Below are 52405 nucleotides of genomic sequence, written 5' to 3' on the forward strand. Positions count from 1 at the left end.
TGCGCTGATTCACGCTCCCTTCGACAACAAGGTGATCGGTGGGATCGTCTCGAAGGTGGGCTATCCTACGCTAATTATTTCGCACCTTTCGACGACCAAATTGGCGGTTAACACTTTTCTGGACATGATGACCGCTGCCGCTTTGGCGGTGGCAGGGTTCGGTGTGTTGGGTTTCGTCGCCCTAAAGGCCCTGCGCCTGCCGGTCAGGGCGTTTCTGACGCCGTTGATGCACGGAAATGTTGGCAACATAGGACTGCCAATCACCCTGCTGGCACTGGGTGATGCAGGCATGGCCTATACGATGGCGTTTGTCGTGGTTGTGTTGATCAGCATCTTTACTGTCGGGATGTGGATTCCAGCCGGAGAATTCTCGCCTCGGAAACTGGCTTCTTCACCGATTATCTATGCCGTAGCGCTTTCACTGATCCTGATGGCGACAGGAACCAGCCTGCCGCAGCCGATTGCAAAATCTTTTGATATTCTGGGAGGACTGTCGATTCCGCTGATGTTGCTGACATTGGGTCATACCTTGGCGACATTGCAGGTCAAAAGCCTGGGACGGGCGATCATATTAACGCTGATGCACCTAGTGATGGCCGTTGTCATCGCCAGCGCCTTGATCTGGCTGTTCGGGTTTACGGGACCGGAACGGGGCGCTTTGATTCTGTGCTGCCTGATGCCGTCGTCTGTGGCGACCTACCTCTTCATCGATCAGCATGTACCGGAATACGGGCCAGATGTGGCAGGCTTCATTCTGGTCTCGACATTGGCGACAATACTGGTGCTTCCGGTGGCGCTGTCCTACTGGATTTGACTTCAAACCGATGCCGGTTTCGTGACTTGTAACGCCTTAGCGACTGACCGACTATGCCCGGGAAATCATGCCGTCTTCAAAGGGGTTCCGTATATGATCGGATATGTAACCATTGGTGTTTCCAACTTGGACGCCGCAAAATCATTCTATACCTCATTATTCGAGGACAAAGGTGCCAAAGTTCTGGTCGATGCGGGCCGTATCGTATTTATCGGAAATGACCCGACGGCACCGATGCTGGCCGTATGCGAACCATATGATGGCAATGACTGCGCGTCCGGAAATGGCAATATGATATCTTTTCCTGCCGACACCAAAGAGTCCGTTTCCGCAATGTATGACAAAGCGATCAGCCTTGGCGCGACAGACGAAGGCGAGCCCGGGCAACGCGTGCCGGACCGGTTTTATGGTGCATATGTGCGGGACCCTGACGGCAACAAGCTTTGTTTTTATGTCTTCGGTTGAAGCCGGATTAAGCCCAGGCAAGAAAAAAGGCCGCCCGATGGGGCGGCCTTTCGCATTTCATTTCGGTCAAGCTTAGAAGCCCAGACCTTCGTATTTCTTCTTGAACTTCGACACGCGGCCGCCGGCGTCCATCAGGCGCGACGAGCCACCGGTCCATGCCGGGTGCGAAGAGGGGTCGATTTCCAGAGCCAGCTGGTCGCCTTCTGCGCCCCAGGTGGATTTCATCTGAACCACGGTGCCATCGGTCATTTTGACGTTGATGACGTGATAATCGGGATGGATGTCTTTTTTCATCTTTCCGCTCCTTACGCCTCGGCGCCAGCCTTGGGCTTGTAGTTGGTGACTTCTGCGATACGTGCGGATTTACCGCGACGGGTGCGCAGATAGTACAGTTTGGCGCGACGGACGCGGCCACGGCGGACAACGGTGATGCTGTCAATGTTGGTCGAATACAGCGGGAACACACGTTCCACGCCTTCGCCAAACGAAATTTTGCGAACGGTGAACGAACCGGCAATGCCATTGCCGTTGTTGCGCGCGATGCAGACGCCTTCATAGTTCTGCACACGGGTGCGCGACCCTTCGGTCACCTTATAGCCGACACGGATGGTGTCACCGGCTTTGAAGTCGGGGATGTCTTTCCCCAGGGCGGCAATCTGTTCCGCCTCAAGCTGTGCGATCAGGTCCATCGCAGGTACTCCTATCTGCTCGTGGTTGGTCCACGAAGTTTGGGCACGGCCTGAGAGCTCTTGGTCTTCATCGGGTCCTGCACGCAGCCCGCCAGAGGTCAGATCGACTGTTCCTTAAGTCCGGTTCCATCTGACACATCCCTGCCGAAGAAAGCTGGGCGTTACGCCATGATGCAAACCAAAACACCGGAGTCGCAGATTGCGGCACCGGATTGCGGTCGTTTAAGGGGATTGTACGCAGGGATCAAGAGCAAATCGCATCGAATTGCCGGGCAATACTGGTGGGATTCCGCCAGTCGCAAACTGCAGCGTTGCCTTGCCACTCAGATCAGGCATTCTGAGGCAAATTGAAAGAGCAGAATTTAAGACAGGACTTCAAGGATGCGAATTGCATTTGTTCTGGCAGTTTCGGCTGCTTTGCTTGTGTCATGCGGGCGCGGTGGCCCGAAGCCTCAGGCGGTCGAGCCTGTGCCGGGCGTGGACCGGACAGCACCGTCGGTGATTTACCCCGATTTTGGTGACGCTGATCCGCATGATTGGGAGGGCCGCCATCCGGGCCTGTATCCTATTCACGGGCTGGATGTTTCGCGATGGCAGGGGGCAATAGACTGGCGCAGGGCCAAAGCTTCGGGTGTGAGCTTTGTGTTCATGAAAGCAACCGAAGGTGGAGATGTGGCCGATCCGATGTTCGATGACCATCGACGCGGCGCACAGGCCGCCGGTGTGCCTTGGGGGGCTTACCACTACTACTATTTCTGTCGTTCGGCCCGTGAACAGGCCCGTTGGTTCATCCGCAACGTTCCCAAAGGCGCGGACTTACCGCATGTGCTGGACATGGAATGGACGCCGCATTCGAAGACCTGCACCTTGCGGCCCGACGGCAAAACCGTTCGCGCCGAGGCACAACGGTTCCTGGATATTTTGGAACGGCACTATGGTCGTCGTCCCATTGTCTATACGACTGTGGATTTCTTTGAAGATACCGACATCGCTCGCCTGCCAAAGACCGAGTTCTGGTTGCGTTCGGTTGCCGGCCACCCGCGTGAGGTTTACCCGCGCACTGTTTGGCGTTTCTGGCAGTACACTGGCACCGGGTTGGTGCCAGGTGTTCAGGGCAGGGTGGACATCAACGCCTTTAACGGCACGCCGGAAAACTGGGCCAGATGGAAGGCCAAGCCTTAGACCTTCGGCGTTCCGTAGGTTTCAATCGTACCGCCGCTGACCAGATGATCCAGGCGTCGCTCGCGTTCTTCGCCATAGGCGTTGCGCAGCCAAAAGGACTCACCCGCGCTAAGCTCGCGGCGTTCAAAACCACGTTCGCGCAGGCAGCGGTCCACCTGATCGATCTCACCCTGTACGCGCAGTCCGTCTTGAATCGGGGCGGTTACGGCTGGTCCGATAATGATTCCCCAAAGGAGAATGTTAGTCGCATACCCCCCGATGACTGCGGCGTTCCCACCCTCATCTGCTTCTTGTGAGCAGGAATCGACCGCAACCCGCGCTGAGTGCAGATTGTGGCCAGCTTGTGTGGGAACAGACATTCCGAGTGGCTTTGTGGTGCAGGCCGAAGCGGCCAACAACGCGCCAAGCAATAGCTTTTTCATAATATGGTCAGTCTCACTTCAATCTTTATCGCCCACGAATCCTATGGGTCCAGAAATTGAATAGATTGAGGCGTTCTCAACTTCAAATGGCAAACGGACAAAGAAATTTTTTGCGGCATCCCCGCCACATCCCTGTCCTTTAGTCCTGTTTTCCGGGCTTGGGTTTTGCATACTCTGCCCAGATGTCGGGACGTCGATCGCGGGTGATGTCTTCCGCCATTTTGTGACGCCATTCCGCAATGCGACCATGGTGACCTGACATCAATACCTCAGGGATTGGGCGCCCTTTCCAGTCTGCGGGGCGTGTGTATTGCGGGTGTTCCAGCAGGCCCGAGGAAAAGCTTTCTTCCTCGGTAGAAGCCTGATTGCCCAGAACGCCGGGGATCAGACGAACGGTCGCGTCGATCAGAGCTTGCGCCGCGATTTCCCCGCCGGTCATTACAAAGTCACCCAACGATACTTCCTGTACCCCGTAGTGCTCCAAAACACGCTCGTCCACACCTTCGAACCGGCCGCACAACAAGGTCATGCCGTCGCATCGCGCGAGGTTCTGCATCATGCGCTGGTCCATCCGTCGCCCGCGCGGGCTAAGGTAGATCAGCGGCCAATTTCCGTGCACACTTGCCATCGTATGTTCAATTGCTTCACCAAGAACATCTGCGCGCAGCACCATGCCAGCACCGCCACCGGCTGGGGTGTCATCGACGTTGCGGTGCTTGCCAACGCCGAACTGCCGCAGGTCTACAGTCTCGAGCTGCCACAAGCCTTCCTGCAAAGCCTTGCCAGTCAGGCTTTCGCCCAGCACTCCGGGAAAGGCTGTTGGAAACAGCGTGATGATCTTTGCTTTCCAGACCCCGTGCAAATCCGGCGTCGGAGTCATCAGTTCATGCGGTTTCAAAGTCGGCCGGATCGCTTTTCGGCCGTGGGATTTGCTGGGTTTGTCTGTCATGTCTGGCGGGCCAGTTCGGTCTGGGCAGTTTGAATCAAAGCCTTCTTCTGGGTGATCAAAGCGGCTTCGTCCAGTGATGAACGGTTCAAAGACAGCATTTCCTGCAACACCTCGTCAGAAAAGCTGGGGCTTACGCGTGCAGGACCTCGAAGCAGCGCAGCTTTCTCGGGCGGCAGATCCAGGAAATTGGCAAACGGCGCACCTGCTCCGAGGGGATGGTTCTGCACCTGTTCCAAAAACGCAGTCTCGACGGTGATGGTCGGTAGACGATCCCTGATCGTGTCTGCAGTTTCTTGCAACGTGGGCAGATGCGCCAAATCAGAGCAGAAACCGTCCAGATCCTGCACGATCCGAGTTTGGTGCAGATCATGAGCCCACAGCCTGCGCAGCCACGCCTCGCGCTGGCGCAGAGACAGGTAGACAGTGATATCGACCTCGTCGCCCAGAAGTCGTCGGCGCAGCACACTGACCAGCGTCTCGGCCAGTTCGGGTGCGGCCCCATAACCTTCCTCGCGGTTTCTGCTGGGGCGCAGGCCCAGAAAGTTCTCTTCGCTCAGGATCAGGCCCCGGCGTTCGCCAAAATCCAGGCCGTCCAAAAAGGTTTGAATTTGTCCACCAAACCCGGCCAGCGTCGCGTCCAGCCGATAGATTGAATGGCGAGTAGCGGCCTCGCTCAGCCCGGACTTGCGGGTTTTGTAGGGTAGAACCAATGCAAAGCGGGGCCAGATCAATTCACGGTTTTCATGCAGAAACGACTGTGCTGCGGTCATGCCTGTCTTGTGCAGGCCCAGATGCAGCAATATGCGCCGCATCAGATCAGACCTTCAGGCGGGTCAGCCACGATGCGGCCTTGCTCAAGATCCACCGTTGGCACCACTTGCAGCGTAAAAGGCAGCAGAACGGTGGATTTCAGACCCGGCCCATGCAATTCCAGCAAGTCCGCAGCGCCATGGTTCTGTACGGATTTGACTTTACCCAGCAGCGTGCCACCGGTATCATAGACATCCAATCCGATCAGGTCGGTGTGATAAAACTCATCATCGGGAAGCGAAGGCAACTGATCGCGCCGCGCAAACAGGCGCAGACCGTTCAGCGCATCGGCTTCTTCCTTGGTTTCGACCCCGCCCAGACGTGCCGCAAACCCATTTTTGATGGTGCGCGTCAAAACAACCGGAAAGCGCTGTTCGCCGGTCTCATCTGTCAGTGGAGAGTAGTGTTCAATATCTTCGGGCACGGCGCAAAAGCTTTTCAGGCGCACTTCGCCGCGTACGCCGTAAGACCCCGCAACGCTGCCGACGCAGATCAGATCACTCATTGGACGCGCCTGTTGTCAAACAAATCCCGTTTCTCCATTCGCCAAGGCCTTCGCAGGCTTCGCGTTGATTGTTGCGTTCGAAGAACACGCCGACAATAAAGGCGATCAGCAGCAAAATGGGAAGTCGAATCAATCCGAACATGGGACCTTACCGTGTTTCGATCGCCAGGGATTGGGCGCGGTTTTCCCAGCCTACCTGTTCCAGTTCCGGTGTGTCTGATACCTGTTCAGGCCATCCAACGCAGAAGTATCCGATCAGTCGCCAGTCTTCCGGCACGCTCAGATCGCGTATCATTTGGTCGGGATCCAGGATCGACACCCAACCCAGTCCCAACCCTTCGGCCCGCAAGGCCAGCCAGAACAGGGTGATTGCCGAAACAACAGAGTAACGCCGCATCTCGGGCATTGTGCCCGCACCCAGCCCCAAACCTTTGTCGGTGCTGTCGTCGCAGAAAACGGCCAGTTGCACGGGGGCCTCTTGCATCCCGGACAGTTTCAGGCGGCTGTAAAGCTGCGCCTTGTCACCGGAATACCCCGCCAGCGCATCATCGTTGGCAGTTTGGAAATTCTTCAGCGCGGCAGCGCGGGCTGCTTCGCTTTCGACGCGGATCACGCGCCAAGGTTCGCTGAGCCCCACCGAAGGGGCCAGTTGAAATGCGTCGAGGCAGCGCGCCAGCACTGCCTCGTCCACGGTGTCGGTGCGGAACCGGCGCACATCACGCCGGAGCCGCAACAACAGGTCAAACTGCGTGCGAAAATCGTCGGTGAAAGTCTGATCCCGCACGCGCTTGCCTGCTTATTCTTCTGCAGCCGCTTCTTCAGCCGGTGCAGCCGCCGCTTCGGCAGCTTCAGCAGCCTTTGCAGCCTTCTCTTCCGCGCGTTCCTGAGCTTTCTTGCCCGGGGTGCCCTTGTTGGGGTTGTTGCGCTCGGCTTTTTCACGGGTGCCCGCAGCTTCCAGCATACGCGCGATACGGTCGGTGGGCTGAGCGCCCTGATCCAGCCAGTACTGGATGCGCTCCATGTTCATTTTCACGCGCTCTTCGCTGTCTTTCGGCAGCAGCGGGTTGTAGGTGCCCAGTTTCTCGATGAAACGGCCGTCACGGGGCATGCGGCTGTCAGCAGCCACGATGCGATAGAAGGGACGCTTTTTCGAGCCGCCGCGGGCGAGACGAATTTTCATTGCCATGGTGGTATCTCCTTTGAATGGCATCACGCCGGAGGCGTGTCTTTTGTTGAGCCGGCGTAGGTGCCGGTTAGTTCTGGTGTTTCTTATGGTGTCGGATGACTTCCTGAATGATGAAATTCAGGAAAGCCTTGGCGAAATCGGGGTCCAGATCGGCTTCTTTCGCCAGGTCTTCTAGCCGTGCGATCTGCGCTGCTTCGCGCGAAGGATCGGACGGGGGAAGGTCGTGTTCGGCCTTGAGCTTGCCAACGGCCTGCGTGTGTTTGAACCGCTCGCCCAGCGTATAGACAAGGATCGCATCTAGCCGATCGATGCTTTCGCGATGCTCTTTCAACAGCGTGGCAGCCTGTGTCACGGGGTTGGTCATTGGCCGGTCCTTTCGGTGGTCAAAGCGGTGTCGGAAATGTCGAGAACTGGGTGTCGCCAGACTTGGCAGCGTTTGCCCACGACTTCGCCCTCACGCTCGTATGTTGCGCCAAGGCGTTCCATCAAGGCGCGCGAACGGTGGTTGGCATGAGCTAGGTAGGACATCACCCCGTTCAAGCCGAAATGCCTTGCCGCATAATCACGCGCGGCGGTCGCGGCCTCATATGCAATGCCCTGGCCTTCGAACTCTTCCATCAGGGCCCAGCCCAGCTCCGGTTCATCCCAACCAGGGGCATCAATGATGCCAACCCATCCAGCGAATTTTTCACTGGCTCTGTCAGTGATGTTCCAGCACCCGTAACCACGCAAAGCCCAATGCCCGATGAATCCAAGCAAAGACTTCCAGCTTTCGAATTCATCCTTAGGTCCGCCGACCATATGGCTGCGCTCAGTCGCGAAGAACGCTGTCATCGCAGGTAGATCGTCCAGATGTGGCGCGCGCAAGATCAGACGCTCGGTCTCGATGGTGGGGATAGTGAACGAGGTCATGCGTATGCCTCCATTCCGCCCTGAAACTCATCGGGGTGTGGGTGGCGATAAACGACATCCTCGGGAGACGGGCGCGCTGCGTTTTGATCCTCAATTGCGCCGAGCCTCTGCGCCAAGGCGATTGAACGCGCGTTGGGCGCATCAATATAGCTGACCAGTGTTGTCAAACCGGCGTTTTGAAAAGCCCAGTCGCGCGCGGCGCAGGCCGCTTCGAACGCAAAACCCTTGCCCTCGTAGTCGGGGAAGATGCACCAGCCGATTTCGGCCTCGGGGAATTTCGGGGGTTTGTTGATCCCGACCTGGCCAATGAACTCACCGGTTTCCGTCAAGTCGACGGCCCATGCACCAAATCCGAGAAACTGCCAACTGGCTACGTCCGAGCCCAGCATTGACCACAGGTCCTGCGCCGAGTACGGCCCATCCATAAATTTCGCCCACTCCGTCGCAAACAGCGCAGCCATCGGCTCGAAGTCTTCGAGCCGGTGATGGCGCAGCGTCAGGCGCGCGGTGGTTATAGTGGGCGCGGTGCTCACTTACTTCTTCTTCCCGAACCCGCTGAGGCCTTGAGGCAGACCCATGCCGCCGCCCAGTCCGGGCAGGCCGCCGGGCATCTTGCCGCCCATCGCCTTAGCCGCTTGTTCCAGCGCCTTGGGGTCCATGCCTGCGGCCATCTCCTCGGGCGAGGGGCCGCCTTTGCCGAACATGCCTTTCATGGCCTGTTTCAGCATCTTACCTTTGCCCATCTTGCCCATCTTTTTCATCATGTCCGACATCTGCCGGTGCATCTTGAGCAGTTTGTTGAGGTCGCTGACTTCCATTCCCGAGCCTGCCGCGATGCGTTTCTTGCGGCTCGCCTGCAATAGCTGAGGGTTGGCGCGTTCGCGTTTGGTCATGGATTGGATCATGGCGATCTGCTGGCGCAGGATCTTGTCGTCCAGACCGGCCTGATCCATCTGCTTGGCCATCTTGCCCATGCCCGGCATCATCCCCATCATGCCCTGCATGCCGCCCATTTGGATCATCTGCTCCAGCTGCATTTTCAGGTCGTTCATGTTGAACTGACCTTTGACCATGCGCTTCATCATGCGCTCGGTCTGTTCCATCTCCATCGTTTCCTGGGCCTTTTCGACCAGGGCAACGATGTCGCCCATGCCCAGAATACGACCGGCGATCCGGTCGGGCTCGAAGGTTTCGAGCGCATCCATCTTTTCGCCCAGACCAACAAAGCGGATGGGTTTGCCGGTGACGGCACGCATCGATAGCGCCGCACCGCCACGGCCGTCACCGTCCATACGGGTCAGGACCACGCCCGAGATGCCAACCTTGGCGTCGAACTCTTCGGCGACTTCGACGGCGACCTGACCGGTCAGGCCGTCAACTACCAGCAGCGTCTCGCGCGGGTCCACCACGTTGCGGACCTGCTCGACCTCGTCCATCAGGACTTCGTCGATATGCAGACGACCCGCGGTGTCGAGCATGTAGACGTCATAGCCGCCCAGTGTCGCCTGCTGCTTGGCGCGCTTGGCAATATCGACGGGTTTCTGGCCGGGAACGATCGGCAGGGTATCGACGCCCACCTGCGTGCCCAGAACCGCCAACTGATCCATCGCCGCCGGGCGATAGACGTCGAGCGAGGCCATCAGGACCTTCTTGCCCTCTTTCTCTTTCAGGCGTTTCGCCAGCTTACCGGTGGTGGTCGTCTTACCCGAGCCCTGCAGACCGACCATCAGGATCGGGGCAGGCGGGTTGTCGATCTTCAGCTTGCCGGGGTCTTCCTCGCCGCGCAGGGTATCGACCAGCGCGTCATGCACGATCTTGACGACCTGCTGGCCGGGGGTAATCGACTTAGTAACAGCCTGACCTGTCGCCTGTTCCTGAACCTTTTTGACGAAAGCGCGGGCTACTGGCAGCGAGACGTCGGCCTCAAGCAGCGCAACCCGGACCTCGCGCAGGGCGGTCTTGACGTCTTCTTCGGACAGAGCGCCCTGTTTGGTCAGCCGGTCAAAGACGCCAGAGAGGCGTTCGGATAGATTTTCAAACATGCCTTCGGCCTCCTTAGCCGGTTATCTGATGGCGTGCCCTACATAGGATGCGCCGGTTAAATGCACAAACGCCCCCACGGGCGAAACTCGCTGGTGGGGGGCGATCCCTGAACGACTCAAGGGACCGGAAGATCGAAAGGCTTCCGGATGTTTGGCGGTCACTTACGCCTTGGAGGAGGGTGAGTCAAGACAAGCTGTGTCAAGGTGGCTGGTGTAGGGTACTCTGATCAAAACAAGCTCGGGGAGGGGGCGATGAAGGACGATCTTCCGCAAAAGACAACGGATTATGTTGGCGAGGTGACCAACACCGATATCTGGTCTGGTTTCGAGATACGGCCGGACGATATCTTTGTGTGCACGCCGCCTAAATGCGGCACGACGTGGACGCAGACCTTGGTGCGAATGTTGATCACGCAAACCGCTGATCCCGGCGTATACGACAACAAGATTTCACCATGGCTGGATTGCGGCTTTCGCGACAGGGAGGAGCAGGCAAAAACGCTGAACGCGCAAAGCCATCGGCGCTGCATAAAGACACATACGCCGCTGGATGGAGTTACCTTTTCGCCTGATGCGCAGTATCTTGTTGTGCACCGCCATCCCGTCGATGTGCATTTCTCAATGCGCAGTCATGTCGAGAATATGAAGGCCGATTGGTTGGATTACCTCTTTCCCGATGATCTTTCAGAAGCCTTTTCCATGTTTCTGGATCGACCGGCTTCATCAAAAGGCACCGACGATCTGACACTTGGATCATTTATCCATCACTTCCGATCCTTTTGGACCTTCCGTGAATTGCCCAATATTCATTTCCTGCACTACGCAGAGCTTAGCCGCGATCTACGCGGACAAGTCTCGCGCCTGGCCGACATCATGGACACCGAGATCAGCCCGCAGCTGGTCAATGACATCGCCGAGGCGGGCAGTTTCGGGTCGATGAAGAACAATGCGCAGCGTCTGGAGCAAACGCCCGGGTTCACCAGTGGGTTTCACGACTTTGCACAGTTCTTTTCTTCGGGCACCAGCAACAAGTGGGAAGGCAAATTGACGCCTGAAGATATGACCAGGTACGACGACCGAATGTCCGAGCTGGTTTCACCTGAAGAACGTCTGTGGTTGGAACGCGGCTTAGCCTCTAGCCCACGCTGACGTCTTGGTCGCCTCGATTGGACGCGGGCAACCAGCCATTCACAGCTTCAGCCAGCCGATGTGAGCCTGACCCGCTGACATATGCCTCGACAATGGGATGGCGGCCAGCGCTCATTCCCTCGTCCAGGATCAGCACTGGGCGATACATCGTCGACGTGCGCTTGCCGTTTCTGGACTTTGTGCTTTCGACCTCGGCATGAGACAGGCTGGACAGCTTATGTTCGACGGCCTCATAGCCAAATACGGATTGGCGGCGGATCAGGATGCTGTTGTCAGGACGATCCAACACGACCTGAACGCGTCGAACAAACGCGCAGAAAGCACCCAGGCCCATTCCGCCCCCAAAAACAGCGAAGAAGAGGCCAAACCAGATGTCCTCGCCACCTTCACTGGCCATGAACAGGCCAGCACCTACAAAGGCGAGTATGAAGAGGGCCAGTGTGATGCCGATGAACCATGGCGTGTTCGACAGGATCAGTTGGTCAGGGGTGTTGCGCGTGACTTTCATGGCGGAACGCTACAGCACTTTCCGGCGTTGTTGAAGCAAGGTGCAGCGCTTGCGCCTTTGGTAAAAGTGCGTGCACTCGACAAACAGTACCTGCAGCAATGGATGTATGTGGTCTTCCCTATCGTTGATTGCAGGCAGCGGCATTCTGTGGCACAGCGCGGAAAATTCAGTGCAAGGAGACCGGGATGGACGCCTCATCTGTTTTTCAGGACACGCTGCCTTTGACCTCTGATTCGTTGCTGGCGCAGCTGGATGATTGGGGTTTGGCCTATCGTCTGCATACGCATGTGCCGCTGCGCACGGTTGAGGATTCGAAAGCAGTCGAAGATCAGTTCATGGTTCCCGGCGAAAATGCGTTACGGGTGAAGAACCTGTATTTGCGCGACAAGAAAAAGCGCAACTATTTGGTGACGCTCGAGCAGAACCGCGAAATCGATCTCAAGGCGCTGGGTGCGGAGTTGGGTGTCGGAAACCTGTCTTTCGGGTCGGCAGACCGCCTGCTGCAGAATCTCGGCATTCGGCCTGGGGCGGTTAGTCCGCTGGCGATGATCAACGGGGTTCAAAACAATGTACGGTTCTTTATGGACGCGGCCGCCAAACAAGCCGAAGTGATCTACATGCACCCGCTGGTCAATGACCGCACGGTGGCCCTCAAGCAAGCTGACGTGATGGCCTTCTTTGATCACATCGGATGCGAGGTGACCTGGCTGTCCTGATCACCCGAGCGCCTCTTTCAGCGCGGCAGAGACATGTGCGGCTGATGGGTTGACGAACACGTGCCCTTCCGCCTCGAAAACCGGATCATCAAGGTGAGCCGGAAACGCCAATGGCAGCTCGGTACAGGCCAACAGAATTGCCGTTCCTTTGGCTGCGTGTTTGTTGCAAAAGGCAAGCAATCTCGTACGCGCTGTATCGGATGCGCCGCCATAAAAGTCGCTGTCAATCATGGCCTGCATCTCGGCTATTTCAGGCTCGGGCAGGCGATCATTTGCAGTGATACCCTCGGCAGCCAACCGATCTGCATAGTTCGTGGCCTGCATCGTCACAGAAGTTCCCAAGACCAGAGCCTTGGATGCGCCGGTGCTTGCCGTGGCGTCGGCGGTTGCGTCAAATATACTGAGAATAGGCATGGAAACGCCTTGCCGGATTGCGTGCAGCCGGGCGTGCGGCGTATTTGAGGCGATGATTCCGAAGTCGCAGCCCGCGCGTTCCAAAGTCAGCAGAGCATCGCGGAACACGTTGTCAAATTCCGCCCAGCTTGCTTCATCCCCGGCGACACCGCGCAAAGCGCGTGTCTTGGCCTGAGTGACGGATTCAATGGTTATCGGCGGGACTGGTAAAGGAGAGCCGTGACCCAGTTGCGCGAAGTGGCGCCCTGCGCCTTCTGCAATGGCCCGGTAATAATCAACGGTCGAAGCCCAGCCCACACCGCCCAGAATGCCGATTTTCTTCATAAGTAACGCCCAGCCTGCTCATTTGCACGAACGGCAGACTGGACGTTTCTATTCTTTTTGACCAGAGCCAATCAGGCTGCGAGTTCGGCCACGGCCTTCCGGGCGCTTTCCAATGCAGCTTCGGGGTTTACCGCCATCTGATCCGCAGCGATGACCTCTACGTCATGAATGCCGATAAAGCCCAGTACGTGGCGGGCATAGTTGGTGGCAAAATCCGCCTCGGACCCGACGGGGACACCACCCGAGGCAATCGCCAGAATGGCGCGTTTGCCTTCCAGCAAACCCTTGGGGCCGTTTTCAGTATAGGCAAAGGTCAAGCCTGCGCGGGCAACCAAGTCTACCCAGGCTTTGAATGCGGCAGGAACCGAAAAGTTGTAGATCGGAAGCCCAATGACGATGGTGTCAGCGTCTTGCAGTTCGGACACCAATTCGTCGGACAGGGCCAGTCGGTCACGCTGTACATCGTCGCGCTGATCGACCGGGGTGAAGTTAGCGGCGATCCAGTCCTCGGTCAAAAGCGGTAGGGGTGTGGCCAGGTCGCGGCGGATGATGCGCTCTGCACCCAGCTGCTGGACCACACGGCTGGACAGATCGCGGGTCGTCGAGTCTACACGGCGGGCGGATGAGTCGATGTGAAGGATAGTTTTGGGCATTGTTCAGGTCCTTTGGGTCAGGGAAATCTTGTCCTGCTCCCAATATGATTATTGCGTTTGTGAACAAAACTCGGATACATCAACAGTTATTGTTGGAAATTGCACAGTGACGTTATTGCCATGGACAATTGGGACGAAGTGAGAACCGCATATCAGGTGGCGCGTATGGGAACGGTCAGCGGCGCGGCCGAGGTTCTTGGTGTTCACCACGCCACCGTGATCCGCCATATTGATGCGATCGAGGCCCGGCTGGGTGTAAAATTGTTCCAGCGGCACGCGCGCGGATACACACCGACCGAGGCGGGCGATGATCTGTTGCGCGTCGCACAGGCCACCGAAGATCAGTTCAACCAGCTTGTCGGTCGGATGAAGGGCCGGGGCGATGACGTTTCAGGCGAATTGGTGGTGACGTCGCTTGGATCACTTGCGCCGTTGGTTGTGCCCACACTCACAGCGTTTCAAAAGATGCACCCGGATCTAATCGTGCGCTACCTGACCGGCGACCGGCTTTTTCGTCTTGAATACGGCGAGGCGCATGTGGCGATCCGCGCGGGATCAGCCCCGGATCAGCCGGACAACGTTGTACAACCATTTCGACAAGAAGAAGTGGGCCTTTACGCCAGCACCGCATATGTCGAACGCTTTGGTAAACCGTCAGGAATTGAGGATTTCGGCAACCATCACTTCGTCAGTTCTGACGACGAAAGCAGCCGCGCGCCGTTCACCCGTTGGCTGCGTGCGACTGTTCCCGCGGGTCGCATAACCTTCCGCTGTACAAACAACTTCTGTATGCGCGAGGCTGTCCTGGCCGGGGCGGGTATAGGTTTCATGGCCCGCTGGGAAGCGGCCCGCCACGACAATCTGGTCGAGGTGATGGACCCGCTTCCTGAGTGGTTCGGGAACCTGTGGCTCGTGACCCACGTGGATTTACACCGCACTACCAAGGTGCAGGCGTTCCTCAGTTATCTCAAAGAAGAAGCCAAAGGTTGGCAGCCATGAGCCCTCAAGCCCGTGGTCATCTGGCCATGCTGACCTTTTCAGCCCTTGTTGCAGGCAGCTTTTCGCTGGGATCCATGATCGCGAACGAGATTGCGCCTGCTGCGCTGAATGCAGTCCGATTTGCGATTGCCGCTGTGGTGATCGGCGTGGCGGCTTTGGCCACAACTGGTTTGCCGCGCAGCGCTGCGCAAGCCCCGTGGCGTTACCTGGTGTTAGGTGGGTTATTTGCCACCTATTTCGTCCTGATGTTCTACGGATTGCAAACTGCCCCACCGGTCAGCGCTGCTGCGGTGTTCACCCTTACACCGGTTGTTTCAGCGGTCGCGGGATGGGTTTTGTTACGACAGATCACCACGCCGCGTATGGCGCTGGCATTAACCATTGGGGCCGTAGGGGCACTTTGGGTGATCTTTCGGGCCGATTGGCAGATGTTCCGTGCCTTTGAGATAGGGGGTGGTGAGATCATCTATTTCTGGGGATGTGTCGCCCACGCAATCTATACGCCGATGGTTCGCAAACTGAATCGTGGCGAGCCCGCTGTGGTGTTCACCTTTGGCACTTTGGTCGCCGGATGCCTGCTTCTGACCGTGTTTGGTTGGTCTGATCTGAGGGCAACCGACTGGAGTGCGCTGCCGGTCATCGTTTGGATCGGCTTGTTTTACATTTCTTTCTTTGCAACGGCTGCCAGCTTTGTGTTGGTGCAGTTCTCGTCTTTGAGGCTGCCGTCAGCGAAGGTCATGGCTTATACCTACTTGGTACCAAGTTGGGTTATTCTTTGGGAAATCGCTTTGGGCAAAGCTGTACCCACAGGCTTGATATTGGGCGGTGTTGCGCTGACAGTCATCGCTCTGCTGATGCTGTTGAAAGAGGAAGCGCCGCTTGCAATGCCGGTGCGAAGGACCGCAGAATAGCGCTGCACTTTCGCTAGAAGGTGCTTCCAAGCTCAAATGCATTCCAAATGTAGAATTTGTTGAGCCAGATCAAGGTTCGGGGCAGGTCCCTCCAATACACTAAGATTTAGGTGAGAGGAGGAGATTATGTTTAAGCATATCATGCTGCCGATAGACCGGCACCTGCCGCCCGAAGTCCGTAAAGCTGCTGATATCGCGGCGCAAGTTGCGAAATGGCAAGGTGCTAAAATCACTCTGGTCAGCGTCACCGGCGCCCATTTGGGTGAATCCACAACAACCGAAGCCGAGATCGACAAGGATCTTGCGAAGTTTACTGAAACGCTCGCCGCCGAAAGCGGTGCTAAGGTTGCCACTCGCAAAATCCATTCAGTCGACGTCGCCGCCGAAGTGGACAGCGACCTGACCCGGGCCGCAGAAGAGCTGGGCGCTGATCTGATCATCGTGGGAACCCACGCTCCGCGGATCACCGACTATATCTTTTCAAGTCACGCGGGTTATCTGGCCAAACATGCCAGCATGTCGGTTTTTGTGGTGCGTTAAGCGTCGTCCGACGTCGGAAGCTCAACTTCCAGAAACCGTTCGAACGCGTCCAGATTGACGGGTTCGAATTGTCCGAACCCCTGCATCCAAACCGAGGCGGCGCGCAGGGCGTCGGGCTCCAGCTTGCACCATTTCACCCGTCCGCGTTTTTCCTGAGAAATCAACCCGGCCTTGGTGAGGATGACCAGATGTTTGGAAATCGCGGCCAATGACATCTCAAAAGGTTCGGCGACATCTGTCACGGCCATGTCGTCCTCTAGCAGCATTGCCAGAATGGCACGGCGCGTGGGGTCGGCCAGGGCAGCAAACACAGTGTCGAGCGGATCAGTCATTGCCCTGTCATAACCGCTTGGGGCAAGGGCGGAAAGGGCGTTACAGCATCGGATGGCGATAGTCGTCGGTGGGGAACCGCAGGTTTAACTGCTCTGTCGCGCTTGCGGTCAGGCCGATGTCGCGGGCCATACGCGCGTTTGGGGGCAAAGGTGTCGCATTTTTTTGAGAGTGCGAAGCTGGGCGACATTTCTGCAGTATACGTTTAATAAACTGATGCGAAACTACGGAGAAACTTCTTTGAGTCTTTTCCATGTTTGCTCCTTTGTCACTGTATTTACGAAAAAATGCGTGAATTCGAGCAGCCAATCAAAATCAATTACTTGACTTATTATGTGCCAAAAAAGCACATATTTGGGATGGCCCGTGTATTACCTCCACTGAACGCACTGAAAGCATTTGAAGCGGCCGGACGGCACGAAAGCTTCAGCCGTGCAGCCGACGAGTTGAACGTCAGCCATTCGGCCATCAGTCGCCATGTGCGCGGGTTAGAGGACCGGCTCGGCGTCTCGTTGTTTCGGGATTTGCCCCGTGGGGTCGAGCTGACCTTGGAAGGGCGTGGCTTGCTGTTGCGGGTGATGAGTGCGCTTGATGAAATCGCCGAGGCCACTGAGATCGTTCGTCAAAGGCCCGAAGGCACACTCACCATCAGTTGTGAGCCGCTGTTCGCCATGAAATACCTTATCCCCCGGCTGCCGGGTTTCTATTCAGCCTTCCCAGGGGTCGAGCTAAGGCTGGAGGCCTCACGGGCGCTGGCGGATGTCGAACGACATGATGCGGATCTGGCGATCAGGTTTGCGCATCGCGGTGTGCTGGATATTCCGTCCGACCTGATCAGTGATGAACCACTTTTTACCTATGCCACGCCGGATCTGAGGCCCGAGGGGTGGGACAGCCCCGAACAGGTGCTGAACTATCGTTTGTATCGCGATCGGATCGGAGAAGTCTGGCCGCGCTGGGCAGAAGTGGCCGGGTTTGAAATGCCACAGTCCCGCATGAACGGTTGGCGGATGGAAACGGATCTGTCTCTGACGGCAGCCGTTAGCGGGCTGGGCGTTTTTCTGGGATCAGAGGACTGCGTTCTGAGTGATCTGCAAGCTGGTCGCTTGATCCGGTGTTTCCCAATTGGGTTCCGCGAGGGCAGTTTCCGGCTGGTTCTGGGCGCTGGTGCGGTGCGCCGCAGATCGGTACAGGCGTTCCGAACGTGGTTGCTGGATGAAAGTGCAAACCTGCGCGGCCAACCCATCCTGCGGGAATAATCAACTCTTTGGTTGAATATGCAGATTCAATGCATTTTGAGGCTTCGGAAGGTTTCCGCGACTCTCAGGCATCATGCCGGTGTCGATAAAGTGAATTAAAAACAATATCTTAACCTGCGTCAATCGGGGCGTTCAAGAGCGTTGACTCTGCGCCCGTCGCGCCTTAGCACCATGCCCAAGACTGTACGAGGGAAACGCCCGTGACCGATGACGACCAAAAGCAGCGTATGGCGCAGCTGGAGGCCAAGATCGAAGCGGCGAAAAAGGCCAAAGCGCCCAAGCCTCGTGCAGATGCTGACGTGTCCGGGGGCGAGCTTGCCTGGAGGATGGTCATCGAAATGGTATCCGGTCTGGGGATCGGATTTGGCATCGGATACGGGCTGGACAGCCTGCTCGGGACGATCCCGATCTTTCTGGTGCTGTTCACATTGCTGGGCCTTGTCGCGGGCGTGAAGGTTATGCTCCGCAGCGCGAAGGAGGTTCAAGAGAAACAAACGGCGGCAACGGCTGCCGAGAAGGACGAGAGGGACTGAACGTGGCAACTGAGACCACCGCAGCAGAAGGCAGCAGCCTGGTTTTCCACCCGATGGATCAGTTCATCGTGAAACCGTTGTTCGGCGACGGTGCGGTCGGCATGTTCACTGTGACCAACGTGACCCTGTGGCTGTTCTTCGCGATCCTGGCGGTAATCGCCCTGCTGGTGCTGCCAACGTCCAAACGCGCGATTGTCCCCACGCGGATGCAGTCTGTTGCAGAGCTTACTTATGGCTTCATCTACAAGATGCTGGAAGACATCTGCGGCAAGGAAGGCGTTAAGTTCTTCCCTTATGTCATGACCCTGTTCATGTTCATCGTCTGCGCGAACTTCCTGGGCCTGATCCCGACATCGTTCACCACCACATCGCATTTCGCCGTGACCATCCCGCTGGCGTTGGCCGTGTTCCTGACCGTGACGGTTCTGGGCTTCGTCAAAAACGGTACGGCGTTCCTGGGTCTGTTCTGGGTGTCCAGCGCACCGATGGCACTGCGCCCGATCCTGGCGATCATCGAGCTGATCTCGTACTTCGTACGTCCTGTCAGCCACTCTATTCGTCTTGCCGGTAACGTCATGGCAGGCCACGCGGTTATCAAGGTTTTCGCAGGCTTTGCTGCGATTGCCGTGATCTCGCCCGTGTCCGTTCTGGCGATTACTGCAATGTATGGTCTTGAGGTCCTCGTGTCCTTCATTCAGGCCTACGTATTCACCATTCTGACCTGTGTTTACCTGAAAGATGCGCTGCATCCTTCGCACTAAGGTCCGATACCCAAACATCGAAACTTCCAATTCGTAAGGAGATACATCATGGAAGGCGATCTCGCACACATCGGCGCAGGCCTGGCAGCAATCGGTTCCGGCGCAGCCGCAATCGGGGTGGGCAACGTTGCAGGCAACTTCCTGGCCGGCGCCCTGCGCAACCCTTCGGCGGCTGCTTCGCAGACCGCAACCCTGTTCATCGGTATCGCATTCGCAGAAGCCCTGGGGATCTTCGCATTCCTGGTCTCGCTGCTGCTGATGTTCGCCGTCTAATCTGCGGAACCTGATCCTTACGCGCAGGTGGGCCCAAGCCATAGCGGCCCACCTGTTGTAAAGACAACGTTCCGACGGAGGACATCATGGCGACTGAACCCATTACGAAAGAAGTAGCTGGCTCGTGCGTTGACTCCTATGGCTCTGCCATCGGTATGCCGCAGCTCTGCTTCGATTGGTTCCCCAACCAGATTTTCTGGCTGGTCATTACGCTGGTCGTCATCTTTCTGGTCCTGTCCCGCGTGGCTCTGCCTCGCATCGCGGCAATCCTGGCTGAACGTCAGGGGACCATTACCAACGACCTGGCTGCGGCCGAAGATCTGAAGGCCAAGGCGGTCGAGGCTGAAGAAGCCTACAACAAAGCGCTGGCCGATGCCCGTTCTGAGGCACAGCGTATCGCAGCGGAAGCCCGCGCCGAAATTCAGGCTGGTCTGGATGACGCGATAGCAAAAGCGGATGCGGAAATCGCTGCAAAAGCGGCTGAATCGGAAAAGGCAATTGCCGAAATCCGAGCCGGTGCGCTGGAAAGCATTCAAGTGGTTGCCAAGGACACGGCTGCCGAACTGGTTACAGCACTTGGCGGCGAAGCGGATGCGGATGCCATTGCCGGTGCCGTAGATGCGCAGACGAAAGGATAAGTGACATGCGGAACACTCTTGCTCTTATCCTGACATTTGGTGCGGCCAGCCCGGCCTTTGCGGCCAAAGGCCCGTTCTTTTCGCTTGGCAATACGGACTTTGTCGTCCTTCTGGGCTTTATCGTCTTCATTGCGGTTCTGTTCTACTTCAAGGTCCCCGGCATGATCGGTGGGGCGCTGGACAACCGTGCCGAAGGCATCAAGTCCGAGCTGGACGAAGCGCGCGCCCTGCATGAAGAAGCACGTAGCTTGCTGGCTTCTTACGAGCGCAAGCAGCGTGAAGTTCAGGGACAGGCTGATGCAATCGTTGCAGCGGCCAAGGAAGACGCGGCTCTGGCAGCGGAACAGGCGAAGGTTGACCTTGAAAAGTCAATTGAACGCCGTCTGGCTGCAGCTCAGGACCAGATTGCTTCGGCCGAAGCGTCTGCTGTGAAAGAAGTGCGTGATCAGGCCGTTTCGGTCGCAGTTGCTGCGGCGGGTTCGGTTCTGGCCAAGCAAATGACTGCAGCACAAGCCAACAAACTGATCGACGCGTCGATTGCAGATGTAGGCACCAAGCTGCACTGACGGTTGACCCGCCAGACAAATGATACAGTTGACCCGGGGGCGTTTCGCTTTCGGGTCTTTTGTTTTGTGGCGAGTTCTGCTTGATTTGAAGCACACTCCGAATCCTGCCAACCGTTGGGGAACTGGTCGACAGGGAAGCTTTGCAGCTAGCGTGATAACACAGGGAAAGACTGAACGTGTCGGGCGACGCAGTTTCGATGAATATTGTAGGCGTGGTCAGAAATGGTGGCGCGGCGCTGATCGACACGATCAACAGGATTCAAAACCTGTCCGCTCAGTTGCACCGGTATTCGGTCATCATTGCGACCAACGACAATTCGGACGATACGAACCGTGTGTTGAACGACTACGCCGAACGAAACCGGCATGTCGACATCATTCAGCTGGACGGGCTTGTTTCTAGATTTCCTGACCGGATTGAGCGCATCACTGCGGCCAGAAATGCCATACTCAACAGGCTGGAAGCAAAAGACGATGACAACGAGCTGACCCTGGTGCTGGATCTGAATGGTCCGAATACGTGCCTGGACGTTCAAGCGGTTCTGACCGCCGCGAAAAGGGTCACTCCTTTGTGGGAAGGCGTCTTTGCCAATTCCAAACCTGCATATTACGACATTTATGCTCTGCGCTGCCCCGGCTGGTGTGATGAAGACGTCTGGCAGCGCATTCAGAGCACGCGCAGGCCTTTGTTCGGGCGCCGGAAATGGCGCCGGGCGTTGTTGAAGTCAGCGGTTTTTGATCGGCAATTCCATATTCCCACCGAAACCCCGCTTATCGCGGTCGACAGCGCGTTCGGAGGTGCCGGGTTGTACAAAACTCGTGCGCTCCGGGGCTTGCGCTATTCGTGCCGCGACGAAAAGGGGCAGCGGGTGTGCGAACATGTGATGCTTCACAAACGGCTTCGGGACCGTGGCGCAAGGCTGTTCATTGACCCGGCCCTGACAACAGTGGCCCTTGATCGTCATTTGGGAGAAGGCAGTGGAAAACCCTTTCCGCGCCACCTGCTCCCCGCTGCAACAGGGGCCGCTTAGTCGCGGCGTTTTCCACATTCGACCGGCAAATAATGGTGGCGCTTAGGCCCGCCCGGTTTCATGTTGCAAACGTTGTTGCGCAATAGATTCGTTTCGATCCGTCTTCCTTTGATCGGCCATGCAACGTTCGACAAAATCAAGGTGCTGTTCAATTGCGGTGCGCGCGGCTAAAGGACTGCGCGCCTGTAACGCGTCATTGATGGCCCGATGCTGGTCTAAAATCGCTTCGCGTGTGGCGCGCTGTTGGAACATCGTCTGACGGTTGTAGAACACGCCCTGCACCAACAAATCATACATCGAGCGCATCATATGCAACATGATGACATTATGGCTGGCCTCGATGATGGCCATATGGAATTCAGCATCCAGTTGCGCCTCGTCATCCGCTGCATTCCGGTCGTGGGCCGCTTGCATCTTGTCAAAGATCGCCTGAACCACTTTCAGGTCGCTCTCGGATCCTTGGCGCGCAGCCCTTTCCGCTGCCAACCCTTCCATGTCGCGGCGAAAAGACAGGTAATCAAACACCGCTTCGTCATGACTGCCAAACAAACGGATCAGCGCAGGGGAAAAGGCCGATCCCAGAACCTCGGCCACGTAGATCCCAGATCCAGCCTTGGCGGTCAGCAATCCTTGCGCCTGAAGCTCAGATATTGCGTCGCGTAGGGACGGGCGGGACACACCCATCCGCTCGGCCAATTCACGTTCCGAGGGGAGACGTTCGCCAGGGCGCAGGATGCCGCGCAGGATCAGAAGCTCGATCTGGCGAACGACAGCAAGCGAGAGTTTTTCGGTTTCAACTTTGTGAAAGGGCATGTTGTTTCCGCAATTGGTCAAGTCATTTGACCACGGACATGGGGCACGTTCAAGAACACCTGTTCACATCGGCTGAAATAATAGGTCAGCATTATTGACTTTAAATCATCTGGCAATAGGCTGCCCGAAACTGAGATCGGAGGAGCCTCATGTCCCAACATCCCTTGTTTGCCACCCGGGCTTCCCGGATGAAGGCATCAGAAATCCGAGAGCTGCTGAAACTGCTCGACCAACCAGGGATCATTTCCTTTGCAGGCGGCATTCCGGATCCAGCGTTGTTTCCCGCTGATGCGTTTGCACAGGCGTTTCAAGCAGCGCTGGGGCCAGAGACACAAGCGCAGGCACTGCAATATTCGGTCAGCGAAGGTTATGTCCCGCTGCGCAAATGGCTGGCGCAGCACATGCGTGAAATCGGAGTGGCGTGTGACATCGACAACATTCTGATCACGTCGGGATCGCAGCAGGCGCTGGATTATCTTGGCAAGCTGTTTTTGTCGCCCGGCGACACCGCCCTGGTTGGCTGGCCCACCTATCTGGGCGCGCTTGCAGCGTTCAACGCGTATGAACCCCGGTTTGATCGGGTGAACAGCAACAGCGGGGCCGAAGAATACAAGGCAGCAGCCGGGGACGGGGCGGTGAAATTCGCTTACCTGTCGGCGGATTTTGCCAACCCAACCGGCGAAACTCTGGATCTGCAAGGCAGGGAAGCTTTGTTGGATTTGGCAGAAGAGTTGGATTGCGCCATAATCGAAGACGGGGCCTATCAGGCGTTGCGCTATGACGGGGATCCGATCCCACCAATCCTGTCTTTGGAGCTGGCCCGCAAAGGATCAATTGAAGACTGTCGGACGATCTATTGCGGTAGCTTTTCAAAAACCCTGTCTCCGGGGCTGCGCATGGGCTGGGTCGTGGCGCCCAAGCCGATCATATCTCAGTTGGTTTTGTTGAAGCAGGCGGCGGACCTGCATTCGGCGACCATAAACCAAATGGCCGTTTATGACGTGGCGCAAGCGTGTTTTGACAGCCATATTCCCCAAGTGCGTGCGGTTTATCAGAACCGTCGCGATGTGATGCTGGACGCGTTGGAACAGCATATGCCCGACGGGGTCGAGTGGACCCGGCCCGAGGGCGGTATGTTCATCTGGGTCACGCTGCCTGCAGGGGGCAGTGGGTCTGAATTGCTGGCGCGTGCGTTGGACACGGTGAAAGTGGCGTTTGTGCCGGGTCAGGCATTCTTCCCGGATGGCAGCGGCGCCAATACCATTCGACTTAGCTTTTCAAATTCTGACGAGGCAGCAATCCGCGAAGGTATTCGTCGGTTGGGTGAAGTACTGCGGGCCTGATACGCAGAAAGGATCTGTTAACCAAAATGCTGCAACTCTGCGGCATGATCCGGTGTCTTGCCCCTTTGCTGTTGGCCGCCTGTGCGGCCGGAACCCCTCATTTCCGCGACGTGCCTGCCACGCGTGTATCGGTGAATGGCAGCGTGTTCGACGTGCGCGTGCGCGGTGAGCTGGCCGAAGCGGTTCGGGTCAACGCGCAATACGCGCCACGGCTGGGTCCGGTCCGAGACCGGGCCGCCCTTGCGATGGCTCAGGTTTCGGGGTGTCCGATTCTGGATGTGCTGGGCGATGCGGCGGTAACGGTTGGGGTTTTGGGGTGTGATCGAGACGCGGGCGAGCGGTTGCTGCTGACTGCTGTTTCTACGCCCAACTATGAATGCATCGACTATGGCATCTACGAAAACGTAGGGGATGACTACGGCTATCAGGTCTTTGAGTGCACCCCATATTGATATACGCGTGTTCTTGGGTATTTCGGCAAGATATTGTGGATAACTCAAAATGATATCCCATATCCTGCGCAACTACGTTGACTCGGACCCTATCCCTTGCGCAGACTTTCAACTCATAGGAATCACGGGACACGCTGCCATTGCGTTTCAGCAAGCTCAAACTGACCGGCTTCAAAAGCTTTGTTGATCCAACCGATCTGATCATCGCAGACGGGTTGACCGGTGTGGTGGGGCCAAATGGCTGTGGCAAGTCCAATCTTCTGGAAGCATTGCGTTGGGTGATGGGTGAAAACCGGCCCAAATCCATGCGTGGTGGCGCGATGGAAGACGTGATTTTCGCAGGTGCTGCCACGCGTCCTGCACGCAATTTTGCTGAGGTCGTCCTGACCATGGACAACTCGGAACGTCTTGCGCCATCTGGATTCAACGACAGCGATCAGTTGGAGATCGTACGGCGCATCACCCGCGATGTTGGCAGCGCTTACAAGACCAACGGCAAGGATGTGCGCGCGCGCGATGTACAGATGCTGTTCGCCGATGCTTCGACGGGGGCACATTCGCCTGCGCTGGTCGGGCAGAACCGCATCGCCGAATTGATCAACGCCAAACCCCGCGCGCGCCGCCGCATTCTGGAAGAAGCTGCCGGGATCTCGGGTCTGTATCAACGTCGGCACGAAGCCGAGCTAAAGCTGAAAGGCACCGAGGCGAACCTGACCCGCGTCGATGACGTTCTGGAACAGCTTGGTGGGCAATTGGCTCAACTGGCGCGCCAAGCCCGTCAGGCCGCGCGATACCGTGAAATCGGCGAACAACTGCGTCAGGCCGAAGGGATGCTGCTGTATCGACGCTGGAAAGAGGCTGATATGGCCCGCCAGCAGGCAGAGGAAAAGCTGCGCGAACGTATCACCGAAGCTTCCCGTGCCGAGGCCGAGGCGCGCGCTGCCGCTGCAAAACGTGCCGAGATCGAAGAAACTTTGCCGCCACTTCGTGAAGAAGAGGCAATCGCAGCTGCGGTTCTGCAACGTCACCAGGTGCAGCGCGATCAACTTTCCGATCAGGAAACCCGCGCGCGGCAGACCATTGAGACGCTGACAAACCGTATTCAGCAGCTTGGCCACGATATTGAGCGTGAAACCGGTCTGAATCGAGACGCAGGTCAAATGATTGAGCGCCTGGAATGGGAAGCGCGCGAGCTGGCAAAGGCGGCTGAAGGCCATGACGAGAAAGTGACTGAGGCGGCAGAAATCGCGCGTGAGGCAGCCTCGATCCTGCAAAACCGTGAAGACCACCTGTCGCAACAGACCGAAGATATGGCCCGTCTGGTCGCCCGGCACCAGTCAGCCCAACGTTTGGTCGAAGACAGCCGCAAGACATTGGCCCGGTCTGAGGGTGAAGAGGAAAAGGCACGGCAGGCAGTGGATAAGGCCAAAACCGCCTTGACCCGCGCCAGCGAGGCGTTTGAAGCCGCCCAGGAAGGTGAGGAAGAAGCCCGCGAAGCCGCGGAAGCCGCCGAAGAGGCTCTGGCAGCTGCGGATGAGCTGCGCAATGAAACACAAGCGCGCGAGGCCGAAGCACGCGCGCAGCGTTCTGAGGCCGAAGGTGAGCTTGGCGCGATCCGGGCCGAAACCACGGCGCTGGCCAAGCTGGTGGAACGCGACACTGCCGAAGGTGGTCAAGTGCTGGATCTGCTGCGCGTCGCGCCAGGCTTTGAAAAGGCTCTGGGCGCGGCCCTGGCCGATGATCTGCGCGCGCCCTTGGTCGAGGGCGATGGCCCTTCTGGCTGGGTGCAGGTGGCAGGATATGACAGCGATCAGCCTTTGCCGGTTGGGGTCGAACCGCTGGCGCTTCACGTCTCGGGTCCGGATCGTCTCAGCCGTCGGATTGCACAGATCGGTCTTGTGGATGCCGATCAGGGCGCGCGTTTGCAAGCAGCGTTGAAACCGGGCCAACGGTTGGTGTCCCGTTCGGGTGATTTGTGGCGCTGGGACGGCTTCCGTGCATGGGCCGAAGATGCCCCAAGCGCAGCTGCACTGCGGTTGGAGCAGCTCAATAAACTGGAAGCGCTTAAGCAGGAACTTGCCCGTACCGAGGCCCAAGCAGATGGCGCCCGCGCCGCGCATGAAGCGCTGTCCAGGCAATTGGCAGATGTGACTGAGGCCGACCGTCGTGCGCGAGAAACCCGCCGCGCCGCGGATCAGCGCATGGCCGAAACTGCGCGCTTGCTTAGCCGCGCCGAAGCGGATCGTAATCTGGCGCAGGGTAAACTGGAGACCCTGACCCTTGCCGTAGATCGCCACAAGGAAGACGCTATGGCGGCCCGCGCGCAGCTGCGCGAAGCCGAGGGCGCATTGAGCGGCTTGGGCGATCTCGACAGTGCACGAGCCGAGGTCGAAAACATCAAACAAACTGTCGAGGCGGCGCGGATCACGATGCTGACCCACCGTTCGACCCATGATGAGCTGCGTCGTGAGGGGGACGCGCGCACCCGCCGCTCGCAGGAGGTCACAAAAGACCTCAGCGGGTGGCGGCATAGACTGGAAACCGCGGAAAAACGGATCTCGGAACTGGCTGAGCGCAAAGAAAGCTCGGAAGAGGAGCTGACCGACGCCATGGCTGCTCCCGGCGAGATTGCTGAAGCGCGGGAAGAGCTGAACGAATTGATCGAAGCCGCCGAAGCGCGCCGGGCAGAGGCTGCGGACAAGCTGGCCGAGGCAGAGACCCAGCAGCGTGAGGTTGTTCTGGCAGAACGTGAAGCGGAACGCCTGGCTTCGGAAGCGCGCGAAAGCCGCGCGGCGGTCGAGGCACGCTGTGATGCGGCAAAGGAAAGTGTGGTCGCTGCGGCAGAACGGATCGCCGAGGATCAACAACTGACCCCGAACCAGTTGCTGAATCAGTTGGATGTGAACCCCGATCAGATGCCTGCTGCGGATGTTCTGGAATCCGAGGTGAACCGCCACAAGCGTCAACGCGACGCTATGGGTGCGGTGAACTTGCGTGCGGAAGAAGACAGCAAAGAAGTTCAGGAAGAATTCGACACGCTCAGCAGCGAAAAAGCGGATTTGGAAGAGGCCATCAAGGCCCTGCGCAGCGGCATCGCCAGCCTCAATCGCGAAGGACGCGAACGGTTGTTGACCGCGTTTGAACAGGTGAACTCGAACTTCGCTATGTTGTTCAAGCACCTGTTTGGGGGTGGTGAGGCCAATCTGGTCATGGTCGAAAGCGACGATCCGCTGGATGCCGGTCTTGAGATCATGTGCCAGCCGCCGGGCAAGAAACTGTCGACCCTCAGCCTGTTGTCTGGCGGGGAACAGACCCTGACCGCGACCGCGTTGATCTTTGGTGTGTTCCTGGCCAATCCCGCACCGATCTGTGTGTTGGACGAGGTCGACGCGCCGCTGGACGACGCCAACGTTACACGCTTTTGCGACCTGCTGGACGAGATGTGCCGCCAGACCGATACGCGGTTCCTGATCATCACGCACCACGCAGTGACAATGGCGCGGATGGACCGGCTGTTTGGCGTCACGATGCAGGAGCAAGGCGTAAGCCAGTTGGTCTCGGTTGATCTGAAAAAGGCCGAACAGATGGTCGCGTGACCGTTCACTGCAAGTTTATGACGTTTGCGCTCGGATCGCGCTAACTTGGGCGCATGACACGATTTCTATTCCCCGCCCTGTTCGTAGCCAGCTCAGCTTATGCTGCAGACTGGCCTTTAAAGTCCGGGGACATTCCCCTGACATCAGCAGAGCTTGACGCTTTGGCAGGCCAAACATTCACCTTCTACGATGACGGTCAGGCCAAATTCTCGGCCGGTGGGGCATATTCCTATACCTATGCCAGCGGAGACTCGGCTTTTGGCACATATTCCATCGCCGAGGACGGCAGCGTCTGTATCGCCTATCGCAACGGGTTCAGCCGGTGTGATTTGTATGTGCGCAGTGGCGAACGGCTGATCCTGATTGATCAGAAAGGAGACCGCTATCCCGTCCGGCCTCAGTAAATCTTGTCTGAATTGAGATACATAACCTAAGCGCAATGCTGGTGTTCTCTTCATTTTGGTGGGAAATCTTGCCACACTAAACCGACGACCACGCCAGTCAATGGCTTAGGAGGGGATTGAACCTGTGGCAGAAAACACCGACGACCGGCTCGCTTTAGGTAAAAAACGCGGGTCGCATGGCCGCCAACAGGACGAGGGTGTTCTGGTTATTCGCACGATAGCGATGCCCGCAGACACCAATCCGGCCGGTGACATTTTTGGCGGTTGGCTGATGTCGCAAATGGATTTGGCGGCAGGTAATATGGCGGCGCGCGTGGCGCAGGGGCGAACAGCGACCGTTTCCGTCGAGGCGATGCAGTTCTTGCACCCGGTCAAGGTTGGGGACGAAGTGACGCTGTATGCGACGCTGACGCATGTTGGGCGCACATCCATTCGCGTTCACGTGGATGTCTGGGCGCGCCCGAGGCAATCGCAGAATGGAAAAAAGGTTACGGAAGCCGAGTTCGTGTTCGTCGCTTTGGACGAAAACGGTGCGCCGCGCCCGGTGTTCGACGACAGTTAAGCGCGGCGTGTCAAGTTAAAGCCGGTTCAGCAAGTCGACCGTTGGCCAGGCATCTGCAGGCAAGCCCAAGCGGGCCTGTTCGGCCTGCACCGCAGCGCGTGTTCCGGCCCCCAGAATCCCGTCGATCTTGCCCACGTTATACCCTTTGGCTTGCAGTTTGGTTTGCAGCTCTTTCATCTGCGTTCCGTTCAAACCTTGCGCTGGATTGCCCGCATCATAGACTTGTGCACCTTCCAGTCGCGTGCCGAAATAGGCGGCGGTCAGAACGTAGACAAAGCTTTGATTCCATTCGAAATAGACGTCGAAATTCGGGTAGGCCAGAAAGGCCGGGCCATTGCGCCCTTGCGGCAGGATCAGCGAGGCAGGCAGGTTGGCCAACGACCCGCTGCGCGCCTGCACGCCCATGGCTTGCCAATCGGCCACCGAGCGGGGTTTACCCGGGCCGGACAGGGACCAGTCCATCTGAGCGGGCACCGTGACCTCTTGCAACCATGGCTCGCCCGCGCGCCAGCCCAGATGCGACAGCATTTTGCCCCCGGACATCAGCGCATCAGCGGCCGAGGTTTTCAAGCGGACATGCCCGTCACCATCACCGTCGACCCCGTTTTCCAAAATGTCGCGCGGCAGCATTTGGACCATGCCAATCTCTCCGGCCCATGCACCAGTCGTGCGGGCCGGGTCGAAATCGCCGTTTTGATACAGCTCGATAGCGGCGAAGATTTGTGGGCGAAACAATTCGGGCCTGCGGCAGTCGTGCGCCAAAGTCACCAGCGCGTTGCGGGTGTTGAAGTCCCCCTGGAACGAGCCATAGTCGGTCTCGAACGCCCAGAAGGCCAGCAGCACCCCGCGTGAGATACCGTATTCTTGTTCGATCCGGTTAAAGACCGCATCATATTTGCGCGACATGGCCTGCCCGCGTTCAATCCGGTTGGCCGAGATCAGGCGGCGCGAAAACTCGATGAACGGTTTCTGAAACACCCCTTGCGCCCGGTCGGCCCTGAGCACCGCATTGTCTTGCTGCACACCTTTGAAAAATGCGTTCACGGTGGATTTGTCAAAGCCTTGTTGCATGGCTTCGGTCTTCAAGCCTTTGACAAAGGAATTGAACCCACCCCCACATTGGGCAAAGGCAGGAGAAGCAAGCAAAGCGGCGGAAACCAGGCTGGAAAGAAAACGCATGAAGAGACCCGTCAGAAAATCAGATTGACCCCAACCCACACTGACACGAGCCCAAGCGCAAGCCCCCAAACGCTCCACAACATGTGACATGCGCGGAAAACCTCCGCCGCCCCGATCTCGCGCGGCGCGTCGCCATTGACCCAGGCCAGGTCCCGCAGCTTTCCATCATAGCTGCGTGGCCCGGCGAGGGCGATGTTCAGCGCGCGGGCCATCGCGGCCTCGGGCCAGCCTGCATTGGGCGAGATATGGCGGCGCGCATCCCCAACAATTTCGCGCCAGCGCGACCGTTGGCCTGAGAGCGCCACGATCAGTACACAGGTCAGGCGGGCCGGGATCAGGTTCAGCAAGTCATCGAACCGTGCCGAGGCCCAGCCAAACTCGCTGTACTTTTCATTGCGATACCCGATCATGCTGTCGGCGGTATTCACGGCTTTGTAGACCAACAGCCCCGGCAACCCGGCGACGAGAAACCAGAAAGCGGGTGCAATGATCCCGTCGCTGACGTTTTCCGCCGCGCTTTCGATGGCCGAACGCGCCACCTGCGCCTCGGTCATGTCGCGGGTATCGCGTGAGACGATCATCGCCACCTGTGCCCGCCCCTCGGTCAGCGAAGTCAACAGCCCGTCACCCACAGCACGCACATGCGTGACCAGAGATTTCTGTGCCAGCAGGATCGCGCAAACCAGAATTTCGACCACCGGTCCCAGCAACGAAAGCGCCCAGCCAAGCCCCCATGCGCCGCAAAGCAACAGGACCAGCACGAAAACGCCTTTCAATCGTCGCGTATTCCCGTGATTCAGCCGTTTGTCCAACCAGCCAATCAGATTGCCTATCATCACTGCGGGGTGTTTGACGCGAGACCAGAGCCAGTCAGGCTCTCCAAGTGCGGCGTCTAGGCACATGGCGCAGACCAGCATCAGGCCAACGCTCACAGCGCGGCCTCTAATCTGTCCCAGCCATTCTTGGGTGGCAGGCCCAGGCGTAGATATGTGGTTGAATAGGGGAAAATGCGGCTCCAGATATGGTTCTGTGCCAGCCTGTCCTGCCAATTAGCGGCGTCGTCGACCTTGTACAGGCGGAACAGGCTGGTGCCGCCAACGATCTGAGCGCACTTGGCCGTCATCAGAGTATCCAGCCGCGCGGCCTCTTCAGTCAGACGCACGCGTGTGGCGTCAGCCCAACCGTTGTCTGAAAAGGCTTGGGTTCCAATGCGCAGGGCAGGGCCCGACACGGACCACGGACCGGTCAAATCGTTTAGCCGGTTGATCAGGTCTGGCCGTCCGATTGCAAACCCCAGACGCATTCCAGCCAGCCCCCAGAACTTGCCAAAGCTCTTCAGCACGATCACACCGGAGCGGTCCGCCAGATGGATCAGAGACGCATCCGGCGTGACGTCGCAGAAGCTTTCATCAATAACGGTCAGCGGCGCTGTGACATCGCTTTCCCGCCAGATCCGCCCATCGGGGTTGTTCGGATGTACGATCACACGGGCGTCTCCGGCTGTGTCGGCCTGAACATTCCAACCCTGAGCTGAAAAGGCGGCCGCGTGTTCGTTATAAGTGGGTGGCGTGATTTGAACTGTGCCGGATGTGGCCAGCGCTGGGATACGGGCGATGATGGCGGATGCTCCTGGTGCGGGAAGGATCGCCGCGCCCTTCGGCACGTTCCAAAACCGGCGCGCGGCCTCGCTCAGGCGTTCAAAAGCCCCGTGGTCCGGCAGTTCCGTCCAATCCTCTGCTGTAAGCCCAGATATCTCATACGGGTGCGGGTTGATGCCGGTCGACAGATCGATCCAGTTGGCGCGTTGGCCGCCATATTTGACAATCGCCCTGTCCAGTCCGCCGCCGTGGTCGCGCACGGCGCGAGGGTCCAGACCGTGATCCAATGTGCTCATCTGCTCTCTCTGTGGGAAATGACCGGTTTTGGCGCGTTTCAAGCGGATTTTCGCCTCTTACACAAGCAAATCCGTGTGATCACGGACCTGTGGGGCCGCTGTTAACACTTTGTTAAGGAAATAACGAGATCACGGACCACGGGGGTCGGCACCACTCACCATATCAAGTGCCGAGGTTGTTGCAAATGAAAGTTCTGATTGTTGAGAGTAACCCCGACCTTGGTCGGGTCTGGAAAAGGCATCTGGAGCGGCAAGGCGCCGAGGTCACGCTGGTCGAGACGCAGGAGGCCGCCATTCTGGCGCTGTATGGCACGGATTTTGAAATCATCGTGCTGGATCTGGTTTTGGAAAGCGGCAGCGCATTAGCGGTGGCCGATTTCGCAAGCTATCGCCGCCCCGAGGCGCGGGTGATCTTTGTCACCAACACCACCTTTTTCTCGGACGGTTCGATCTTTGCCCACAGCCCGAATGCCTGTGCCTATGTACAAAGTGAAACGCCGCCAGAGGATCTGGCGGCGATGGTGGAGCATTACGCAGCAGGGCGTTGATCGCGTCCGTGCGGTTCCATGTATTCCAGATCCGGATTGGTCGGGATGATCCGGTGCGGATTGATGCTGTCATGGCTGTAGTGATAGTGGCGCACGATATGGTTCATGTTGACCGTAGGCGCGACACCCGGCCATTGATACAACTCGCGCGTATAGGCCCAAAGGTTCGGGTAATCGATCAGGCGACGTTTGTTGCACTTGAAATGCAAGTGATAGACTGGATCAAAACGGATCAATGTCGTGAACAGACGCCAGTCAGCCTCGGTGATCCGGTCTCCCATCAAATACCGATTGCGGGACAGGCGGTCCTCCAGCCAGTCCAACGTGGCGAACAGCGGGCCCACAGCTTCGTCATAGGCCTCTTGCGAGGTGGCAAAGCCGGACTTATAGACGCCGTTGTTCACGTCTGAATAGATGCGGGCGTTGACCTCTTCGATCTTGTCCCGCATCGCCTCGGGCCAGTAGTCATCGGTGTTGCCGGTGATCCCGTTGAAGGCCGAATTGAACATGCGGATGATTTCTGAACTTTCGTTCGAGACGATGGTCTCCTGCAGCTTGTCCCACAGGATCGGCACCGTGACGCGGCCGGAATAGGACGGATCGGCCTTGGTGTAGATTTGGTGCGCGAAGTCCATGCCGTAAAGATCGTCACCCGTTGCGCCATGATCGTCGGTCACAAAGGTCCAGCCTTTGTCCAGCATGTCAGGGTGCACAACTGAGACAGAGATCAGGTCAGTTAGCTCTTTCAATTCGCGAAAGATCAGGGTGCGGTGCGCCCAGGGGCAGGCGTGACTGACATAGAGATGATAGCGCCCGGGTTCTGCCTTGAATCCGCCCTTGCCGGACGGCCCCGCGCTTCCATCAGCCGTTAACCAGTTGCGAAATTGCGCCGCGCTGCGTTTGAACGCGCCTCCCGTAGACTTTGTGTCGTACCAAGTGTCATGCCATGTTCCGTCGACCAGCAGGCCCATTTCTTTTCCTCCGCGTAGGCGTTTGTCTGAAGATAGGTCTGTGCCCGCCCTGTGCCTATCCGAACGCCCGCGCAACTGCTCTGCATTCGCGCACAATCAGGGTTGGGATTTCTGTGCAACAATTCGCAGCCGCGCTGAATTCTGTGATGTGGTTCACTGGATTTTTACAACTGTTCCCGCACAATAGATGTCATTCACGGGGGAACGGATTAATGAGTACCTATGTTTCAAAGGAAATACGCGCCGAGTTGGACGCGGCCCGAATCGCCACGTTGAAGAAAGCCAGCCGTTTGCGGGTGGAAATGGGCAACAATACCTACAAAATCCTCAAATTGTGGAAGGACGGCTTCACTGTTGAGGCCGAAACGACACCCCGCCTGCGTGGGCTGGTCGATATCTACGATGGGGCCAACCACCTCTACCAATGCCTGATCGTCGCGGATGAGGATGAGGGTGGTGAGATGCGGTATGAGTTCAAGCGCAGCACTGCGGCCCATGACAAGGCTCCGCTGGATTTCTATCGCGCGCCGGATGCACCGATTGCCCTGTTGGGGCACGAGGACTAGGGCCGGATTTCGACGGTCGTTCCGGTTTCAGTCAGAGTCCAAAGCTGCGCCATTTCGGCGTTTGACAGCGCAATACAGCCCAAGGTCCAGTCTCCGGGCAGCGTAAAACCGGCCACCCCATTGGGTTGGCCATGGATGAAGATGTCTCCTCCGGGGTCCGTACCCTGCTGGCGTGCGCGTTTGATGTCGTCGGGTTGTGGGTAGTCAATGCCCAGCGACAGATGAAAGGCGCTGTTTGGATTGCGCCGATCGATCCTGAACAGCCCGACGGGCGTTTTACCGTCCCCTTCGATCTCTTTGTCCCCATCCGGAGCAAAGCCCAGTGCAATGTCAGCCTGCATCACCACTGCCCCGTCCAGCGTGGCCGTCAAGCGGCGGGCAGATTTCTCGATCAGGATATGGTCAATGCGCGTGGCTTCGGGTGCCATTGGCGGCGTAGGCGGGCGCGGGCCAAAGCGGTGCCAGCCAACCCAGCCGGCACCCGCGATCAACAGAGCTAGACCTATCAGCCCCAGCCGCCGCATGCCTTACTGCAAATCGCCAAAAGCCCGTTTCAGTCGGTTACAAGCTTCCTCTACCCGCGCGCGCTGCGTGGCGAGGTTGAAGCGTTCGAACGTCTCTCCACCTGTGCCGAAGCCGGGGCCAGACGATGTGGCGATCCGCGCGTCCTCGCGCAGGCGGCGGACAAATTCTGCGTGATCCATGCCCGTGCCCGAGAAATCGACCCAGGCCAGATAGGTTGCTTGTAAAGGCATCGACCACAGACCTGGAATTTCGGCGATGGTCTGATCGAACAAGCGCTTATTGCCTTCCAGATGTGCAATCTGCGCATCCACCCATTTGGCCCCCTCAGGGCTGTAGGCTGCGGTGATCATCGCCACACCCAAAGCGCTGGGGTCATAGTCCAGTGTTTGCAACCGATGCTTCATGGCCGCGCGCAGTTTGGGATCGGGAATGATCATGTTGCCGGTCCGCTGCCCGGCGATGTTGAACGTCTTTGACGCAGCGGTCAGCGTCACTGTCCAGGGTCGCGCATCCGGGGCGGCCACATCCATCGGCACGAACTTGGCACCGGGATAGACCAGATCGTGGTGGATCTCGTCCGACACAAGGATCAAACCGTTCCGCTCGGCAAACGCGGCCACGGCACGCAGTTCATCTGGCGTCCAAACACGCCCCGACGGGTTCTGTGGCGAACACCACAGCAACATCTTCTCGGACCCGTCCAGCCGCGACTGCGCGTCGTCCAGATCAAACCCATAGCTGTCGCCTTCCCGCACCAGCGGGCATTCGACGACCCGGCGGCCTGATTTGTTCACCTTATGCGCAAACTCATGATAGACGGGAGTGAAAATCACGATGCCATCGTCGGGTTCGGTCCAGACATCCAGCGACAGCGCGATTGCATTGCCCAGACCTTGGGTTGTCAGAATCCAATCTGTATCGATTTCCCAGTCATGGCGCGTTTTCATCCACCACTGGACGGAAGCCAGATAATCCGGGTGCATCCAGGAATACCCGAACACGCCATGATCAGCGGCTTTGCGCACCGCATCGATTACGCAAGGCGCTGTTTGGTAATCGGAATCGGCCGTCCACATGGCCAGCCCGTCATTGGGTGAGACGCCGTACAACATCTCCATCTTGTCCCATTTGGAACTGTTGGTGCCCCGGCGGTCGATCAGGTCGTTGAAAGTCATGTCTGCTCCGTTCTGTTGGTCGAAAGCTAACCGCAAATCGGGCAGGTGCAAGGGGGGCGTTGCGGCGCGGGACGGGATGGCCTAAATCAGCCTCATGAAACGCAATATCCTGATCCATCCCGACCCCCGCCTGAAGAAGGTCTGCGCGCCCGTAGGCGACCTTACGGACGAGCTGCGCAAACTGGCTGACGACATGCTGGAAACCATGTATGACGCGCCCGGCATCGGCCTGGCCGCGCCGCAGATCGGTGTGCTGGATCGTTTGATTGTTCTGGATTGTGTCAAGGAAGAAGGTGAAACCCCGCGCCCTCTGATCATGTTCAACCCCGAGGTCATCGCATCATCGGATGAAACCAATGTCTATGAGGAAGGGTGCCTGTCCATCCCCGATCAATACGCCGAAGTGACCCGCCCCAAGGTGGTGGACGTCACCTGGATGGATCAGAATGGCAATCTGCAGCAGGAAACCTTTGATGGGCTTTGGGCCACTTGCGTGCAACATGAGATCGATCATTTGAACGGCAAGCTGTTCATCGACTATCTCAAACCGCTGAAACGGCAGATGATCACGCGCAAGATGCAAAAGCTGAAACGCGAGAAAGCACGCTCATGACCGTGCGCACCTGCTTGCCCTGGCCCGACAAACGTCTGCGCACCGAAGCGGATGAGGTGGCAGAAATCACCGATGAAATTCGGGCGATCTGGGACGATATGATCGACACGATGGAGGCAATGCCCGGTGTTGGCCTTGCTGCGACGCAGATTGGTGTGATGTTGCGTCTGGCCGTGGTTGATGGATCGGCTGAGCGGGGCAAGGCCGTGCGTCTGGCCAACCCGGAAATCCTGCACAGCTCGATTGAGCTGCGCGAACACGAAGAAGCCAGCCCGAACTTGCCCGGTGTGTCAGCCAAGATCAAACGCCCGCGTGCAGTGACTGTGAAATACGTGAACGAACAGGGCATGGTGGACCGTCGCGACTTTGTCGGGATCGACGCCACCAGCGTGCAGCATCAGATCGATCATCTGAACGGGAAGATGTATTTCGACCGGCTCAGTAAGGTCAAACGCGACATGCTGCTGCGTAAAGCAAAGAAACTGACGTAAGTCGGGTTTCAGCCCGGTACCCGAAAAACTCCGGAGGCGAGCATGCGTGTCATCTTCATGGGAACCCCCGAATTCTCAGTCCCGGTGTTGGATGCGCTGGTTGAGGCTGGGCACGAAATTGCTGCCGTCTATTGTCAGCCGCCGCGCCCTGCTGGTCGCGGCAAGAAAGACCGCCCCACGCCCGTTCACGCCAGGGCCGAGGAGTTGGGCCTTCCCGTCCGCCATCCGGTTTCGTTGAAATCAGCCGAAGAACAAGACGCCTTTGCCGCGCTAAACGCGGATGTGGCCGTTGTCGTAGCTTATGGCCTGATCCTGCCGCAGCCTGTTCTGGATGCGCCCAAACAGGGTTGCCTGAACATCCATGCCAGCCTGTTGCCGCGTTGGCGCGGGGCCGCGCCGATCCATCGGGCGATCATGTCAGGCGACGCCGAGACCGGGATCTGCATTATGCAGATGGAGGCAGGTCTGGACACTGGCCCCGTTCTGTTGCGGCAGGTAACTGCAATCGAACCCGAAGAAACCACTGCGAAGCTACACGATCGCCTGTCGACCATGGGGGCCGCGTTGATCATCGATGCACTGGCCAATCTGCCGAACCTTGCACCTGAACCTCAGCCCGAGGACGGCGTAACTTATGCCGCTAAGATCGACAAGTCCGAGGCGCGCATTGACTGGAAACGCCCGGCGGTCGAGGTTGATCGGCAGATCCGCGGCCTGTCGCCCTTTCCCGGGGCCTGGACCGAAATGGACGGTGAGCGGATCAAGGTGCTGGCGTCGCGCGTCGCAGACGGGCTGGGCGCCCCTGGCGAAGTTTTGAATGACGATCTGCACGTGGCCTGCGGGCAGGGTGCTGTCGAACTGCTGCGCTTGCAAAGGGCAGGCAAAGGCGCGCAGGATAGGGAAACGTTTCTGCGGGGCTGGGCAATACCGACCGGCACTCAGCTGTCTTCGGAGTAAAGCCATATGTTCATGGTGATGATGGGCACCGTCGTGATTGCCGGGATTGTGGGGTACCTGTCCGAGAAATCTGGCTTTACTCATAACGGCTATCTGCCCTCGATCATCATTTGCGTGGGCGGAGCGTTCTTGTTTTATTTTGTCCGCATCATGTTTGGGATCAGCTTTGGCCCGCCGGGATTGGACGCGGTGATTTCATCTGTCGGGGCCTTGATCATCGTGCCGACCCATTGGAGGAAGTAAGATGCCCGTTGTCGCCCTGATCATCATCGGAGCAGCTGCCGGGTTTTTGGCCACCCGGCTGATGCGGATCGAGGCAGATATCCCGACGACCATGTTGATTGGGATTGTTGGCGCTTTGATCGGAGGGTTCCTGCTGCGGTTTTTGGTAACAGTCATGGGCTGGCTGTCTGGCTTTGTTGGCGCAGTTCTTGGCGCGTTACTGGTGATCTGGATCTGGCAAACCTATCTGCGCCGATAACCGCTTGACCTTGGGTCTTTTGTCCGTCCAGATCGCGTCCAGACGATTTGGGAGGATGCCGATGCAGCACGATCTGAAACCGGGTGATGTCGCCCTGATGGGTGTGCCGCTGGATCTGCATTCCTCTTTCCTGCAAGGTCCGGCTTTCGCGCCCGGACGAATTCGCGAGGCACTGCATTCGGGTGCTGCCAATCTGACGGCCGAGGATGGCACTGATCTGGGCGCGACCGAGCGGTTTCGTGATACCGGCGATTTGGACGTGTTCGAAATGCGGGGTCAGGAGCCGATTGACCGGATCGAAACCGAAGCAGCCAAGCGGATCGCAACCGGCGCGCGCCTGTTGTCTCTGGGCGGGGATCATTCTGTAGCCTATCCGCTGATCAAAGCCCATGCGGACCGAAACGAAGGCCTGAACATTCTGCATATCGACAGCCATCCCGATCTGTATGACGAGCAGGATATCGGCCCATTGGGCCATGGCTGCCCCTTTGCGCGGGTGATGGAGAACTGCCCGGTCAAGCGGTTGGTACAGGTCGGAATCCGAACCATGAACGCCCATCAGCGCGCGCAAGCCGACAGGTTCGGAGTCGAAGTGATCGACATGCGAAACTGGAGTGCCGACCTGCAGATTTCTTTTGATGGCCCCGTCTATTTGTCACTGGATTTGGATGCACTTGATCCGGCCTTTGCCCCCGGCGTCTCACATCACGAACCTGGCGGGCTGAGCACGCGCGAGGTCATCAACCTGATCCATCGTTTCGAGGGTCAATTGGTTGGCGCGGATATTGTTGAATTGAACCCGCATCGCGACCCATACGGTATGACCGCAATGGTGGCCGCAAAATTCGTCAAAGAGATCGGTGCGCGCTTGCTGTCGCGTTGATTCACCGCGCGTCGCACACCGTGGCTGAACCAAGGGCCGGTGCACCCTTTGTGGTCATATCGTACCGGTTCGCTTCAGCGGCGGTCATCCAGTGCATGCTTTCAGCCGGGGCTGCGAAGAGGGTGTACCAGTAAAATTCCTCATCCACGCCGATGTCTTTGAAATAGTCCAGGTATCGGTCATGTTCCGGGTCGTCTTCGGGCAACTCGGTCGCCACCAGTCCCGATCCGGCCCAGCTGTGAACGCCGACACAGGCCCCCGGTTGCAAGATGCGGCGGTTTCCGGCCAGAAACAGATCGGTGCCCCCGCTGGCAACCAGACCGTTAGACGGTACGACTGTATCGAAACCGGCCTTGTGTACTTCGCGGCTGAAGATGACATTGGCATCGTCATCCACTGATCCTTCGATGTATTGCAGGACCAGAGTTCGGGCCTCGGGGTTTTCGGCGACGACTTCCTCAAATGCCGATAGCGTCGTTTCATCAATCGTGCCTGATGCAATGATCTGGTCGCCCTGTGCAACGAAACTGACAGGTGTATAGTACTCGCCACACGAGGCGAGCAGAGCCAGACAAGCTGATATGGATGTGAATCTGAAGGTCATCGCGTGCCTCGCCGAACTGTACTGCCCAAAGAGGTATCAGCACAGTTCTGTTGCGTCCACCGGTTGGCCTAGCTGCGTGGCGGGCGACTTTTGTAGACGGGCAGTTGCCAACCAAACGTCAAAGAACCAGCCCGCAACGCCCAGCAAACCAGCGCACAAAGAGCCAGTGAGAGCGCGGGTTCCAACCCCAGCCGGACAGCAATCACAGCTGTCAGCGCGCCGGTAAAAGCGCATGAAACATATAGCTCGCCCTGTTTCAGCACCAGCGGAACCTCGTTGCAGACGACATCGCGCATCAACCCGCCCAGACAACCGGTCGTCACGCCCATCAACACAACAATGACCCCGGATTGATCCAACGACAGTGCCGCGCCGGTACCGGCGGCGACCGCCACCGACAGAGCGAAACTGTCCAGCCAGATCAGCCAGTTGTAACGGCTTTCCATCAGATGTGCGGTGAAAAAAACCAATACCGCGGCGGCGACGGCGATCAGGATGTAATCCGGCTGACCGACCCAAAAGATCGGGTGCCGGTCCAACAACAGATCACGCACGGTGCCGCCCCCGACTGCCGTCAGGCAGGCCATGAAGGCAAACCCTACCAGATCCAGCTGCGCGCGGCTTGCCACCAAAGCTCCGGTCAGCGCAAAGATCAGGACCGAGGCATAATCCAGCAGCGTCAGCGCGGTCACGCCTGCGCCTTCTTGGGTTTGAACGGGGCCATGCCGGAACGGGCCAGTTCATCGGCCTTTTCATTCTCCGGATGGCCCGCATGTCCTTTGACCCATTCCCAGGTCACATCATGCCGTTCTTGCGCCTCATCCAGACGTTGCCACAGATCGACATTTTTGACCGGCTTCTTGTTCGAGGTTTTCCAGCCGTTGCGCTTCCAGCCAAAGATCCAGCCGGTGACGCCGTTCTTCACATAGGCGCTGTCGGTCACAATAGTGATTTTCGAAGGGCGTTCCAACGTCTCTAACGCGGAAATGGCGGCCAGCAATTCCATTCGGTTGTTGGTTGTCTCGGCCTTGCCGCCATTCAGCTCACGCTCTTTCAAAACGGTGTCCCCGTCCATCGCGCGCAGCAAAACACCCCAGCCTCCGGGTCCGGGATTGCCGGAACAGGCACCATCGGTATAGGCAAACAAATCAGGCATGAGCGAACACCAGGACAAAACCGTCGTAAGAGCCGGCAAGACCTTTTCCCATCCCTTTGACCGAGCGATCAATTGTGAATCCGGTTTGGGTCAGCGCGTCTTCGATCTCGGCTTCAGTATAATAGGTGTAATACCGATCCAACTCGTCCCTGTGCTCACCTGTGCCCAGCTTCATGCCGAGAAAAAGCTGCCCCTTAGGCTTCAGAGCAGTGTGAATCGCCTTCAGGTGTCGCGGGAAATCTGCGCGTGGCGCGTGCAGCAGGGAAAAGCTGGCGTAGACACCGTCATAGATAGCGGTTTCGGTGACGTCATCGAACGTGCCCAGATGGGCGTCCACTCCGTTCTGCCGGGCGTGATCCACGAAGGCAGGCGTCGCATCCAGCGCCTTTACCGTCAATCCTTGACGCATCAGGAAACTGCTATCTGACCCCGGCCCGGATCCCAGATCCAGAACATATCCACCTGCGACGACTGCATCTACAAATGCTTGTCTGGCCTCAAGCTGTGCTTCGGGCAGGGGAATGTTCAGGTATTCGGCCACCCTGTTGGTATATGCGTCGATCGTGCGTTTATCGGTCACAGGTATACTCCGACGGCAAGGCTGGCCAGAACAACGGCGGTCAGCAGGACGCGTAACCGCATCCACCAAGCCGGTGTCAGCCGCCAATAAGAAAACAAGGCATCCAGCACCAACAGGCCGGCAAACCCGTACATCAGGTTTGTGCCCGCCTGCACCGGCCCGCCGCCCGTCATGAAAAAGGCCCAAAGCGCGGGCAGGACCGACAGTGTGTAACACAGACCTGCCTTGCTGCCCGAAGTCTTGGTGGCAAACCCCCAAAGAACACCGGACATGAAGCTCAGGATCACCGAGCCATAGAACAGCTGCACATACGGGCCCACAAACCGCGCGCCAAGGTTCTGAGCGCCCCAAGCGTTCAGGTCGCCGTTCAGATAGGTCAACGCACCCCAGACAAAAGGGATCAGCCCTGCCAACCCCAGATAAAGCGGTGCCTTTGGTACTCCGATCACGCTGGTTGCCTCAGGACGCGCGGCACTTTGAATTCGACGTTTTCGGTGGCGGTTTCAACCAATTCCACAGTGACATCGTAATGCGCGCGGAAGGCGTCGATCACTTCGTCAACCAAAAGCTCGGGGGCCGATGCGCCGGCGGTGACGGCCACGGATGAGATGCCCTTGAGCGCACGCCAGTCGATCTCGGTGGCGCGCTGTACCAGTTGCGCGTATTTGCAGCCCTCGCGCGAGGCGACCTCAACCAGACGGCGCGAGTTTGATGAGTTCGGCGCGCCTACAACCAGCAGGGCGTCTGCCTTGGGGGCCACGGCCTTGACGGCCTCTTGCCGGTTCGTGGTGGCATAGCAGATGTCTTCCTTGTGCGGCCCGACAATGGCCGGGAACCTGGCCTGAAGCGCAGCTATGATGTCTTTGGTGTCATCAACCGACAGGGTGGTCTGGGTGACAAAAGCAAGTTTTTCGGGGTCACGCACATCAACCGTGGCCACATCTTCGACGGTTTCAACCAACAGAACATCGCCTTCGGGCAACTGCCCCATGGTGCCAACGGTTTCGGGATGACCCTTGTGGCCGATCATGATCATCTGCAACCCCGCATCCGCATGGCGCTGTGCCTCGACATGCACTTTCGAGACCAGCGGGCAGGTCGCGTCGACATAGATCATTTCGCGCTTGGCGGCCTCGGCAGGAACCGATTTCGGTACGCCATGGGCGGAAAAGATCACCGGACGATCATCGGGGCATTCGTGTAGTTCTTCGACAAAAACAGCCCCTTTGGCCCGCAGCCCGTCAACGACAAACTTGTTGTGGACAATCTCGTGGCGCACATAAACCGGAGGGCCCCATTTCTGCAGGGCCATTTCAACGATTTTGATGGCGCGATCCACACCGGCGCAGAAACCCCGGGGAGCGGCAAGGTAAAGTGTCAGTGGTGGCTTTGTCATTGGGCTGTCTCCTTAGGGCACAGGTAAGTCTTTTCCCGGCCTTGGTCCAGACAGGAGATCGTCATTCAACTGACACGAATCGATGCTAGCCAAGTTATGTTTCAGCACCTGTTCATTGTTAAAGAAGCGCGGCCAGGACCCTGGTCCTGACCGCGCGAATTTTTCCCCATCAAAAAAGGCGTGTGCCGGATCAGCTGTTGCCGGCCATCGCAACGTTGCGCGGCTCGGCCGGCATTTCACGTGGCGGGCGTCCGATCACGTCACGCAGATCTTCCAATTCGATGAAGTTGTCGGCCTGACGACGCAGTTCGTCCGAAATCATCGGTGGCTGACTGCGGATGGTCGACACAACGGAAACACGCACGCCTTGGCGTTGCAGGCTGGCGATCAACGGGCGGAAATCCCCATCGCCCGAGAACAGCACGATATGATCCACACGCGGCGCAAGTTCCATGGCATCGACTGTAAGTTCGATGTCCATGTTTCCTTTGACTTTCCGACGCCCCATGCTGTCGGTGTATTCCTTGGCCGGTTTCGTGACCATGGTGAAGCCGTTGTAATGCAGCCAGTCGACCAATGGGCGTATTGGCGAATACTCGTCGTTTTCCAGGAGCGCTGTGTAATAGAAAGCCCGAAGCAACTTGCCGCGGCGCATGAATTCCTGCCGCAGAAGTTTGTAGTCTATGTCGAAACCGAGTGCTTTTGCCGCGGCATAAAGATTCGAGCCGTCGATGAACAGCGCTAGCCGTTCGTCCTTATAAAACATAAATAGTCCCTTCCGGTATAATACAGACCGCACCGCTAGATGAGTGAGTGAGTGATGAATTGGCGCGTTCTGTCGGTCTATAATTAGAACTTTTGCCGGTTATCGCAAGTATGCAATGTGTCGAATATAGGGTGCTAGATGAGCAATTCGTTGTCAAATGCCGTTGTTGCGCTGGGTGCAAATCTCAACTTGAGAGGAAATGAGCCCGCAATGACACTTCGAAATGCACTTGACGCTATTGCGCGTCAGGGGGTGGTGATTCGGTCAGTCAGCCGGTTTTTTGCAACCCCCTGTTTCCCCGTGGGTGCGGGTCCTGACTATGTGAATGCGGCGGCCCTGATCGCAACCGAAAAGTCACCGACCGAGCTTTTGCGCGTGTTGCATGCAGTTGAACATGAGTTCGGGCGTGAACGGATCCAACGCTGGGGTATGCGGACGCTGGATCTGGATATTGTGTGCTTTGACGATCTGGTGTTGCCAGATCAGGTTGTTTTTGATCGCTGGCTGACGTTGCCCTCTGACGCACAGCAGAATGAGGCGCCCGATCAACTGATATTGCCCCATCCGCGCCTGCAGGACCGTGCTTTTGTATTGGTTCCCATGGCAGATATCGCGCCGGATTGGTGCCATCCGGTTCTTGAGCGCTCGGTTACGCAGATGGTCGCTGACTTGCCTTTAGCAGAGGTTGAGGCGGTCACGCCGCTGTGATCCTCGCAAATGCAGCATTTCCTGCTTGTCAAGGCGCGGATTCGCGCTTAGATAAACCTCTTCCTGACATGGATTCAGAAACGGAGAGCGCCCCATGGCCCGCGTGACGGTTGAAGATTGCGTAGATAAGGTTCCAAACCGGTTCGAGCTGGTGATGCTTGCCGCCCATCGAGCGCGCGAAATCTCCGCTGGTGCTGCGATTACCGTTGACCGTGACAACGACAAAAACCCTGTCGTATCCCTACGCGAAATCGCCGACGAAACCCAAAGTGCTGATGACTTGCGCGAGCGTCTGATCGAGGCCAACCAGACCCAGATCGAGGTCGATGAGCCGGAAGAAGACCAGATGGCGCTGCTGATGGGTGCCGAATCGGACAAGCCAGCCATGGACGACATGTCCGAAGAAAAACTCCTGCGCGCTCTGATGGAGGCTCAGGGACAGGGGTAAGCCCTAGTAACGAAGGTGCGGACCGGATGATTTCTGAAGACGACTTGATTGCGCTGGTCCGCAACTACAATCCCAAGACAAATGCTGATCGCATTACGCTGGCCTATGAGTTCGGCCAGAAAATGCATGAGGGGCAGTTCCGCCATTCCGGCGAGCCTTATTTTACCCACCCCGTTGCAGTTGCCGCCATCCTGACCGAACAGCGTTTGGATGACGCGACTATCATAACAGCGCTTCTGCACGACACGATCGAAGATACCAAAGCCAATTATGGCAAGGTTGCCGAACTGTTCGGAGATGAAGTCGCCAAGCTGGTCGATGGCGTCACCAAGCTGACCAACCTGCAACTGTCCAGCCGCGAGACCAAGCAGGCTGAAAACTTCCGCAAGTTGTTCATGGCCATGTCCAAGGATCTGCGGGTCATTTTGGTCAAGCTGGCGGACCGTCTGCACAATATGCGCACGATCAAGGCGATGCGCCCCGAAAAGCAGGTTGTCAAAGCGCGCGAGACGATGGACATCTACGCTCCACTCGCAGGCCGAATGGGTATGCAATGGATGCGCGAAGAGCTGGAAGACCTTGCCTTCCGCGTGCTGAACCCCGAAGGCCGCCAGTCGATCATCCGGCGTTTTATCACGCTGCAACGCGAAACCGGTGACGTGATCCACCGCATCACCGGCGACATGCGACACGAGCTGGAAAAGGCGGGCATCGAGGCCGAGGTCTTTGGCCGCGCCAAGAAACCCTACTCGATCTGGCGCAAGATGCAGGAAAAGGATCAGGGCTTTTCACGCCTGTCGGACATTTACGGCTTTCGCATCATCACCCAGACCGAAGAGGACTGCTATCGCACGCTTGGTGCCATCCACCAACGCTGGCGCGCGGTGCCGGGACGGTTCAAGGATTACATCAGTCAGCCGAAGTCAAACGGCTACCGCTCGATTCACACCACTGTGTCGGGGCGCGATGGTAAACGGGTCGAAGTTCAGATCCGCACTCGTCAGATGCACGACGTGGCTGAAACCGGTGTTGCAGCGCATTGGTCCTATCGCGACGGTGTACGCACCGAGAACCCTTTTGCGGTTGACCCGGCCAAGTGGATTTCGAACCTGACTGAGCAGTTCGACAACGAAGAAGATCACGAAGACTTCCTTGAAGCGGTCAAGCTGGAAATGTATTCCGACCAGGTGTTCTGCTTCACACCCAAAGGCGATGTTGTGAAGCTGCCCCGTGGGGCAACACCGATTGATTTTGCCTATGCCATTCACACCCGGATCGGCCATGCCTGTGTCGGGGCCAAGGTAGATGGCATTCGGGTGCCGCTGTGGACACGGCTGAAGAACGGTCAGTCAGTGGACATTATTACGGCTGACGGTCAGACACCGCAGGTCACATGGCTTGAGATTGCTGTCACCGGCAAGGCCCGTACTGCGATCCGCCGTGCTCTGCGCGAGGTCGACAGAGAGCGGTTCATCAAGCTGGGCAAGGAACTGGCCCGTTCTGGCTTCGAACATGTTGGTCGCAAGGCAACGGACAAGGCGCTGGATACGGCTGCCAAACACTTGCGTCTGAAAGATCGGCACGAGCTGTTGGCCCGTCTGGGCAGCGCGGAATTGACGGCGCATGAGGTGGTCGAAGCCGTCTATCCGGAACTGGCCAAGGACGACGGTGATGCCATTCCGTTGCGTCGTGCCGTGATTGGCCTTGAGCCGGGTCAGAAATTCGACCGTGCGCCGTGTTGTCAGCCTCTGCCTGGCGAGCGGATCGTTGGCATCACCTACCGGGGCAAAGGCGTGGTGGTACATGCCATCGACTGCGACCGGCTGAGCGAATTCGAAGGTGAACCCGACCGCTGGGTCGATCTGCACTGGCATTCGGGCACCCACCCAGCCGTGTACGGCGCAACGCTGGATCTGACCATCGGCAACGATGCCGGGGTTCTGGGGCGAATTTGCACATTGATCGGTGAGAAAAAGGCCAATATTTCGAACCTGGAATTTGTTGACCGCAAACCGGATTTTTACCGTCTGTTGATCAATGTCGAACTGCGCGACCTTGAACAGCTGCACTCGCTGATGCTGATGCTTGAGGCGGAAAGCGACGTTGCAGCCGTCGAACGGCACAGAGACCGGACCAAGACCGCAACCGCGGCTGGCTGAGAAGGGGTGATCACGCGTGGTATTCAAGCGCCGAGACCGACGCTCTGCTGTCCAAGTCGCGTCGGAGTTTGTCTATCCGCGTGGCGGGTGGACCCGCGCTTTTCACTATGTCAAACATCGTGTCCGCCGTCTGCCCGACACCCCTGACCGAATTGCGCGTGGTATCGGCGCGGGGGTCTTCGCAGCCTTTACCCCGTTCTATGGGCTGCATTTTCTGGTCGCGGCCATTGGTGCGCGCCTGATCAAGGGGAATATCCTGGCCGCGCTCAGCGGTACGTTTTTTGGAAATCCACTCACTTACGTGCCAATCGGTGTCATCTGCCTTCAAACCGGGCATTTTCTTTTGGGCACCAAATACGAAGAGGGTGACACTCAGGGGCTGATGGGGAAGTTCGCCGATGCAATCGGTGACCTCAAGAACAACTTTCTGGCCTTGTTCACCGACCGCGTGGCTGATTGGCGTGGGCTGGACCAGTTCTACGACGACGTCTTTTTCCCCTATATGATTGGCGGCATCATTCCCGGCATTGTGGCCGGTGTGATCTGCTATTACCTCAGCCTGCCGCTGATCCTCACCTATCAACAACGCCGCCGCGCCAGGATCAAAGCGAAGTTTGAGGAAATCAAACGTTTGGCTGAAAAATCGACTGCCGTTCCTGAGGCAAAGCCACTAGGCTCCGCCGCGAAACTGAAAAAGGAATCGAGAGATGTCTGAGAACGATCTGCGTCTGGGTGTGAACATCGATCACGTCGCCACCGTGCGAAATGCACGGGGTGGGGCCTATCCCGATCCGCTGCGCGCCGCCAAACTGGCGGAAGAGGCAGGAGCCGACGGCATCACTGCCCACCTGCGCGAAGACCGTCGCCATATCTCGGACGCTGACATCGACGGGCTGATGGAGGTTCTGTCGGTGCCATTGAACTTTGAAATGGCCGCAACAGACGAGATGCAGAAAATTGCTCTGCGCCACAAACCCCATGCGGTTTGCATCGTCCCGGAAAAGCGCGAGGAGCGCACCACAGAAGGCGGTCTGGAAGTTGCGCGCGAGGAGAACAAACTGGCCCATTTCATCGCGCCCCTGCGCGACGTCGGCTGCCGCGTGTCGATCTTCATTGCTGCCGATCAACGCCAGATCGAGGCCGCGCACCGCATTGGTGCAGAGGTGATCGAGCTGCACACCGGCGCTTATTGCGATGCACATGCCGAAGGCCGTATGGAAGACGCCGCCCGCGAGCTTGAGGCGCTACGCCAAATGTCCACATTTGCCCACTCTCTGGGTCTTGAGGTTCATGCGGGTCACGGCCTGACCTATGACACCGTACAACCGATTGCCGCCTTCCCCGAGGTGAAAGAGCTGAATATCGGTCACTTCCTGATTGGTGAATCGATCTTTCTGGGCCTCACCCCCGCCATTCAGGAAATGCGCCGCCTGATGGGCGAGGCCCGCGCGTGATCACGCCCGGCTTTGTCGCCATCTGGCTGGCCTGGCTGATGGCTGGCGGCTCTCCGGGGCCTGCCACGATGGGTATTGCCGGAACTGCGATGAACGAAGGCCGCCGCGCCGGTCTGGTCTTTGCGCTGGGCATCTGTGCCGGATCTGCTGCTTGGGGCATAGCCGCTGCGCTGGGTTTGTCGGCGATCATGCTGGCCAATGTCTGGGTGTTCGAGGTGATCCGGTACATCGGTGTCGCCTATCTTGGCTGGCTGGCCTTCAAGGCCCTGCGCCGCGCGATGACCTCGGACGAGGTTGCATTGGGCAAACCTGTCACGGGTTCGCTGCCGACGATCTTTGCCAAAGGTGCGGCGATCCACCTGACCAACCCCAAAGCGATCCTCAGCTGGGGCTCGATCTATGCCATTGTCGCCCCCAACGATGCCAGCCTGTCGACGCTGCTGGGCTATTTCGCCATGCTTTATGCCGGATCGCTGCTGATTTTCATCGGGTACGCGTTTCTGTTTTCATCCGAGCGTATGGTCCGCGCCTACCGCCGCGCCCGCCGCTGGTTCGATTTCGCCTTTGCGGGTTTCTTTGGGGTGGCGAGCTACAAGATATTGACGGTGCGGTTGTCATGATCCTTGGCATCGGCACAGACCTCGCAAACATCGACCGCATCCAAGGCACGCTTGATCGCTTCGGCGACCGGTTCCGCAATCGTGTCTTTACTGATACCGAACAGCGCAAAGCCGAGCGCCGCCACGATACAGCTGGCACCTATGCCAAGCGCTGGGCGGCGAAAGAGGCGTGCTCTAAGGCGCTGGGCACCGGACTGCGCATGGGCATCGCATGGAAGGATATGGCTGTCACCAATCTACGTACAGGCCAGCCTGTTATGCATGTCACCGGCTGGGCTGCCGAGCGTCTTAAGGAAATGACCCCAGACGGGCACGAGGCGATCATCCACGTGACGCTGACCGATGACCATCCCTGGGCGCAAGCCTTTGTGGTGATCGAGGCCCGTCCGCTTCAAGAAGCGCCCGCGCAGCCTTGACTTGCCCCCACCTGACCCGCATGTAGCACCCCAACCACGCATAGACTGGAGAGAGCAGTATGGCCGAGGAAGCCAAAACCGGAAATCCCGTTTGGGAGACGATCAAAACCGTCGTCTATGCTCTGCTGATCGCGGGCGTATTCCGCACCCTCTTCTTTCAGCCATTCTGGATCCCCTCGGGCTCGATGAAGGAAACGCTGCTGATCGGTGATTTCCTTTTCGTAAACAAGATGACCTATGGGTATTCCTACGCGTCCTGTCCCAGCTTGATCATCCCCAGCGTTGGTCTGAATGTAGATGCCGAAGATATCTGCGGCTGGATGCAGCGTGACGGTGACAGCCGCATTTGGGGCGGTGAGCCCGAGCGCGGCGATGTCATCGTTTTCCGCCATCCGGTCACGGGCCGCGACTATATCAAGCGTCTGATTGGTCTGCCGGGTGATCGTATTCAGGTTCGGGAAGGTCAGATCATCCTGAACGATGTTCCGGTTCCACAGCAACCCGATGGCGTCTTCACTGAAGTTGCCGCGCCGCAAGGCCCGCAACGTCTGCGTCCGCGCTGTGAAAACGGGCCCGTTGGCATCGGTGGCGCATGCGAAAAATCGCGCCTGATTGAAACTTTGCCCAACGGCGTATCGTATGATGTGCTGAATATCGGGAATCAGGGGTCGGACAACACCGGCATCTACAACGTGCCCGAAGGCCACTACTTCTTTATGGGTGACAACCGCGACAACTCTGCCGATAGCCGCCTTCCCCAGTCTGCGGGTGGCGTAGGCTACGTGCCTTACGAAAACCTGATTGGTCGGGCTGATCGCATCATGTTCTCATCTGCTGGCCGGTCGATGCTGTTCTTCTGGACTTGGCGCGGTGATCGGTTTTTCAAGGCGGTCAATTGAAGCTTTCGGCTGAAATAAAGGCGTTCCAGCAGCGTTTGGGGTATGAGTTCGCCAATCCTGAATTGCTGGTACGTGCGCTGACCCATGGTTCGGTCTCGTCGTCCACTCGGCCCGACAATCAACGGCTCGAATTTCTGGGCGACCGCGTTCTGGGCCTTGTCATGGCAACGGCTTTGCTTGAGGCCGACAAAACAGCATCCGAAGGCCAATTGGCCCCCCGGTTCAACGCGCTGGTCCGGAAAGAGGCCTGCGCCGATGTGGCCCGCCAGATCGATCTTGGCGGGGTGCTGAAGCTGGGCCGGTCCGAGATGTTATCTGGTGGCCGCCGCAAACAAGCCCTGTTGGGCGACGCAATGGAAGCCGTGATTGCCGCAATTTACCGCGACGCAGGGTTCGAGGCTGCGCGCGATGTCATCCTGGCCCTTTGGGGCGACCGCATCCACACGGTCGAGGCTGACGCGCGCGACGCCAAAACGTCGTTGCAGGAATGGGCGCAGGCCCGTGGCCAAAAACCGCCCTCATATGTCGAGATCAAACGCAGCGGCCCTGACCATGCGCCGATCTTCACCATTGCTGCCCGTCTTCAGGACGGAACCGAGGCACAAGCCACTGCGGGATCCAAGCGACAAGCCGAGCAGGCGGCGGCTAAAGCTTTGTTGTCCTCCCTGCCGCAGTGATCTACCGCGCCTGACCGGATCCACTTCATCTGGCCAAAAATATCTCGGGGGTGAGCCCGGATGAAATCCGGGCGAGGGGGCTGGCCCCCTTTCTTTCGGACTGGCAACGCTTAACTTGTCCTTAAACCACCCGGATGAACCCGGCCAGCCCGGTTTTCTGATGCTCGATCACATGACAATGAAACGCCCAGTCGCCGGGATTGTCGGCAACCAGCGCAATTTCGACCACTTCATCTTTCAACAGAAGAAACGTATCGGTCATCAATGGCGGCAGCTTGCGCAGGTTCGACTTCAACGGCACAAACGCCAACCCGTGCAGGTGGATCGGATGCAGGTTCGGTGATTCATTGCGCATTCGCAGAACATAACTTTTACCCTGCTTCAGCACGGCCAACGGTCCGGTCCCTTGTGCTGCATCCCCGGGCCAGGGTGTGCGGTTGATGGACCAAAAGCTATAACCCAGCGACCCGCAAAACCCGTCGTTTGGGGCACCTCCTTCGGGCGTCCAACCGAATACGAACTCGTGCAGCTCTGCCTGATCCAGATTGGGTCGCTGTACAGGGTTTGCAGGCAAGGGATGCAGCTCTTGCAACGTGCGGGCTTCTGATTGCCCTGTTGCCCGCAAACGCGCCATTGCTCGGGGTTTTTGTCCGGGAAACTTCGCCATCAAGGCTGCAGATTGACCTTCTCCATCAGGCATCCGAACCGCTAGATCCACACGCTGTCCGGGCCCCATCCAAAGGGGCGCGTCCGCTGTGGGTAGAGCCAGGTCAACCTCAACCGGATGCCCGTCCCATGCGATGATCCGGGCCTCAGCCCCTTCAAGATGCAGTTTGTAGATGCGGGTTGTGTCAGTGTTGACCACGCGCAGCCGCACAAGACTGCCCGCCGCATGATCATACACAGCTTCGGTCAGCCAGTTTGCAGTCTGTATATTGCCAAACGTACCGCTACGCGCAGCGCCGCGCGCTGTGTAAGCGGGCAGAAACGCACCCTCTTCATCCAGCCGGAAATCGCGCAGATTGATCACTTGCTCACTGTCAAAGCCGGGGTTTTCGGGCTCGGCAATCACCATGACACCGGTCAGGCCGTGGGCCATCTGGTCCATCGTCATGCAATGCGGGTGATACCAGTACGTCCCGGCATCCGGTGGCGTGAATTCATAAGCAAAGCTCTCGCCTTCGCCGATGGGCATTTGGGTCAGGTAGGGCACGCCGTCCATTTCGTTGGCGATGCGCAATCCGTGCCAGTGCATCGCGGTATAGTCGGGCAGAGTATTGCGCACCGTCAGCCGCATCCTCTGACCCTGCTTTCCATAAAGAACCTGTGGCGGTGCGTCCGGCGACAGGCTGACCATCCCGGTGGTCAGTTGATCGCGCAACCTGTAGTTGGCCGGCTGCAGCACCAGCTCTTGTGCGGAAACAGTGGCTGCCATGGACAAACCGCCTAAACCGGCCACGCCAGCGGCAGCACCGCTTCCAAGAAGAA

At 58.0% G+C, this 52405-nt stretch carries 70 protein-coding genes (2 of these 70 cut by a window edge); 37 read left to right on the forward strand and 33 right to left on the reverse strand.

Features of this window, described 5'->3' with window-relative positions; translation table 11 throughout:
* Both GOV90_RS19080 and GOV90_RS19085 read left to right on the forward strand, forming a co-directional pair.
* Positions 1-814, forward strand: the 3' portion of a protein-coding gene (locus tag GOV90_RS19080) for an AEC family transporter (protein ID WP_171105546.1). It extends 74 nt beyond the left edge of the window; only the last 814 of its 888 coding nucleotides appear in the window; its start codon lies off the left edge, out of view; it ends in the stop codon at positions 812-814.
* A gap of 93 nt (positions 815-907) precedes the next feature.
* Positions 908-1279 (forward strand): VOC family protein, encoded by a 372-nt coding sequence (locus GOV90_RS19085; protein WP_171096217.1) that lies wholly within the window; start codon positions 908-910, stop codon positions 1277-1279.
* Between the two features lie 72 nt (positions 1280-1351).
* On the opposite strand, the gene rpmE is transcribed toward GOV90_RS19085, so the two are convergent.
* Positions 1352-1573 (reverse strand): 50S ribosomal protein L31, encoded by a 222-nt coding sequence (gene rpmE, locus GOV90_RS19090; protein ID WP_170428949.1) that lies wholly within the window; start codon positions 1571-1573, stop codon positions 1352-1354.
* Between the two features lie 11 nt (positions 1574-1584).
* Positions 1585-1968, reverse strand: a complete 384-nt coding sequence (gene rplS / locus GOV90_RS19095) for a 50S ribosomal protein L19 (RefSeq protein ID WP_152457026.1) — start codon at positions 1966-1968, stop codon at positions 1585-1587.
* A gap of 381 nt (positions 1969-2349) precedes the next feature.
* On the opposite strand from rplS, the gene GOV90_RS19100 reads away from it, so the two are divergent.
* The gene (locus tag GOV90_RS19100; protein WP_171096215.1) at positions 2350-3150 is read left to right on the forward strand and encodes a GH25 family lysozyme; all 801 of its coding nucleotides are present in this window, start codon (positions 2350-2352) and stop codon (positions 3148-3150) included.
* Here GOV90_RS19100 and GOV90_RS19105 read toward each other — a convergent pair.
* The 11 genes from GOV90_RS19105 to ffh form a co-directional block, all read right to left on the reverse strand.
* Positions 3147-3572: a hypothetical protein gene (locus GOV90_RS19105; RefSeq protein WP_171096214.1), complete on the reverse strand. Its 426-nt coding sequence runs from the start codon at positions 3570-3572 to the stop codon at positions 3147-3149. The two genes, GOV90_RS19100 and GOV90_RS19105, sit on opposite strands and share 4 nt — an antisense overlap.
* Positions 3573-3711: 139 nt before the next feature.
* Positions 3712-4521, reverse strand: a complete 810-nt coding sequence (trmD, locus tag GOV90_RS19110; protein ID WP_171096212.1) for a tRNA (guanosine(37)-N1)-methyltransferase TrmD — start codon at positions 4519-4521, stop codon at positions 3712-3714.
* Positions 4518-5333: a hypothetical protein gene (locus GOV90_RS19115; protein WP_171096210.1), complete on the reverse strand. Its 816-nt coding sequence runs from the start codon at positions 5331-5333 to the stop codon at positions 4518-4520. Before GOV90_RS19115 ends, trmD begins: the two co-directional genes overlap by 4 nt.
* Positions 5333-5836 carry a ribosome maturation factor RimM gene (rimM, locus tag GOV90_RS19120; protein ID WP_171096208.1) on the reverse strand — a complete coding sequence of 168 codons (504 nt, stop codon included), beginning with the start codon at positions 5834-5836 and terminating at the stop codon, positions 5333-5335. Before rimM ends, GOV90_RS19115 begins: the two co-directional genes overlap by 1 nt.
* A complete protein-coding gene (locus tag GOV90_RS19125; RefSeq protein ID WP_171096206.1) occupies positions 5829-5978 on the reverse strand; it encodes a hypothetical protein in 150 nt (49 codons plus the stop codon). Before GOV90_RS19125 ends, rimM begins: the two co-directional genes overlap by 8 nt.
* Before the next feature lie 6 nt (positions 5979-5984).
* Positions 5985-6620, reverse strand: a complete 636-nt coding sequence (gene bluB / locus GOV90_RS19130) for a 5,6-dimethylbenzimidazole synthase (protein ID WP_171096204.1) — start codon at positions 6618-6620, stop codon at positions 5985-5987.
* A 12-nt stretch (positions 6621-6632) separates the two neighbouring features.
* The gene (rpsP, locus tag GOV90_RS19135) at positions 6633-7022 is read right to left on the reverse strand and encodes a 30S ribosomal protein S16 (protein ID WP_170388164.1); all 390 of its coding nucleotides are present in this window, start codon (positions 7020-7022) and stop codon (positions 6633-6635) included.
* A 67-nt stretch (positions 7023-7089) separates the two neighbouring features.
* Positions 7090-7386 carry a chorismate mutase gene (locus tag GOV90_RS19140; RefSeq protein WP_050605269.1) on the reverse strand — a complete coding sequence of 99 codons (297 nt, stop codon included), beginning with the start codon at positions 7384-7386 and terminating at the stop codon, positions 7090-7092.
* On the reverse strand, positions 7383-7934 hold the full coding sequence (locus tag GOV90_RS19145; protein WP_171096202.1) for a GNAT family N-acetyltransferase: 552 nt from the start codon (positions 7932-7934) through the stop codon (positions 7383-7385). The genes GOV90_RS19140 and GOV90_RS19145 overlap by 4 nt, the downstream gene beginning before the upstream one ends.
* The gene (locus GOV90_RS19150; RefSeq protein ID WP_171096200.1) at positions 7931-8467 is read right to left on the reverse strand and encodes a GNAT family N-acetyltransferase; all 537 of its coding nucleotides are present in this window, start codon (positions 8465-8467) and stop codon (positions 7931-7933) included. The genes GOV90_RS19145 and GOV90_RS19150 overlap by 4 nt, the downstream gene beginning before the upstream one ends.
* Entirely contained in the window at positions 8468-9976 is a 1509-nt protein-coding gene (gene ffh / locus GOV90_RS19155) for a signal recognition particle protein (protein WP_171096198.1), read from the reverse strand.
* A 252-nt stretch (positions 9977-10228) separates the two neighbouring features.
* Here ffh and GOV90_RS19160 point away from each other — a divergent pair, with 252 nt between their 5' ends.
* Complete coding sequence (locus GOV90_RS19160) at positions 10229-11125, forward strand: sulfotransferase domain-containing protein (protein WP_171096196.1); 897 nt, start codon at positions 10229-10231, stop codon at positions 11123-11125.
* Here the strand turns inward: GOV90_RS19160 and GOV90_RS19165 are convergent.
* The gene (locus GOV90_RS19165) at positions 11112-11633 is read right to left on the reverse strand and encodes a hypothetical protein (protein WP_171096194.1); all 522 of its coding nucleotides are present in this window, start codon (positions 11631-11633) and stop codon (positions 11112-11114) included. The genes GOV90_RS19160 and GOV90_RS19165 overlap by 14 nt on opposite strands.
* A gap of 185 nt (positions 11634-11818) precedes the next feature.
* Here GOV90_RS19165 and GOV90_RS19170 point away from each other — a divergent pair, with 185 nt between their 5' ends.
* On the forward strand, positions 11819-12349 hold the full coding sequence (locus GOV90_RS19170; protein ID WP_171096192.1) for a prolyl-tRNA synthetase associated domain-containing protein: 531 nt from the start codon (positions 11819-11821) through the stop codon (positions 12347-12349).
* On the opposite strand, the gene GOV90_RS19175 is transcribed toward GOV90_RS19170, so the two are convergent.
* Together GOV90_RS19175 and GOV90_RS19180 are read right to left on the reverse strand one after the other, a co-directional pair.
* The gene (locus tag GOV90_RS19175) at positions 12350-13087 is read right to left on the reverse strand and encodes an aspartate/glutamate racemase family protein (RefSeq protein WP_171096190.1); all 738 of its coding nucleotides are present in this window, start codon (positions 13085-13087) and stop codon (positions 12350-12352) included.
* Between the two features lie 71 nt (positions 13088-13158).
* Positions 13159-13740 (reverse strand): FMN-dependent NADH-azoreductase, encoded by a 582-nt coding sequence (locus GOV90_RS19180; protein WP_171096189.1) that lies wholly within the window; start codon positions 13738-13740, stop codon positions 13159-13161.
* A 120-nt stretch (positions 13741-13860) separates the two neighbouring features.
* Between GOV90_RS19180 and GOV90_RS19185 the strand changes: the two genes are divergently transcribed.
* The 3 genes from GOV90_RS19185 (at position 13861) to GOV90_RS19195 (ending at position 16190) form a co-directional block, all read left to right on the forward strand.
* Positions 13861-14739, forward strand: coding sequence for a LysR family transcriptional regulator (locus tag GOV90_RS19185; RefSeq protein ID WP_171096187.1), 879 nt, complete (start codon positions 13861-13863; stop codon positions 14737-14739).
* Positions 14736-15650: a DMT family transporter gene (locus GOV90_RS19190; RefSeq protein ID WP_171096185.1), complete on the forward strand. Its 915-nt coding sequence runs from the start codon at positions 14736-14738 to the stop codon at positions 15648-15650. The genes GOV90_RS19185 and GOV90_RS19190 overlap by 4 nt, the downstream gene beginning before the upstream one ends.
* Before the next feature lie 126 nt (positions 15651-15776).
* Positions 15777-16190: a universal stress protein gene (locus GOV90_RS19195; RefSeq protein ID WP_171096183.1), complete on the forward strand. Its 414-nt coding sequence runs from the start codon at positions 15777-15779 to the stop codon at positions 16188-16190.
* Here GOV90_RS19195 and GOV90_RS19200 read toward each other — a convergent pair.
* Entirely contained in the window at positions 16187-16522 is a 336-nt protein-coding gene (locus tag GOV90_RS19200) for a metalloregulator ArsR/SmtB family transcription factor (protein WP_171096181.1), read from the reverse strand. The genes GOV90_RS19195 and GOV90_RS19200 overlap by 4 nt on opposite strands.
* Before the next feature lie 40 nt (positions 16523-16562).
* Complete coding sequence (locus GOV90_RS19205; protein WP_171105550.1) at positions 16563-16775, reverse strand: hypothetical protein; 213 nt, start codon at positions 16773-16775, stop codon at positions 16563-16565.
* A 104-nt stretch (positions 16776-16879) separates the two neighbouring features.
* On the opposite strand from GOV90_RS19205, the gene GOV90_RS19210 reads away from it, so the two are divergent.
* The 7 genes from GOV90_RS19210 (at position 16880) to GOV90_RS19240 (ending at position 21581) form a co-directional block, all read left to right on the forward strand.
* On the forward strand, positions 16880-17779 hold the full coding sequence (locus tag GOV90_RS19210; RefSeq protein ID WP_171096179.1) for a LysR substrate-binding domain-containing protein: 900 nt from the start codon (positions 16880-16882) through the stop codon (positions 17777-17779).
* A gap of 200 nt (positions 17780-17979) precedes the next feature.
* A complete protein-coding gene (locus tag GOV90_RS19215) occupies positions 17980-18312 on the forward strand; it encodes an AtpZ/AtpI family protein (RefSeq protein ID WP_152457046.1) in 333 nt (110 codons plus the stop codon).
* A 2-nt stretch (positions 18313-18314) separates the two neighbouring features.
* Entirely contained in the window at positions 18315-19073 is a 759-nt protein-coding gene (locus GOV90_RS19220; protein WP_171096177.1) for a F0F1 ATP synthase subunit A, read from the forward strand.
* Between the two features lie 48 nt (positions 19074-19121).
* The gene (locus GOV90_RS19225; protein WP_005981269.1) at positions 19122-19346 is read left to right on the forward strand and encodes a F0F1 ATP synthase subunit C; all 225 of its coding nucleotides are present in this window, start codon (positions 19122-19124) and stop codon (positions 19344-19346) included.
* Positions 19347-19432: 86 nt separating this feature from the next.
* A complete protein-coding gene (locus tag GOV90_RS19230; RefSeq protein WP_171096175.1) occupies positions 19433-19984 on the forward strand; it encodes a F0F1 ATP synthase subunit B' in 552 nt (183 codons plus the stop codon).
* Positions 19985-19989: 5 nt separating this feature from the next.
* Positions 19990-20550, forward strand: a complete 561-nt coding sequence (locus GOV90_RS19235) for a F0F1 ATP synthase subunit B (protein ID WP_171096173.1) — start codon at positions 19990-19992, stop codon at positions 20548-20550.
* Positions 20551-20726: 176 nt separating this feature from the next.
* Entirely contained in the window at positions 20727-21581 is an 855-nt protein-coding gene (locus GOV90_RS19240; RefSeq protein ID WP_171105552.1) for a hypothetical protein, read from the forward strand.
* Positions 21582-21623: 42 nt separating this feature from the next.
* Here GOV90_RS19240 and GOV90_RS19245 read toward each other — a convergent pair whose 3' ends face one another.
* Entirely contained in the window at positions 21624-22394 is a 771-nt protein-coding gene (locus tag GOV90_RS19245; protein WP_171096168.1) for a FadR/GntR family transcriptional regulator, read from the reverse strand.
* A gap of 149 nt (positions 22395-22543) precedes the next feature.
* Between GOV90_RS19245 and GOV90_RS19250 the strand changes: the two genes are divergently transcribed.
* From GOV90_RS19250 to GOV90_RS19270, 5 genes are all read left to right on the forward strand, one after another.
* The gene (locus GOV90_RS19250; protein ID WP_171096166.1) at positions 22544-23737 is read left to right on the forward strand and encodes a PLP-dependent aminotransferase family protein; all 1194 of its coding nucleotides are present in this window, start codon (positions 22544-22546) and stop codon (positions 23735-23737) included.
* Between the two features lie 26 nt (positions 23738-23763).
* Positions 23764-24189, forward strand: coding sequence for a hypothetical protein (locus tag GOV90_RS19255; protein WP_253284813.1), 426 nt, complete (start codon positions 23764-23766; stop codon positions 24187-24189).
* Positions 24190-24329: 140 nt separating this feature from the next.
* Positions 24330-27785, forward strand: a complete 3456-nt coding sequence (locus GOV90_RS19260; protein ID WP_171096164.1) for a chromosome segregation SMC family protein — start codon at positions 24330-24332, stop codon at positions 27783-27785.
* Between the two features lie 53 nt (positions 27786-27838).
* Positions 27839-28189 carry a hypothetical protein gene (locus tag GOV90_RS19265; protein WP_171096163.1) on the forward strand — a complete coding sequence of 117 codons (351 nt, stop codon included), beginning with the start codon at positions 27839-27841 and terminating at the stop codon, positions 28187-28189.
* A 223-nt stretch (positions 28190-28412) separates the two neighbouring features.
* Positions 28413-28751 carry an acyl-CoA thioesterase gene (locus GOV90_RS19270; RefSeq protein WP_171096391.1) on the forward strand — a complete coding sequence of 113 codons (339 nt, stop codon included), beginning with the start codon at positions 28413-28415 and terminating at the stop codon, positions 28749-28751.
* Between the two features lie 15 nt (positions 28752-28766).
* Here GOV90_RS19270 and GOV90_RS19275 read toward each other — a convergent pair whose 3' ends face one another.
* Genes GOV90_RS19275 through GOV90_RS19285 form a run of 3 tightly spaced genes read right to left on the reverse strand, consistent with a single transcriptional unit; the run spans position 28767 to position 31824 of the window.
* Entirely contained in the window at positions 28767-29930 is a 1164-nt protein-coding gene (locus GOV90_RS19275) for a lytic murein transglycosylase (RefSeq protein ID WP_171096161.1), read from the reverse strand.
* Between the two features lie 11 nt (positions 29931-29941).
* Positions 29942-30862: an adenosylcobinamide-phosphate synthase CbiB gene (gene cbiB / locus GOV90_RS19280; protein ID WP_171096159.1), complete on the reverse strand. Its 921-nt coding sequence runs from the start codon at positions 30860-30862 to the stop codon at positions 29942-29944.
* Positions 30859-31824, reverse strand: a complete 966-nt coding sequence (locus tag GOV90_RS19285; RefSeq protein ID WP_171096155.1) for a threonine-phosphate decarboxylase — start codon at positions 31822-31824, stop codon at positions 30859-30861. Before GOV90_RS19285 ends, cbiB begins: the two co-directional genes overlap by 4 nt.
* A gap of 185 nt (positions 31825-32009) precedes the next feature.
* On the opposite strand from GOV90_RS19285, the gene GOV90_RS19290 reads away from it, so the two are divergent.
* Positions 32010-32372, forward strand: a complete 363-nt coding sequence (locus GOV90_RS19290; protein WP_171096153.1) for a response regulator transcription factor — start codon at positions 32010-32012, stop codon at positions 32370-32372.
* Here the strand turns inward: GOV90_RS19290 and GOV90_RS19295 are convergent.
* On the reverse strand, positions 32354-33343 hold the full coding sequence (locus tag GOV90_RS19295; RefSeq protein ID WP_171096151.1) for a glutathione S-transferase family protein: 990 nt from the start codon (positions 33341-33343) through the stop codon (positions 32354-32356). The genes GOV90_RS19290 and GOV90_RS19295 overlap by 19 nt on opposite strands.
* 212 nt (positions 33344-33555) lie before the next feature.
* Here GOV90_RS19295 and GOV90_RS19300 point away from each other — a divergent pair, with 212 nt between their 5' ends.
* The gene (locus GOV90_RS19300) at positions 33556-33909 is read left to right on the forward strand and encodes a hypothetical protein (protein ID WP_171096148.1); all 354 of its coding nucleotides are present in this window, start codon (positions 33556-33558) and stop codon (positions 33907-33909) included.
* Here the strand turns inward: GOV90_RS19300 and GOV90_RS19305 are convergent.
* Both GOV90_RS19305 and GOV90_RS19310 read right to left on the reverse strand, forming a co-directional pair.
* Positions 33906-34433, reverse strand: coding sequence for a murein L,D-transpeptidase family protein (locus tag GOV90_RS19305; protein ID WP_171096145.1), 528 nt, complete (start codon positions 34431-34433; stop codon positions 33906-33908). The two genes, GOV90_RS19300 and GOV90_RS19305, sit on opposite strands and share 4 nt — an antisense overlap.
* A gap of 3 nt (positions 34434-34436) precedes the next feature.
* Positions 34437-35609, reverse strand: coding sequence for a MalY/PatB family protein (locus GOV90_RS19310; RefSeq protein ID WP_171096142.1), 1173 nt, complete (start codon positions 35607-35609; stop codon positions 34437-34439).
* Positions 35610-35703: 94 nt separating this feature from the next.
* Here GOV90_RS19310 and def (GOV90_RS19315) point away from each other — a divergent pair, with 94 nt between their 5' ends.
* The 6 genes from def (GOV90_RS19315) to speB all read left to right on the forward strand — a co-directional run bounded on the left by def (GOV90_RS19315) (position 35704) and on the right by speB (position 39034).
* The gene (gene def / locus GOV90_RS19315; protein WP_171096140.1) at positions 35704-36222 is read left to right on the forward strand and encodes a peptide deformylase; all 519 of its coding nucleotides are present in this window, start codon (positions 35704-35706) and stop codon (positions 36220-36222) included.
* On the forward strand, positions 36219-36713 hold the full coding sequence (def, locus tag GOV90_RS19320; protein ID WP_171096139.1) for a peptide deformylase: 495 nt from the start codon (positions 36219-36221) through the stop codon (positions 36711-36713). Before def (GOV90_RS19315) ends, def (GOV90_RS19320) begins: the two co-directional genes overlap by 4 nt.
* A gap of 42 nt (positions 36714-36755) precedes the next feature.
* On the forward strand, positions 36756-37670 hold the full coding sequence (gene fmt, locus GOV90_RS19325; RefSeq protein WP_171096135.1) for a methionyl-tRNA formyltransferase: 915 nt from the start codon (positions 36756-36758) through the stop codon (positions 37668-37670).
* A gap of 6 nt (positions 37671-37676) precedes the next feature.
* Complete coding sequence (locus GOV90_RS19330) at positions 37677-37913, forward strand: hypothetical protein (RefSeq protein ID WP_171096133.1); 237 nt, start codon at positions 37677-37679, stop codon at positions 37911-37913.
* 1 nt (position 37914) lies between these two features.
* Positions 37915-38151: a GlsB/YeaQ/YmgE family stress response membrane protein gene (locus GOV90_RS19335; protein ID WP_171096132.1), complete on the forward strand. Its 237-nt coding sequence runs from the start codon at positions 37915-37917 to the stop codon at positions 38149-38151.
* Between the two features lie 61 nt (positions 38152-38212).
* Positions 38213-39034: an agmatinase gene (gene speB, locus GOV90_RS19340; protein WP_171096130.1), complete on the forward strand. Its 822-nt coding sequence runs from the start codon at positions 38213-38215 to the stop codon at positions 39032-39034.
* A gap of 1 nt (position 39035) precedes the next feature.
* Here the strand turns inward: speB and GOV90_RS19345 are convergent, their stop codons facing one another.
* From GOV90_RS19345 to GOV90_RS19375, 7 genes are all read right to left on the reverse strand, one after another.
* Positions 39036-39638, reverse strand: a complete 603-nt coding sequence (locus GOV90_RS19345) for an alpha/beta hydrolase (protein WP_171096128.1) — start codon at positions 39636-39638, stop codon at positions 39036-39038.
* 68 nt (positions 39639-39706) lie between these two features.
* Positions 39707-40330 (reverse strand): trimeric intracellular cation channel family protein, encoded by a 624-nt coding sequence (locus GOV90_RS19350; RefSeq protein WP_171096126.1) that lies wholly within the window; start codon positions 40328-40330, stop codon positions 39707-39709.
* Positions 40327-40794, reverse strand: coding sequence for a ribonuclease HI (gene rnhA, locus GOV90_RS19355; protein WP_171096124.1), 468 nt, complete (start codon positions 40792-40794; stop codon positions 40327-40329). Before rnhA ends, GOV90_RS19350 begins: the two co-directional genes overlap by 4 nt.
* Positions 40787-41374, reverse strand: a complete 588-nt coding sequence (locus tag GOV90_RS19360; RefSeq protein ID WP_171096122.1) for a class I SAM-dependent methyltransferase — start codon at positions 41372-41374, stop codon at positions 40787-40789. Before GOV90_RS19360 ends, rnhA begins: the two co-directional genes overlap by 8 nt.
* Complete coding sequence (locus GOV90_RS19365) at positions 41371-41823, reverse strand: DUF3429 domain-containing protein (RefSeq protein ID WP_171096120.1); 453 nt, start codon at positions 41821-41823, stop codon at positions 41371-41373. Before GOV90_RS19365 ends, GOV90_RS19360 begins: the two co-directional genes overlap by 4 nt.
* Entirely contained in the window at positions 41820-42770 is a 951-nt protein-coding gene (gene ispH, locus GOV90_RS19370) for a 4-hydroxy-3-methylbut-2-enyl diphosphate reductase (RefSeq protein ID WP_171096118.1), read from the reverse strand. The genes GOV90_RS19365 and ispH overlap by 4 nt, the downstream gene beginning before the upstream one ends.
* Before the next feature lie 190 nt (positions 42771-42960).
* The gene (locus GOV90_RS19375) at positions 42961-43536 is read right to left on the reverse strand and encodes an NYN domain-containing protein (protein ID WP_171096116.1); all 576 of its coding nucleotides are present in this window, start codon (positions 43534-43536) and stop codon (positions 42961-42963) included.
* A 138-nt stretch (positions 43537-43674) separates the two neighbouring features.
* Between GOV90_RS19375 and folK the strand changes: the two genes are divergently transcribed.
* From folK to rnc, 9 genes are all read left to right on the forward strand, one after another.
* Positions 43675-44244 (forward strand): 2-amino-4-hydroxy-6-hydroxymethyldihydropteridine diphosphokinase, encoded by a 570-nt coding sequence (gene folK, locus GOV90_RS19380; RefSeq protein ID WP_171096114.1) that lies wholly within the window; start codon positions 43675-43677, stop codon positions 44242-44244.
* A gap of 94 nt (positions 44245-44338) precedes the next feature.
* A complete protein-coding gene (rpoZ, locus tag GOV90_RS19385; RefSeq protein WP_171096112.1) occupies positions 44339-44692 on the forward strand; it encodes a DNA-directed RNA polymerase subunit omega in 354 nt (117 codons plus the stop codon).
* Between the two features lie 26 nt (positions 44693-44718).
* A complete protein-coding gene (locus GOV90_RS19390; RefSeq protein ID WP_171096110.1) occupies positions 44719-46851 on the forward strand; it encodes a bifunctional (p)ppGpp synthetase/guanosine-3',5'-bis(diphosphate) 3'-pyrophosphohydrolase in 2133 nt (710 codons plus the stop codon).
* Between the two features lie 16 nt (positions 46852-46867).
* Positions 46868-47566, forward strand: coding sequence for a DUF2062 domain-containing protein (locus GOV90_RS19395; RefSeq protein WP_171096108.1), 699 nt, complete (start codon positions 46868-46870; stop codon positions 47564-47566).
* Positions 47559-48305 (forward strand): pyridoxine 5'-phosphate synthase, encoded by a 747-nt coding sequence (locus GOV90_RS19400; RefSeq protein WP_171096106.1) that lies wholly within the window; start codon positions 47559-47561, stop codon positions 48303-48305. Before GOV90_RS19395 ends, GOV90_RS19400 begins: the two co-directional genes overlap by 8 nt.
* Entirely contained in the window at positions 48302-48925 is a 624-nt protein-coding gene (locus GOV90_RS19405) for a LysE family translocator (RefSeq protein ID WP_171096105.1), read from the forward strand. The genes GOV90_RS19400 and GOV90_RS19405 overlap by 4 nt, the downstream gene beginning before the upstream one ends.
* Positions 48922-49341, forward strand: a complete 420-nt coding sequence (acpS, locus tag GOV90_RS19410; RefSeq protein WP_171096103.1) for a holo-ACP synthase — start codon at positions 48922-48924, stop codon at positions 49339-49341. Before GOV90_RS19405 ends, acpS begins: the two co-directional genes overlap by 4 nt.
* 59 nt (positions 49342-49400) lie before the next feature.
* Positions 49401-50240: a signal peptidase I gene (lepB, locus tag GOV90_RS19415; protein WP_171096101.1), complete on the forward strand. Its 840-nt coding sequence runs from the start codon at positions 49401-49403 to the stop codon at positions 50238-50240.
* Positions 50237-50917, forward strand: coding sequence for a ribonuclease III (gene rnc, locus GOV90_RS19420; protein ID WP_171096099.1), 681 nt, complete (start codon positions 50237-50239; stop codon positions 50915-50917). The genes lepB and rnc overlap by 4 nt, the downstream gene beginning before the upstream one ends.
* Positions 50918-51038: 121 nt before the next feature.
* On the opposite strand, the gene GOV90_RS19425 is transcribed toward rnc, so the two are convergent.
* Positions 51039-52405: the 3' portion of a multicopper oxidase family protein gene (locus tag GOV90_RS19425; protein ID WP_171096097.1), read on the reverse strand. Its footprint extends 16 nt past the window's final position; only the last 1367 of its 1383 coding nucleotides appear in the window; its start codon lies off the right edge, out of view — the gene reads right to left on this strand; it ends in the stop codon at positions 51039-51041.

Source organism: Ruegeria sp. HKCCA5929, assembly GCF_013034525.1.
Lineage (GTDB): Bacteria > Pseudomonadota > Alphaproteobacteria > Rhodobacterales > Rhodobacteraceae > Ruegeria.

What these genes read in the sequence shown, in the direction of transcription:
- GOV90_RS19085 (WP_171096217.1), top strand. Translation starts at nt 908, where the DNA reads ATGATCGGATATGTAACCATTGGTGTTTCCAACTTGGACGCCGCAAAA.
- rpmE (WP_170428949.1), bottom strand. Translation starts at nt 1,573, where the DNA reads ATGAAAAAAGACATCCATCCCGATTATCACGTCATCAACGTCAAAATG.
- rplS (WP_152457026.1), bottom strand. Translation starts at nt 1,968, where the DNA reads ATGGACCTGATCGCACAGCTTGAGGCGGAACAGATTGCCGCCCTGGGG.
- GOV90_RS19100 (WP_171096215.1), top strand. Translation starts at nt 2,350, where the DNA reads ATGCGAATTGCATTTGTTCTGGCAGTTTCGGCTGCTTTGCTTGTGTCA.
- GOV90_RS19105 (WP_171096214.1), bottom strand. Translation starts at nt 3,572, where the DNA reads ATGAAAAAGCTATTGCTTGGCGCGTTGTTGGCCGCTTCGGCCTGCACC.
- trmD (WP_171096212.1), bottom strand. Translation starts at nt 4,521, where the DNA reads ATGACAGACAAACCCAGCAAATCCCACGGCCGAAAAGCGATCCGGCCG.
- GOV90_RS19115 (WP_171096210.1), bottom strand. Translation starts at nt 5,333, where the DNA reads ATGCGGCGCATATTGCTGCATCTGGGCCTGCACAAGACAGGCATGACC.
- rimM (WP_171096208.1), bottom strand. Translation starts at nt 5,836, where the DNA reads ATGAGTGATCTGATCTGCGTCGGCAGCGTTGCGGGGTCTTACGGCGTA.
- GOV90_RS19125 (WP_171096206.1), bottom strand. Translation starts at nt 5,978, where the DNA reads ATGTTCGGATTGATTCGACTTCCCATTTTGCTGCTGATCGCCTTTATT.
- rpsP (WP_170388164.1), bottom strand. Translation starts at nt 7,022, where the DNA reads ATGGCAATGAAAATTCGTCTCGCCCGCGGCGGCTCGAAAAAGCGTCCC.
- GOV90_RS19140 (WP_050605269.1), bottom strand. Translation starts at nt 7,386, where the DNA reads ATGACCAACCCCGTGACACAGGCTGCCACGCTGTTGAAAGAGCATCGC.
- GOV90_RS19145 (WP_171096202.1), bottom strand. Translation starts at nt 7,934, where the DNA reads ATGACCTCGTTCACTATCCCCACCATCGAGACCGAGCGTCTGATCTTG.
- ffh (WP_171096198.1), bottom strand. Translation starts at nt 9,976, where the DNA reads ATGTTTGAAAATCTATCCGAACGCCTCTCTGGCGTCTTTGACCGGCTG.
- GOV90_RS19160 (WP_171096196.1), top strand. Translation starts at nt 10,229, where the DNA reads ATGAAGGACGATCTTCCGCAAAAGACAACGGATTATGTTGGCGAGGTG.
- GOV90_RS19165 (WP_171096194.1), bottom strand. Translation starts at nt 11,633, where the DNA reads ATGAAAGTCACGCGCAACACCCCTGACCAACTGATCCTGTCGAACACG.
- GOV90_RS19170 (WP_171096192.1), top strand. Translation starts at nt 11,819, where the DNA reads ATGGACGCCTCATCTGTTTTTCAGGACACGCTGCCTTTGACCTCTGAT.
- GOV90_RS19175 (WP_171096190.1), bottom strand. Translation starts at nt 13,087, where the DNA reads ATGAAGAAAATCGGCATTCTGGGCGGTGTGGGCTGGGCTTCGACCGTT.
- GOV90_RS19180 (WP_171096189.1), bottom strand. Translation starts at nt 13,740, where the DNA reads ATGCCCAAAACTATCCTTCACATCGACTCATCCGCCCGCCGTGTAGAC.
- GOV90_RS19185 (WP_171096187.1), top strand. Translation starts at nt 13,861, where the DNA reads ATGGACAATTGGGACGAAGTGAGAACCGCATATCAGGTGGCGCGTATG.
- GOV90_RS19190 (WP_171096185.1), top strand. Translation starts at nt 14,736, where the DNA reads ATGAGCCCTCAAGCCCGTGGTCATCTGGCCATGCTGACCTTTTCAGCC.
- GOV90_RS19195 (WP_171096183.1), top strand. Translation starts at nt 15,777, where the DNA reads ATGTTTAAGCATATCATGCTGCCGATAGACCGGCACCTGCCGCCCGAA.
- GOV90_RS19200 (WP_171096181.1), bottom strand. Translation starts at nt 16,522, where the DNA reads ATGACTGATCCGCTCGACACTGTGTTTGCTGCCCTGGCCGACCCCACG.
- GOV90_RS19205 (WP_171105550.1), bottom strand. Translation starts at nt 16,775, where the DNA reads ATGGAAAAGACTCAAAGAAGTTTCTCCGTAGTTTCGCATCAGTTTATT.
- GOV90_RS19210 (WP_171096179.1), top strand. Translation starts at nt 16,880, where the DNA reads ATGGCCCGTGTATTACCTCCACTGAACGCACTGAAAGCATTTGAAGCG.
- GOV90_RS19225 (WP_005981269.1), top strand. Translation starts at nt 19,122, where the DNA reads ATGGAAGGCGATCTCGCACACATCGGCGCAGGCCTGGCAGCAATCGGT.
- GOV90_RS19230 (WP_171096175.1), top strand. Translation starts at nt 19,433, where the DNA reads ATGGCGACTGAACCCATTACGAAAGAAGTAGCTGGCTCGTGCGTTGAC.
- GOV90_RS19235 (WP_171096173.1), top strand. Translation starts at nt 19,990, where the DNA reads ATGCGGAACACTCTTGCTCTTATCCTGACATTTGGTGCGGCCAGCCCG.
- GOV90_RS19245 (WP_171096168.1), bottom strand. Translation starts at nt 22,394, where the DNA reads ATGCCCTTTCACAAAGTTGAAACCGAAAAACTCTCGCTTGCTGTCGTT.
- GOV90_RS19250 (WP_171096166.1), top strand. Translation starts at nt 22,544, where the DNA reads ATGTCCCAACATCCCTTGTTTGCCACCCGGGCTTCCCGGATGAAGGCA.
- GOV90_RS19255 (WP_253284813.1), top strand. Translation starts at nt 23,764, where the DNA reads ATGCTGCAACTCTGCGGCATGATCCGGTGTCTTGCCCCTTTGCTGTTG.
- GOV90_RS19265 (WP_171096163.1), top strand. Translation starts at nt 27,839, where the DNA reads ATGACACGATTTCTATTCCCCGCCCTGTTCGTAGCCAGCTCAGCTTAT.
- GOV90_RS19270 (WP_171096391.1), top strand. Translation starts at nt 28,413, where the DNA reads ATGCCCGCAGACACCAATCCGGCCGGTGACATTTTTGGCGGTTGGCTG.
- GOV90_RS19275 (WP_171096161.1), bottom strand. Translation starts at nt 29,930, where the DNA reads ATGCGTTTTCTTTCCAGCCTGGTTTCCGCCGCTTTGCTTGCTTCTCCT.
- GOV90_RS19285 (WP_171096155.1), bottom strand. Translation starts at nt 31,824, where the DNA reads ATGAGCACATTGGATCACGGTCTGGACCCTCGCGCCGTGCGCGACCAC.
- GOV90_RS19290 (WP_171096153.1), top strand. Translation starts at nt 32,010, where the DNA reads ATGAAAGTTCTGATTGTTGAGAGTAACCCCGACCTTGGTCGGGTCTGG.
- GOV90_RS19295 (WP_171096151.1), bottom strand. Translation starts at nt 33,343, where the DNA reads ATGGGCCTGCTGGTCGACGGAACATGGCATGACACTTGGTACGACACA.
- GOV90_RS19300 (WP_171096148.1), top strand. Translation starts at nt 33,556, where the DNA reads ATGAGTACCTATGTTTCAAAGGAAATACGCGCCGAGTTGGACGCGGCC.
- GOV90_RS19305 (WP_171096145.1), bottom strand. Translation starts at nt 34,433, where the DNA reads ATGCGGCGGCTGGGGCTGATAGGTCTAGCTCTGTTGATCGCGGGTGCC.
- GOV90_RS19310 (WP_171096142.1), bottom strand. Translation starts at nt 35,609, where the DNA reads ATGACTTTCAACGACCTGATCGACCGCCGGGGCACCAACAGTTCCAAA.
- def (WP_171096140.1), top strand. Translation starts at nt 35,704, where the DNA reads ATGAAACGCAATATCCTGATCCATCCCGACCCCCGCCTGAAGAAGGTC.
- def (WP_171096139.1), top strand. Translation starts at nt 36,219, where the DNA reads ATGACCGTGCGCACCTGCTTGCCCTGGCCCGACAAACGTCTGCGCACC.
- fmt (WP_171096135.1), top strand. Translation starts at nt 36,756, where the DNA reads ATGCGTGTCATCTTCATGGGAACCCCCGAATTCTCAGTCCCGGTGTTG.
- GOV90_RS19330 (WP_171096133.1), top strand. Translation starts at nt 37,677, where the DNA reads ATGTTCATGGTGATGATGGGCACCGTCGTGATTGCCGGGATTGTGGGG.
- GOV90_RS19335 (WP_171096132.1), top strand. Translation starts at nt 37,915, where the DNA reads ATGCCCGTTGTCGCCCTGATCATCATCGGAGCAGCTGCCGGGTTTTTG.
- speB (WP_171096130.1), top strand. Translation starts at nt 38,213, where the DNA reads ATGCAGCACGATCTGAAACCGGGTGATGTCGCCCTGATGGGTGTGCCG.
- GOV90_RS19345 (WP_171096128.1), bottom strand. Translation starts at nt 39,638, where the DNA reads ATGACCTTCAGATTCACATCCATATCAGCTTGTCTGGCTCTGCTCGCC.
- rnhA (WP_171096124.1), bottom strand. Translation starts at nt 40,794, where the DNA reads ATGCCTGATTTGTTTGCCTATACCGATGGTGCCTGTTCCGGCAATCCC.
- ispH (WP_171096118.1), bottom strand. Translation starts at nt 42,770, where the DNA reads ATGACAAAGCCACCACTGACACTTTACCTTGCCGCTCCCCGGGGTTTC.
- GOV90_RS19375 (WP_171096116.1), bottom strand. Translation starts at nt 43,536, where the DNA reads ATGTTTTATAAGGACGAACGGCTAGCGCTGTTCATCGACGGCTCGAAT.
- folK (WP_171096114.1), top strand. Translation starts at nt 43,675, where the DNA reads ATGAGCAATTCGTTGTCAAATGCCGTTGTTGCGCTGGGTGCAAATCTC.
- rpoZ (WP_171096112.1), top strand. Translation starts at nt 44,339, where the DNA reads ATGGCCCGCGTGACGGTTGAAGATTGCGTAGATAAGGTTCCAAACCGG.
- GOV90_RS19390 (WP_171096110.1), top strand. Translation starts at nt 44,719, where the DNA reads ATGATTTCTGAAGACGACTTGATTGCGCTGGTCCGCAACTACAATCCC.
- GOV90_RS19400 (WP_171096106.1), top strand. Translation starts at nt 47,559, where the DNA reads ATGTCTGAGAACGATCTGCGTCTGGGTGTGAACATCGATCACGTCGCC.
- acpS (WP_171096103.1), top strand. Translation starts at nt 48,922, where the DNA reads ATGATCCTTGGCATCGGCACAGACCTCGCAAACATCGACCGCATCCAA.
- lepB (WP_171096101.1), top strand. Translation starts at nt 49,401, where the DNA reads ATGGCCGAGGAAGCCAAAACCGGAAATCCCGTTTGGGAGACGATCAAA.